The sequence below is a fragment of the Bacillus cereus group sp. BfR-BA-01309 genome (assembly GCF_022664315.1).
Classification (GTDB): domain Bacteria; phylum Bacillota; class Bacilli; order Bacillales; family Bacillaceae_G; genus Bacillus_A; species Bacillus_A mobilis.
Map to the genome: position 1 here is coordinate 460,208 of NZ_JAKUHE010000002.1, position 57,671 is coordinate 517,878.

Consider the following 57,671-nt stretch of genomic DNA (forward strand, 5'->3'; position numbering starts at 1 on the left):
CAGGGCTATTTAAATATTTCGGAGTATCATCTCCTAGCGCCCTTCCACTAAACGCTATCACTTTACCTTGTAACGTATAGATTGGAAACATAACCCTTCCACGGAAGCGATCATAATGACTACCATCCTTCTCGCTTCTTATGAGAAGACCAGCTTGTTCCATACTAGACAGCGATAAGCCCCTTTTTTGTAAAATTTTCGTTGCTGCATCCCAAGCAGGTGACGCATAACCAATTTCAAACTTCTCAATCATCTCTTTCGTAATACCACGTTTTAACAAATACGAAAGTGCTTCATTTCCTTCTTCTGTATTTACTAATAAATGATGATAATACTTTTTCAAAAGCTCATGAGCCTGTTGCATGATGACAGTGTCATCAGATATGTCTTCTTGTTGTCCTTGCCCTGATGTATACTCTGCAACCGCAATTCCATTTCTTTCACCTAGCTTTTGAACAGCCTCGGTAAAAGCCAATCCTTCCATTTTCATTAGAAAGGAAAATACATTTCCACCTTCTCCACATCCGAAGCAATGAAAAATTTGCTTATCCGATGAAACAGAGAATGAAGGAGAATTCTCACCATGAAATGGACAAAGGCCGAAATAGTTACGTCCCTGTTTTCTAAGTTGAACGTATTCACCAATCACTTCTACAATATCCGATGACGTCCGAATCTGTTCAACAACTTCTTCGGGAATTCTGTTCCCCATAAATCCATCTCCGTGTCGTATTTTGTATTCGATATAAATTAAAAAATTCCTTTATAATTCGACAATATTTTTTCTAAACTTATTAGAAAGTGTTGTCGATCACGTTATCAAACGATTTTGCAGGCCCTTTTCTGCGTAATTTCGCAGATACATACCTACTATATAAAATTGTATCCATTTGCTCACCTGTTACAAATGCACCTCCTGGAGACAATACATATACACTTTTTTTTACAAGAAGACTAGCAAGCACCATATCCTATGTGATCACGAGATCTGTTTCTTTTGCATGTTGATACATATAAAAAATCAACTTTAGCTTATTCAGCATCTACATAGATCCAATTTCCCTTGCTACTTCCTTAAACGATGAGCATACGATGTGACAAACAAAATTTCGACATGAACTTTCGTTCCAACTTGCACAATTTTCAGCATTCACAGGATATGCATCTGCATCAACTAATACGATATTGATGTTTTGCATATTTCTGTATTCTACATCCCTTCTGCGAATCCTTCCATAATGTGCGTTTTCTTGTATAGATTTTGTCGATTTAACGTAATTACATGTCTTTTCGTAAATCCTATCCCTAGTTTATTCTGAAAAATTAAAGTCTAAACGTAAAATATAGGTTTTTATCACAATTTTTTATTATAATATATTTTCTTCAACTGCGCTACATATCCCTTTATTTTTTCATCTTCTATTTCAGGATAACGAAACCCTACCTTTAGCCTAATAAAAAGACAGAAGAATATAAGTATAACCACTCCGCTATAATCTATTACGAAATCAACAGGCATTGCTTTTTTCATGAGCGAAAAAAGCACATTCACCTTTGGTAAATGTGCTAAAACAATTTTTGGTTTTGCACTGCATTCACAATAATGTTAGCTGTTTCTTCAATCGCTTTATTCGATACATCAATTACTTGACAATCTATTTTACCGACTACATTCTCAAAGTGATCAATTTCTTCTTTAATACGATTAATATTGGCATATGTTGCACCGTCACTTAATCCAAGTGATTTCAATCGCTCTTTTCGAATATGGTTCAACTTATCTGGCGTGATTTTCAAACCGAAGCATTTTTCTTTAGCCACTTGATATAACTCTTCAGGTGGATCTACTTCTGGTACGAGCGGTACATTGGCAACTTTCAAACGTTTGTTATGAGCTAAATATTGAGAAAGTGGTGTTTTTGATGTTCGCGAAATCCCAATCAACACGATATCTGCTTTTAAAATACCACGTGCGTCTCTACCATCATCATACTTTACAGCAAACTCAATCGCTTCAATCTTTTTAAAGTATTCTTCATCTAATCTACGAACAACACCCGGCTCATATCTTGGTACTTGCCCTGTAATTTCTTCAATTTGATCGATAAGAGGCCCGATAATATCATATGCCTCTACACCTTCTTTCGCGGCCTCTGTCACTAAATACTGGCGCATGTCAGGCTTTACTAACGTGAAACAAATAAGCGCTTGATTGCTCTTAGCAATCGAAATCACTTCTTTTAATGTCCCTGTATCTTCTACATACGGTACACGTCTAATATCAGGAGCGAATGGGAATTGCCCCATCGCTGCTCGAACAACCAAATCAGCCGTTTCTCCAACAGAGTCAGATACGACATATACGATTTTATTATCCATTACATTACCTCACTTTAAACAAATTACACTTATTCGTTATTTACTAAGTTTACAAACGCACGTGTAATATTTGTTTTTGTAATTCGTCCAATCACTTCTAAACCTTGTTTCGTATCTTTTACAACTGGCATCGCATCAATCTGTCTTTCTATTAATTCCATCGCAATATCATATAAAGAATCTTCTCTACGACACATCGCAATGTTTGGCATCCTTGTCATGATAATATTAACCGGAAGAGAGGTTAAATCCTGCTTTCCTAGGCTAGCTCGTAATAAATCTTTACGAGATACAACGCCAACTAATAGAGTCGATTGATCTACAACGAATAATGTACCTACGTCCTCTAAAAACATCGTACAAATCGCATCGTATACTGATACATTTTTATCAATTACAGCCGGTCTAGATTGATAATCTTGTACTTTAATTTTCTTAACAGCTTCAGATAATAGCTGCCCCCCAGTTTTACCCGTATAAAAATAACCTACGCGTGGACGCGCTTCTAAATAACCAGCCATCGTTAAAATTGCTAAGTCTGGTCTTAGCGTTGCACGTGTTAATCCCAATTGCGCAGCAATTGACTCCCCTGTAATAGGACCGTGATCTTTTACAATCTGAATGATATGTTCTTGCCGTTTATTCAGCTCTATGATAATCACCACCTTCAGTGCACAACGAAAAAAGTTATACTATCTCTTAAATATTATATACTAAATATGCTATTTGAAAAAGATAGGATGTAAAAAGGACCGTATACGGCCCCAAATTATATTTGAAACTTATCAAGTTGTTCTAAGAAACGTCTTGATTTCAAATAAATCCCGCAATATTCATCATAATATGTATTCAATACTAAACGCATTTGTTTTTTTGTGCTATCCTTCACTGATACATTCCCAAGTCTATGTAAATCGAAGTGGTAGAAAAGACGTAATAATTTATGTACAGCTTCCCCCACTGGTATACGATACTGGTCTTGTTCAGCATGACGCGAGCACAGAAAACCGCCTTCCCGGACAGAGAAGGCGACAAAATCTGTTTCTTGATGACAAATCGCACATGTATCAAAATACGGGCGCATCCCTAATACCGGAAGCATTTTCGTTTGATAAATTAATGATAATACTTCTGAATCAACACCCTCACACATATAATGCAACGTTTGATATAACATTTCAAATAAATATGGATTATGTTTTTTATCTTCTGTTGCTTTATCAGTTAACTCAACAATAAATGATGCATAAGCAGTTAAAAATATATCCTCGCGAATTTCTTTCATAGTTGAAATAATCTCGCCTTGTTGTAAAGTTCCAAGTCCAGATCCCATTTGAATAAGAAAATTACCATGTGTCATAAGTTGCGAAACAGATGCTAACCGGCTTTTCGGTTTTTTCGCTCCTCTTGCCATTGCACTTACCTTACCCAATTCTCTTGAGAATATTGTAACAATCTTGTTCGTTTCTCCGTAATCTGTCGTACGGATAACGATGCCCTCAACTTTTTGAAACATGTTCGTCACCATCCAAGGTTTGAACAAAACGGGTCAAGAAATTGGAGAGTCTAGATGTGCTAGCTCCTCTTCATGTTGATCCATCTCATCGTTTACGTCTTTTTCCATTTCTTTCAAAAGCAAGTACGTTTCAATGCTTCCTGTTTTGGAGAAAAACTTCCAGGTAAAATCTAGCATAAGAATCCACCTTTCTCAATAAGCGTAGCCTATAAACCAATTTCCTTTGTTGTTATTAAATTGACCCATTTTGTCCATTTTCATGTGAGAAAAATTTTTCCTAATTTATCAAAACTCATAAAAACCAATAATCAGCGGATGAACAAAACATCCGCTGATTACAGCTTTACTCTATTTTAGTACTCGTCTTCGCGGAAACCAAGGTCACGAAGCTGAGACATTTTATTACGCCAATCTTTTTGCACTTTTACCCATACTTCTAAAAATACTTTAGAACCAAGTAATGCTTCAATATCAAAACGTGCTCGCTTACCAACTTCTTTTAACATCTTCCCTTGTTTCCCGATAATAATCCCTTTTTGCGATGGACGTTCCACAACAATCGTTGCATTGATATAAACTGCCCCGCCTTCGCGTTTTTGAATTGCATCGATAACAACAGCCACAGAATGCGGCACTTCTTCACGTGTTAAATGTAGTACTTTCTCACGAATAAGCTCTGAAATAATAAATCTCTCTGGATGATCCGTTACTTGATTATCTGGATAGTACTGTGGTCCTTCTGGTAAATACTTTTTAATTGTTCCAATTAAAGCGTCCACATTATTACCGTCTAATGCAGAAATTGGTACAATCTCTGCAAACTCATATAGTTTGCGGTATTGATCGATTAACTCTAATAATTGCTCTGGATGAAGTTGGTCGATTTTATTAATTACTAAAAATACTGGTTGTTTCGTTTCTTTTAATTTCTCAATGATAAATTCTTCACCACGGCCAAATCCTTCAACTGCATTGACCATAAACAGAACAATATCAACTTCTTTTAATGTCGTTTGAGCCATCTTCACCATGAAGTCGCCTAATTTATGTTTAGGTTTATGTATTCCTGGTGTATCAATGAAAATTACTTGTGAATCATTTTCTGTATATACGCCTTGAATTTTATTACGAGTTGTTTGTGGCTTGTCACTCATAATGGCAATTTTCTGGCCGATAATACGATTTAAAAATGTAGATTTCCCAACATTCGGTCTGCCAATAATAGAGACAAAACCTGATTTATAACCTTTTCTATTCATGTAAATCCTCCGCTAAAAATGCTCCTGGCAACAATTCTCCGACTGTCGTCTCTTGAACGTCACCATGTAAATTTGATAGGTATACTTTCGTATCCTGTTTACATAATTCTACCATAACTTGGCGACATGCTCCACAAGGAGGTACCGGACGCTTTGTATCCGCCACAATCGCGATAGCTACAAACTCTTTATCTCCTTCAGAAACCGCCTTAAATAAAGCTGTTCTTTCTGCACAGTTACATAAGCCATATGATGCATTCTCAACATTACATCCACGATATACTTTTCCATCCTGTGTTAATAATGCGGCACCTACTTGAAATTTAGAATATGGTACGTACGCTTGTTTACGCGCTTCGATTGCTTCTTGAATTAATTGTTTACTATTCATATTCCCGCATCCTTCCTGTCCACAGCTGTGAATAGATACACTCTCTGATTAAAGGCCTTTACGGCACTTCCAAAGCTTAATAAAAGCTTTGGAATGCAACTATACCACATACGGCAAAAAGATAATAGCACCAATTATAACGGCTATTATCGCAAACAATAAAACCGCTCCGGCTGCGACATCCTTTGCAATTTTCGCAAACGGATGTATATCAGTAGTCGCTAAATCTACTGTTTTTTCCACAGCCGTATTTACCATCTCTAAACTCATTACAATTCCTATTACAATAAGTAATACCATCCACTCTACTTTCGTAATATGGAAATAAAAGCCGCAGCATATAACAATGACTGCGGCTAAATAATGAATTTTCATATTTCGTTCATGACGAAGACAAAAGAATATACCTGCTATAGCATATCCAAAACTATTTATAAGTTTTCCTTTTTTCATCGACCTAATCCAAATGCCTCTAAAATTTCTTTTTGTCTTCCAAACATTTCTTTTTCATCCTCTTCTGTCATGTGGTCATAACCAAGTAAATGTAAAAAGCCATGTAACGCTAAAAAGCCAAGTTCACGATCAAAAGAATGTCCATACTCTTCAGCTTGTTCTTTCGCTCTCGGAATAGAAATAATAAGGTCACCTAACATACGAGGCATCTCTGCACCTACAATTTCCATCTCTCCTTCTCCCATTTCTTCCATAGCAAAGGAAATGACATCCGTAGGCTGATCCTTATCTCGGTAATCACGATTAATCTCGCGAATGCGTTCATTATCTACAAATGTCACTGATAACTCCGCACCATCCTCTATTTTTTCCATTTGAGCTGCTTTTTCTAATATCTCACGAATTAAATTCACATATTCTTCTTTCACTTCTTCTGTTTCATCAATGAAATCAATTAATAAACTCATTCTTTCTCCTTCTCTTCCGGTAGTTCCGGATATGTAATACGCGAATGGAAAATACCATTTAACGTTTCACATAACGTTTTTCCAACGATTTGTAGTTCCTTAAACGTCAAATCACATTCACTAAATTGCCCATCTTGCAGGCGATCTTTAATAATACTTTGTACTAAATTATTTATTTGATCTGGCGTTGGGTGATTCATAGAACGTACCGCCGCCTCAACACTATCAGCAATACCAACAATTGCCGACTCTTTAGAAGTTGCTTTTGATCCCGGATAGCGGAACATCTCTTCTGTATATTTTTCTTTATCTTCTTTAATCGCCTTATAATAAAAATATTTAAGTAATGTTGTACCATGGTGTTGTCCAGCAATATCGATAATTTCTTGCGGAATATGGTATTCTTCGAGCATTCTGACTCCATCTGTTACGTGAGCAATGATAATATCTTTACTCGTCACAGGATCTAATTTATCATGTGGATTTTCAATTCCCATCTGGTTTTCAATAAAGAATTGCGGTTGTACTGTTTTTCCTACATCATGATAATACGCCCCTACACGTGCTAATACACCATTTGCTCCGACCGCTTCACATGCTGCCTCAGAAAGATTCGCTACCATTACACTGTGGTGGTATGTTCCTGGCGCTTCTAACAAAATTCTACGCAAGAGCGGATGATTCGGACTTGATAGTTCCATAAGCTTCATGCTTGATACAATTCCAAGTCCACTCTCTAAATATGGTAATATTCCCATCGCTAAAACGGATGAGATAATACCTGAAACGGAAGCCATCAATAATTGCGTTCCAATTTCAAGAGGTGAAAAATTCCCATTACGTAATAATAATAACGCCGCTAAGACGACTACATTTAAGATAGAAACGAGTATACCAGCTTGCAAAATCATCGTACGACGATTTTTTTCTCTTAAGAAAATGCTTACTGATAATGAACTTAATAGCACATAAATACCTACACTATAATTCAGTGTACTTGTTACTCCTTCATTAAACATAATACTTCCGCACACAGAAAAAATCATACTTGTTAAGAATACAAATCGATCGCCAATCATTAGTTTTACAAGTATTGTTCCCATCGCAACTGGGACAACATACGCAATTCCTGCATATTCAAGCTTTTGAAACAAACTAATAATTTTCATTAAAACAATCGTGATAGACAAAATTGTAATATACGCTAAAATGTACGGCCTGTCTTCTCTTTTTCGCTGTAAAAATACTTCAAACTGCTTATGCATAAAGTACAGTAACACACCAATGAGCACTGCTAATCCAACATAAGGCTGAAAACTATTACCTTTCTCTAATAAACCGACTAATTTCAACTGATTATACATATCACTTGAAATTGTTTCACCTTCTCTAACAATAACTTGTCCTTGAAGGATATAAACAGGTGGAACTAAGTCCTCTTCTGCTTTCTTCTTCTCTTTCGTGACAGCTGGATCATAAAAATAATTCGCTGTAATCGCATATGATCCTAGCGCATTCACAGCTTCCTTCAAGCCGCTATTCACATTGAGGCTTTTCATTTCATTAACAAATCGCTCTTTTGCTGCTATTTCTTCGGACATTTTAATATTTCCACCCATAATAACACTAACAGACGTTAAAGCCGCGTTTTTTGCTAATTCTAATTGATCTGGTTCTGCATTAATAAAGTATAATAAATTCTCATCCGATAATTCTTTTGTTAAATTAGATGGTAACTTCTTCTTCAACTTTTCTAATTTATTTGCATCGGTCATCTTTTTTTGCTCTTCAGGTCCAGCAGCTTTCATCTCCTGAATTACTTCATTTACCTTAGCAAAAACATCATTTACAATATCTACTCTATTTTGTTTATATTCACTTCTATATGTATATTGATCCCCGACTTTTTGAGCGGCCTCTTGTTTTTTTCTGTCCGTTATAACCTTATCTTCAATTTTAATAGGAGAATGAATTGTTTTTTTCGCAATAGAATACATATCAACATCTAATTGCTCTGGTTTTACATTATTCATAAGTGCAAAAAACAGCACTGCTCCTAACAAAACGTAAGAAATCCAACTTAGTTTTTTCGAATGTTGTAAATTACGAAACCACTTAGAAATTTCTTGAGCTCTTAACATGATTTCAATACCTTCTCCTCTCCAGAAATAAAGTGAAACTATTTATAGCTTTCATTTCTTCTAGCCAACGATACTTTTAGAGAACACTTTGATACACCAGTACCTATAGTTTATTTCTCTTATCTTTTATGATAGTAAAAAATATGCCGTTCGCCAACCTTAATACAAAAAGAAATGATCCTGACAAATAGGATCATTCCATTTTATCATATGCCTCAATAATACGTTGCACCAGCGGATGCCTCACAACGTCCGTTTGTTCTAATGTAATGAACGAAAGACCTGATACACCAGATAAAATGTTAGAAGCTAGCGAAAGCCCTGATTTTACCCCTTTTGGTAAGTCTACTTGTGAAGGGTCTCCCGTAATAACCATTTTAGAACTAAAACCTAATCTAGTTAAAAACATTTTTATTTGTGCACCCGTTGTATTTTGCGCTTCATCTAAAATAACAAATGAATCATCGAGTGTACGCCCTCTCATATAAGCTAGAGGTGCGATTTCAATTACACCTCGCTCCATCATACGCTGTGTATATTCTTGTCCAAGAATATCGTGCAACGCATCATACAATGGACGTAAATATGGATCTACTTTCTCTTTCAAATCACCTGGTAAAAACCCTAAACTTTCTCCAGCTTCTACAGCCGGTCTCGTTAAAATGATTTTCTTTACATACCCTTGCTTTAAAGCTCTTACAGCCATTACTACAGCTAAGTATGTTTTCCCAGTCCCAGCAGGTCCTATCCCAAATACAACATCATTCTTCTTCATTGCATGAATATATCTTCTTTGCCCCATTGTTTTTACACGAATGGATTTACCTTTTGCCGTTTTAAAGATTTCTTCTTCATATAACTCTTCAAATTGAGCAATTTTCCCTTGTTGTGCGAGCTGAATTGCATACGCAACATCTCTTTCTGTAATTGATACACCTTTTCGAATAACAACAAGTAATTGCTGTAAGATTTTTTCTACGAGTGTCACAGTTTCAACTGCTCCAGATGCATGAACAGTTTCACCTCTAGTTACGATCGATACATTCAGTTCCCGTTCAATTACTTTCAAATGAGCATCATTGACTCCAAAAAGAGCGATTGCTTCGTTAGTATTTTCCAATTGTTGGTTCATTTCTACTAATTGTTCTGCCATTACTCAGTCTCCTTGAATATCGGATTCGGATATTGGTTGTGGCTCTGCAATATTTTCGATCACAGTATAATGCAATGTGACTTTTAGTTGATCCGCCTCAACCTGTTTACTCAAAATCTTATCACTTACAATCATAGCATGTTCATCCAATTTTTTCTTTAGTTCTTTTTCAGCCATCTCTTTCGCTACTTTCATTGCCTGTTTTTCTGTATATTCCCGATTCGCTTCTTCCTCTTCTCGCACGATATCTTTTTCGTACGCGATTGGCAGTGTAAAACCAAATAGTTTCACATCGTGTTTTACACTTTCCGTACGAGAGCGTTTATACTTATCATGTTGAAATCCCCATATTTTTATTTTCGTACTCCCAAATGTAAGGTAATGCTCATTATATGCATTGCCAGTATATACTTGAAATTGCGTCTTTAGTGGCACATTCACCTCAGATGTGTACCACGTTTCTCCATATACAATACCTTGTGCTGAAACAATCGTCGGACTCTCCTCATTACCGTATATCCCTGATACGAGAAGCTGTCCTTTTTCGACATGGTCATTTTTCAAGACAACTGGTTTTCCTACTTCAACAAATGTTTTTGTCACAATCGCTTCTTTTTTTGCTACTAAATTTTGCGGCCTTTGTTCCTTTTCTTTTTTCGGCTCGTTTTTTTCAACAATTTTAAAATGGTACGTCGTTCCTCTTATTTCTAGTCCCGCCCAAGTAATCGCATTAATATTGTCTGTCAAGTGACGCTGCACATCTTCTACATTAGGCATCTGGAATTGTAATTTTCCTTTTTTAATACCCATTTTGTCCAATTCTTTCATCAATATATATTCTGTTTCAGGTTTCGCTCCTGTAATTTCAATTTTCCAAACCATATTAGATAATGCAATCATGCCAAAAAAGAAAATTAAAAAACCAATTAAGAATCCACTATTTTTAATTAAACGCTTATTCAAAAAAGGAAAACCGTAACGTCCAATAAAATATAGTTTACATTCATTTTTTCTATAAATTGGTTTTATTTTCTTCACATCTCGTAATAACATACAAAAAACTAACGTTTCATCAGCAATCTTCTTAACATCCCAAACTAATAATTTTCTACGCACACATTCGTTAACGAACCGTTCCGCTCCTCTACCTTCAATTCGTACTTTTACATATCCAAGCCACTTTATAAACCATTTATTTTTCATCTACTATCTCCACTACCTTTCCAAAAGTATACACACTACTTTTTTCGCTTTAATTAGCAAAATAGCTCGTACGAAAATGAAATAAAGAGTTCTACCACCCATAAATAGCGAGATAAAATGAATAGTAAGGTCGAATCACGAAAATAACGAAGAAAAACTTCACATATGGAAGTTTCCCTCACTCCTCTTTTTTTTCGTTTTCTAAAAACGTCACTTGCTCAATTATTCCTTCAAGTAAAAGTTCTTCTGGAAGGATTGTTTTAATAATAAAGGATTGCCCTTTAATTAATAATTGACCGTGCTTTAATAACAATCTTACTTCTTTATCTGAAAACACTAATAAACCTCGATGATTTTCTATATAGATATGCACTTGCCCAACAAGCGTGATCCGAGGTAGATCCATTAGCACATCCACTGGCAGGTCTATTTGCTTTGTTAACCAATTCTTCATTTGTTCTAATTTTTTCATCTCAAAAGACCCCCTCTCATCCCATATGTATGAAAAAAGAGCTTGTAATATCACGTCCAAACTGAAAAAAAGCATAAAAAAACGTCTCATACGAAATGAGACGTTTTTTTATGCTAATAGTTGGATAACCAACTTATTCACAAGTGATCCGTCTGTTTTACCTTTTACTTTCGGCATAACAGCAGTCATCACCTTACCCATATCTGCTTTAGAAGTCGCACCAACTTCAGAAATAACTTGCTTAATTACATTCGCTAGTTCTTCTTCTGTTAATTGCTCCGGCAAATATGCGCTTAAAATCTGAATTTCACTTTGCAGTTTATTAACAAGGTCTTCACGACCAGCTTTTTTAAATTCAAGGAGGGAGTCCTTATACTGTTTTACTTCACGAGCTAAAACTGTTAATTCCTCTTCTTCAGTAAGAGTATGTTGCAGTTTAATACCTTCATTTTGTAAAGCAGCCTTAACCATACGAATAACGGTTAATTTTTCTTTTTGTTTATTCTTCATCGCTTGTTTCATATCATCGTTTAAACGACCGAGAAGACTCATAACTTACACCCTCTCTTAGAATTTACGCTTTCTTGCCGCTTCAGATTTCTTCTTACGTTTTACACTTGGCTTTTCATAAAACTCGCGCTTTCTTGCTTCAGCAAGTGTACCAGTTTTAGAAACCGATCTTTTAAAACGGCGAAGTGCATCCTCCAAAGACTCGTTTTTACGAACGACTGTTTTTGACATTCTCTTTCCCTCCCTCCGAAACATCACACTTACATACTAATTTCAGCATGCAAAAAGAAACCCTTCTTCAGCATGTCTTTTACGATTATAATACATTTTATCACTTCAGGTCAACTATTTGGCAGAATAAAAGAAGAATAGATGCCCTTCCCTGTTCAAAAGCTATGTAGATAGCTATTATTCTTTTCCCCTGAAGACAACTATATTTTTATCTTTACACCTTTTTTAATACAATAAAACATTAAATAACTACTCATTCGACGTACCTGCCTTTTCAGTACTTAACTTCTCCACAAAAAAGAAAGCATGCAAATCGTTTCCGTTTGCACGCTTTTTTATGCCGCTATTTACCAAGACAGTAAGGCAGTAAGACCCCCACCTCAAAATTCAGCGAAAACAAAGAACTTAGGTGGGGGTCGGGCTGATAATCAGTGGGGATGCCCCACTGATTAATGTTTCAATTTATGCACTTGCTGATTCTTTTTTTACATCATCTTCAAGAACACGAACAAATTGCGCTTCGTTATATGGATAACCAGCTTTCGTAATTTTCACTTTCACTAGTTTACCAATTAATTCTTCTGATCCTTCAAATACAATTTTCAAGTAGTTATCTGTATAACCTACATATAACCCTTCGCGGTCGCCCTCTTTAAATTGCTCTTCTGGAATGATTTCAAGTACTTCGCCTTCAAACTGTGACGCATACTCTTTTGCTAATTGATTAGATAGTTCAATTAAACGGTGCACACGATCGTTCTTCACATCTTCAGGAACTTGATCTTCCATACGCGCTGCAGGTGTTCCCGTACGTTTTGAGTAAGGGAATACGTGTAACTCAGAGAAGCGATTCTCTTTAATGAAATTGTATGTTTCCATGAATTCTTCTTCTGTTTCACCTGGGAAACCAACGATTACGTCCGATGTAATCGCAAGACCTGGTAACGCTTCTTTCAAACGATCTAAACGCTCTTGGAAAAATTCCATCGTATACTTACGACGCATACGTTTTAATACTGTATTAGATCCAGATTGCAACGGAATGTGTAAGTGACGTACAACTACTTCAGACTTATCTAACACTTCAATAACTTCATCTGAAATCTGACTCGCTTCAATAGAAGAAATACGAAGACGTTTTAATCCGCCTACTTCCGCTTCCATATCACGAAGTAATCCAGCTAAGTTATAATCTTTAATATCTTCACCGTACCCACCTGTATGAATACCTGTTAATACGATTTCTTTATAACCTGCATCTACTAATTGCTGCGCTTGCTTAATAACTTCTTTCCCATCACGAGAGCGCATTAAACCACGCGCCCAAGGAATAATACAGAATGTACAGAAGTTATTACAACCTTCTTGTATTTTTAAAGATGCACGTGTACGATCCGTGAAATAAGGTACATCCAGTTCTTCGTATACACGTGTTTTCATAATGTTGCGGACAGCATTAATTGGCTGACGCTCTTTGCGGAATTCTTCGATGTATCCTAACATCTTTTCGCGATCCTGTGTACCAACTACAATATCTACACCTGGAATTGCCATAATTTCCGCTGGAGATGTTTGTGCATAACATCCAGTTACACAAATAACCGCATCCGGGTTTTGGCGAACAGCACGTCTAATAACTTGACGGCTTTTCTTATCTCCCGTATTCGTTACTGTACACGTATTAATAACGTATACATCAGATTTCTTTTCATATTCAGTTCTTTCATATCCACCTTGTTTAAACAATTGCCAAATGGCTTCTGTTTCATAGTGGTTTACTTTACAACCTAACGTATGGAACGCAACAGTTGACATTGATCATCACCCCATCAATTCAAAATGATACGAAGCAGCACTTAACGCGTATAACGGCGCCGTTTCTGTTCTTAAAATTCTTGGTCCTAAACTACATGGTACAAATTTATGTTCACGAAGCGTTGTAATCTCTTCCTCAGCTAAACCGCCTTCTGGGCCAAATACAATCAATAGCTTTTGACCTGGTTTCATCGTCGTTAAAGCTTTCGCAAAGTTAGATTTCTCGCCTTGTTTTGCTTCCTCTTCGTAAGCCACAAGACAAACATCATACTCACCACTCATCGAAAGCAATTCTTTAAACGATGCCGGAGCATGTACTTCTGGAACTTCACTTCTATGTGATTGTTCCGCAGCTTCTTTCACAATTTTTCTTAAACGCTCAACTTTTTTATCAGCTTTTTTCGCATCCCATTTTACAATAGAGCGAGATGCTTGAAATGGTAAGAATGCAGCTGCCCCAAGCTCAGTTCCTTTTTGAAAAATTAACTCTAGCTTGTCTCCTTTCGGCAGTCCACTTGCAATCGTCACGAAAACAGGAAGTTCACTTGACGCCTCTACCCATTCTACAATAGCCGTATTAATAAATTCACTGGTAATTTCATCAATTGAACATACGGCTGTTTTTCCGTTTACACAGCAATAAATGTGATCACCAGCTGACATACGCATCACTCTTGCGATATGATGTACGTCATCACCTACAATGCGAATACTTGTCTCATTTACATATTTCTCTTCTACAAAATAACGTTGCATATAATCACCTTAGTAGAGTTTCGTTCCTTTCGTAAGTCAATACTTACGAAAAGAACGAAACGTTATCATTTTTCATATAACAAACGGCAAGTCCCTCACTTTATAGTGAGAGACTCCCCTTTTCATTATAGACTAAAATCTATATTACGCATTTCGTGCAATAATTGCTACCCAATCTTCCATTCGTAACACTTCTTCAATTGTAAATCCGGCTTTTTCTAACGCTTCAGAAATTACTTTTTCCTTCGCAGCAATGATGCCCGATGTAATAAATAATCCGCCCGACTTCACAACTCTCGCTGCATCTTCAGGGAATAATAGAATAATTTCTGCTAATAAGTTAGCTACGATTAAATCAACAGGACCTTCAATGCCTTCTAAAAGACTATTTTGCCCAACAGACACGATATCATCTGTTTTATTTAAACGTACATTCATTTCTGCACTTTCCACTGCAACCGGATCTAAATCATACGCTTGAACAGAAGACGCACCTAATTTTGCTGCTGCAATACTAAGTACACCAGAACCTGTTCCAACATCAATAATAGTGTCACCTGGCTGAACTGTTTTTTCTAAAGCACGAATACACATCGTTGTTGTCGGATGAGTTCCCGTTCCAAACGCCATACCTGGATCTAATTCAATAATTTTTTCTTCCGGAGAAGATGGTGTATAGTCTTCCCACGTCGGCACAATTGTGAATGTATCAGAAATTTGTACTGGATGGTAATATTTTTTCCAAGCAGTAGCCCAATCTTCTTCATTGACTTCGTTAACTGTAATATTTCCAGTACCAATTTCGATGTCGTAAGATGGAAGCATATCAATAGATGATTTTACACCTGCAATCGTTTCATGTAAAGAATCCGTTTGCGGGAAATATGCTTTTATTAATACACCTTCCGCCGGATATTCATCTGGGTTCAATGCATAAATTTCACCATATTGTTGCTCGCGCTCTTTCGTCAACTCCGCTGGATCCTCAATCGCAACTCCACTAGCACCAGCTTCATGTAAAATATGAGAGACAGCTTCTACTGCTTCTTCTGTTGTATGAATACTAATTTCTGACCATTTCACAATTTACCAACTCCATTTTTTATTTCCATTATTCCCCTTTGAAAGCACGTTTAAGCTTTCCAAATAGACTATCATCCTGCTCTTCTTGTCCCGCAAATTCACGTAATAAATCTTTTTGATGTGAAGTTAATTTCGTCGGTACAACAACACGAACGACTACATATTGATCTCCTTGACCGTATCCACGTACGTTCGGAGCACCTTTTCCTTTTAAGCGGAATTCTGTTCCTGTTTGTGTTCCTGCTGGAATTTTCAGCTTCACTTTTCCATGAACAGTAGGAACTTCCACTTCAGCACCAAGTGCCATTTGCGCAAATGTTAATGGCATTTCGCAAATAATGTGATCTCCTTCACGCTCAAAGAATTCATGATTTCTCACATGAACAACAACATATAAATCTCCTGCTGGTCCGCCATTTACGCCCGCTTCACCTTTTCCAGATACGCGAATTTGTTGACCATTATCGATACCTGCTGGAATCTTAACGTTGATTTTTTTACGTTTACGCACTTTACCAGAACCGTGACATGTCGTACATTTTTCTTTAATCATTTGACCAGTTCCTGAACAATGACCACAAGCTTGACGGTTTACGATACGACCAAATGGTGTATTTTGTTCTACACTTACTTGCCCTGAACCTGAACAATGTTTACATGTTTCTTTTGAAGTTCCTGGTTTCGCTCCGCTACCTTTACAAGTATCACATGGATCTTCAACTGGAATCTCGACATTTAATTCTTTACCAAAAATAGCTTCTTCAAACTCTAAAGTAACTTGATATTGTAAGTCAGCACCTTGACGCGGAGCATTTGGATCACGACGTCTACCGCCACCACCGCCGCCAAAGAACGAACTAAAGATATCTTCGAAACCGAAGCCACCGCCGAAGTCTCCTCCGCCGCCAAAGCCACCGAAACCTTGATTTGCACCAGCATGACCAAATTGATCATATTGCGCGCGCTTTTGATCGTCGCTTAATACTTCATATGCTTCTTGTACTTCTTTAAACTTTTCAATTGCATTTTCTTCTTTACTTACGTCTGGATGGTATTTTTTAGCCAAACGACGATACGCTTTTTTTATTTCATCTTTTGAAGCACCCTGGCTAAGTCCAAGGACCTCATAATAATCTCGTTTACTCATAAATTTACAACCCCCGAATCTTTCACATAAACGTAATTTTAACACCGAAAGAAAGTGCTTTGCAACAAAGTTTCCTCACTTACAGTATGCAAAGTAAAAAACTTAAGAACCTCACACTTTTCTTCTCATTCATGAAAAAAGCCAAAGCCAAGGCACGCTTGACTTTGACTTTTTGTCATCTTACTTATTTATATTACTTATCTTCTTTTACTTCTTCAAACTCAGCGTCTACTACATTGTCTTTCTTCGCGCCAGCATCTTGTGCTCCTTGTGCACCTTCTGCTTGCCCTGCAGCTGCTTGAGCTTGCTCGTATAATTTAACACTTAATTGTTGTACGATTTCTTGTAAAGCATCTTTTTTCGCACGGATGTCCTCAAGCTCGTTCTTCTCGATCGCAGCTTGTAGTGCTTCTTTCGCTTCTGTTGCTTTTGCAACTTCAGCTGCATCCACTTTACCTTCTAAATCTTTTACAACTTTATCCGTTTGGAATACAAGTTGGTCCGCTTCGTTACGAAGTTCAACTTCTTCCTTACGTTTTTGGTCAGCGTCAGCATTTGCTTCTGCTTCTTGTACCATACGATCTACTTCTTCATCAGAAAGACCTGAAGAAGATTGGATTGTAATAGCTTGCTCTTTACTTGTTCCTAAGTCTTTTGCACGTACGTTAACAATACCGTTCGCATCAATATCGAATGTTACTTCGATTTGTGGAATACCACGTGGTGCTGGCGGAAGGTCTGTTAATTGGAAACGACCTAATGTTTTGTTGTCAGCTGACATTGGACGCTCACCTTGTAATACGTGAATGTCTACTGCCGGTTGGTTATCAGCAGCTGTTGAGAATACTTGTGACTTACTTGTTGGAATTGTAGTGTTACGCTCGATTAATTTCGTGAACACACCACCCATAGTTTCAATACCTAAAGAAAGTGGAGTTACGTCTAATAATAGTACGCCTTCTACATCACCAGTAAGTACGCCACCTTGAACTGCAGCACCTAATGCTACAACTTCATCAGGGTTTACACCTTTATATGGTTCTTTACCAGTTTCACGTTTAATAGCTTCTTGTACAGCTGGGATACGAGTAGATCCACCAACAAGGATAACTTTATCTAATTCACTTGGAGCAAAACCAGCGTCTTTTAATGCACGACGAGTTGGCTCTAACGTTCTTTCAACAAGACCTGCTGAAAGTTCTTCGAATTTCGCTCTTGTTAACGTTAATTCTAAGTGTAATGGACCAGCAGCTCCAGCACTAATGAATGGTAATGAAATTTGTGTTTGTGTTACGCCAGAAAGATCTTTTTTCGCCTTTTCAGCTGCATCTTTCAAACGTTGAAGCGCCATTTTATCTTGGCTTAAATCAATGTTATTTTCTTTTTTGAACTCAGCTACTAAGTGGTCAATAACAACTTGGTCAAAGTCATCTCCACCAAGACGGTTGTCACCAGCAGTTGAAATAACTTCGAATGTTCCGTCTGCTAACTCAAGGATAGATACGTCAAATGTACCGCCACCTAAGTCATATACTAAGATTTTTTGCTCTTCATCTTGTTTTTCTAAACCGTAAGCAAGTGCTGCCGCTGTTGGTTCGTTAATGATACGCTCAACTTCTAAACCAGCGATACGACCAGCATCTTTTGTTGCTTGACGTTCTGCATCGTTGAAGTATGCAGGTACTGTAATTACAGCTTTCGTAACTGTTTCACCTAAGTATGCTTCAGCAGAAGCTTTTAGGTTTTGTAAAATGATTGCAGAAATTTCTTGAGGTGTATAATCTTTACCTTCAACTTCTACTTTGTAGTCTGTACCCATATGACGTTTAACAGACATGATTGTATTTGGGTTTGTAATTGCTTGACGCTTTGCAACTTCCCCAACTTGACGCTCTTCATTTTTGAAAGCTACAACAGATGGTGTTGTACGGTTTCCTTCTGGATTTGGGATAACCTTTGGTTCTCCACCTTCCATAACAGCTACACAAGAGTTTGTTGTACCTAAGTCAATACCGATAATTTTACTCATGGCGAATCCTCCTACTTTTATGTAAATTATTGATTTACTTTTACCATTGATGGGCGAATCACACGGTCTTTTAGTTTATAACCTTTTTGGAATTCTTCAACTACCGCGTTTGATTCAAATTCACTATCTTCCACTTGCATAATAGCTTGGTGTTCATTAGGATCGAACTGTTTACCAACAGATTCAACCACTTCAACGCCTTCTTTAGTCAACGCTTCTAACAATTGACGATGCACCATTTCCATACCTTGTAACAAGGATTTCGTTTGCTCATCAGTTGCTTCCACTTGCATCGCTCTTTCAAAATTATCAAGAGCTGGCAAAATGTCTGAAACTAGACTTTGTGCTCTATATTTTTCAGCAGCCTGTTTATCCATTTGGACACGACGCTTATAATTTTCAAAATCAGCTTGTAGACGTAATGTGCGACCTTCCGTTTCCGTTAGTTTCGCTTGTAACTCATCTACTTTTTCTTGTAAAAGAGCAGCCTCACTTTTTTCTTCTACAGTTTTTTCACTGTTTTCTGTCGTGACAGCTTCTTCAACTTGCACTTCTTTTACTTCTTCTACCACTTGTTCGTTACGCTCTTCCACAATATTCACCTCCTTAAAAGGTATTAGGTATTATGCTGAACACAATTACCTAAGCATTATATATTACACACAGCAATGAAAATTTCATTACTTGAGCGAATGTATTACTCTCATTTACTTTTTAAGTCCATCAGTAAATTGTCTCGTAAATAACTGTAACAAACTAATTACCCGAGAGTATTGCATTCTTGTCGGACCTAAAATAGCAATTGTTCCAAGTTGCTCTTCTCCAATCGAATATGTTGCAGAAATTAAACTACAATCTTCCATAGCTGTCGCAGAGTTTTCCCTACCTATTTTCACTTGAATACCTACTTGTTTATGACGCAAGATGTCATAAAACTCGGCTTCATTATCAATCATAGTCAGTAAGGATCTTACTTTGTGAATGTCATGGAACTCTGGTTGCGAAAGCATATTTGCTTTGCCTCCAAAGTATATCTTTTCCGATAAAGGAACTTGAAATGTACCATCTAACATTTTTATTGCACTATCGTAATTATGAACATACCCACGTAAAACAGTAACAATCTCTTTAAAGATTTTGTTATGCAATTCTGCCATTGGTACGCCCGACAGCTTTTCATTTAAAATATTAACCATTTTTTCTAAATCTGATAAATCAACAGATTCCGGAACGGTAATCGTTTTGCTTTGTACATGCCCTGTATCCGTTACAATAATAGCGACTGCAGTTTGACGATCAAGCGGTACAATTTGTACGTTTTTAAGTTTATTTGTGCTTAACTTCGGTCCAAGAACAATGGCCGTATAATTCGTAAGCTCTGATAAAATTTGAGCCGATTGCTGTGCAATCTTTTCTGCTTCAAAAATTCTTTCAGCAAATAAGTCTTTAATTTGTACAATTTCATCGTTCGGTAAGTTTTGCGGCGCTAAAAGATGGTCTACATAAAAACGATATCCTTTTTCAGAAGGAACACGCCCTGAAGAACTATGCGTTTTTTCAATAAATCCTAGTTCTTCTAAATCAGCCATTTCATTTCGAATAGTAGCTGAACTAAACGTAATTTCATCTTTCTTAGCCAACGTCCTCGACCCAACAGGTTGCGCTGATCCAATAAAGTCATCAATAATTGTTTGTAAAATTAAGAGCTGACGTTCCGTAAGCATCTCATCATCACCTCTGTTAGCACTCTTTGTCTTCGAGTGCTAAATCTATTAATAACTTACCAAAATTGACATTCAATTGTCAACGGAAACGTCACGAAATAATGAAACTTTTTCACGTCAATGGAACATTTAATTAGTCAATCAAAAATGATTGGAATACTTCATTCCCTAATAATTTTCCTTTTCGCGTTAAACGAACATATCCATCGCTCTCTTCAAGCAACCCTTGTTCTTCGTTGCTTTGTAACTGCTTCGCGAAAACTTGATCCATTCCCATATTAAATTTCTTTTGAAATCCTATTTTAGATACACCTTTTGTTTTTCGAAGTCCTAAGAACAACTCTTCTTCCATTCTTTCTTTCTCCGTCACCGCATGAACATCTAAATATGGAAATCCAGTTTCATCGATTTTATTGAAGTATTGCTTGAGCGGTCCTACATTTTGGATACGTTCTCCGTTTACATAACTATGTGCCCCAGCTCCAAATCCATAATACTCTTCATTATTCCAGTATGTGAGATTATGTCTACTTTCATTATCACCTTTTGAGAAATTGCTAATTTCATACTGGATATAGCCGTGTTTCTCCATTTCATCCATTACCATTTCGTACATTTTTGCTTCATGGTCTTCACCTGGAAGTCTTAATTTCCCTTTATTCATTAAGTTATAAAACACAGTTTTCGGTTCCACAATTAATGAATAGGCCGAGAAATGTTGTACACCGAGCGTAAAAGCAATATCTAGCGTTTCTTTCACGTCTTCTATCGTCTGCCCTGGCAGAGCATAAATAATATCCACATTTATATTTTTGAAGCCCACTTCCTGTGCTTCTCTAATCGCTACAAATGCATCTTCCCTCGTATGCTTGCGCCCAATTTTCTCAAGCAATTCATCTCGAAATGTTTGCACACCAAAACTAATGCGGTTCACTCCACCTTCTAGCAATACATGTAACTTCTCTTTCGGTAAATCACCTGGATTCGCTTCAAATGTTAATTCACAATTCGGAGCAAATGGACGTAAGCGACGGTTTATAATATCGAGTAACTTTTTTGTCTGCTCCATATTTAACGCTGTCGGAGTTCCTCCACCAACAAAAATCGTTTTCATACTATCAAATGGTACCTTTTGGACTGTATTTATTATTTCTTTCTCTAAATACTCTAAATATTGATCGACCGGTTGGCGTTCAATAAATACTTTATTAAAATCACAATAGTGACAAATATGCTGACAAAACGGAATATGAATATATGCAGCTTGCACCAAATATAACTCCTACCTTTCTAAAAAGAAAACCTCCGCGCTCGGGAGGCTTCTTTACTTCTCTAACGTATTACGAATTTGCTCCATTCGCATTTTTCCCCAATCATACATCATTTCAACGATTGGTAAAAGCGACATGCCTAATTCCGTCATATAATACTCCACTCGCGGAGGAATTTCTGGGTATACAGTTCTATCAACAATCCCATCTTCCATTAACTCTTTTAATTGGTTCGACAAAACTTTATGAGAAATGCTTGGGAATAATCGTTGTAATTCACTAAAACGATGAGGCCCTTCCACACCAAGATGCCACAGTATCACAACTTTCCACTTCCCGCTAATAATAGAAAGCGTCAATTCCTTTTCACAATTAAAATTGCCATTTTGTATTTTCTCGTGAATATCTTTTCGAATATTTTCGGACATTAACAAACTCCTAACTCTATATGAACTAAAAAGCTCTCTCACCATTGTAAATGAGAGAAGCTACGTTGTCTAAAAAGTAATGATATAAAAAAGAAGCCGTATAGACGACTTCTTTTTTTATATCAATTCGCATGAAATAACAATCAATTATTAGTTGTCATCCATTTTCAGTACAGCCATGAATGCTTCTTGCGGTACTTCTACAGAACCAACAGACTTCATACGTTTTTTACCTTCTTTTTGCTTATCAAGAAGTTTACGCTTACGAGAAATGTCACCACCGTAACATTTTGCAAGTACGTTTTTACGCATCGCCTTAATTGTAGAACGTGCTACAACTTTGTTTCCGATAGTCGCCTGAATTGGCACTTCGAACTGTTGTCTCGGAATTAATTCTTTTAATTTCTCTACGATTACTTTACCACGGTCATACGCTGAATCACGGTGTACGATAAATGATAAAGCATCCACTTGTTCATTATTTAAAAGAATATCCATTTTCACAAGTTTAGATGGTTTATAACCAATTAACTCGTAATCAAATGATGCATACCCTTTTGTATTTGATTTCAATTGATCGAAGAAATCATATACGATTTCTGATAATGGGATTTCATATGTTAATGTAACACGTGTTTCATCTAAATATTGCATATCAATAAACGTTCCACGTTTACCTTGGCAAATTTCCATTACAGCTCCAACATAGTCATTCGGAACCATAATTGAAGCCTTCACAAACGGCTCTTCTACGCGATCGATAGACTGTGGATCTGGCATATTAGATGGATTATCAACAATTACATCTTCACCGTTTGTTAAATACACTTTATAAATAACACTTGGCGCTGTTGTAATTAAGTCAATTTTAAATTCACGTTCAATACGTTCTTGAATGATTTCCATGTGAAGAAGTCCTAAGAACCCACAACGGAAACCAAATCCTAGTGCTTGAGATGTTTCTGGTTCAAACTCAAGTGCAGAATCGTTTAACTCTAATTTTTCTAACGCATCACGTAAGTCGTTGTAACGTGCAGAATCAATTGGATATAAACCACAGAATACCATTGGGTTTAATTTACGATAACCTGCTAACGGCTCTGCAGCTTGACGCTTAGCATGTGTAATCGTATCACCAACACGTGTGTCACCAACATTTTTAATCGACGCCGCTAAGAAACCTACATCACCTACAGTTAACTCATCACGCTGCGTAGTCTTCGGTGTAAATACACCTACTTCTGTTACTTCAAATTCTTTACCAGTTGCCATCATACGTACTTTATCGCCAACTTTTACCGTTCCGTTAACAACACGAATATAAGCAATTACACCACGGTACGGATCATATAAAGAGTCAAAGATCATACATTGTAACGGCTCTTCTGAATCACCTGTTGGTGCTGGTACTTTTTCAACGATTTGTTCTAAAATATCTTCAATACCAATACCAGCTTTCGCTGAAGCAAGTACAGCTTCTGATGCATCTAAACCAATTACATCTTCTACCTCTTGACGTACACGTTCTGGGTCTGCACTTGGTAAGTCGATTTTATTAATAACCGGTAAAATTTCTAAATTGTTATCAAGCGCTAAGTATACGTTCGCTAACGTTTGCGCCTCAATACCTTGCGCTGCATCCACTACAAGAATTGCACCTTCACAAGCCGCTAAACTACGAGATACTTCGTACGTAAAGTCGACGTGTCCTGGTGTATCAATTAAGTGAAGAATATATTCTTCACCGTCTTTTGCTTTATACGTTAACTGTACTGCGTTTAATTTAATTGTAATACCACGCTCACGCTCTAAATCCATAGAGTCAAGCAATTGAGCTTTCATTTCACGTTGTGTTAACGCGTTTGTTTTCTCTAAAATACGGTCTGCTAACGTTGATTTTCCGTGGTCAATATGAGCAATGATAGAGAAATTACGAATTTTGGACTGTCTTTTTGCTCTTTCTTCTTTGTTCATCTATGTTCTCAACTCCTAATAGTCTCGCCAATATACACTAGCACTGATTATATCAATAGAGCAGCAAAGATTCAATGAAAACTCGTGCTGCTTACAATACAAATCATTCTATCTATATCTTATGCGAACAAACCATAAGAGACAAACCTTTTTCAAATTTAAAAACGGCTGTCGTACAAAATGGTAAGACAACCGTTCTTCTTACTACCCTTAACTAAAAATCTCTTTCACTTTCCCAACAACTATATCCGTTCCAAACTTTGTTACTTCATAAGTAGCACTTGCTATTGCCATACCAATTCCTTCTACAACATTAAAACTCTTTAAGCTTTCTAATTGTTTTTGTTTTTCAGTAACGGAAAACGAACTTCCCAAAATTTCTGATTCTGCACCCGCACCCTCTGTTCCTGTCATATGAGCGATTTGTTCATACGACATTTGCTGATAACCTTTCATACTTTTCAAACCATGATTAGCAAGTGCCACCCCTGCTATTATCATGAGTAAACATATGGCCGCACTACATATACATAAAAGCGAAAAGCGGCTTAAATGACTATCGTCTCTTCCCATCAATGTGTATATGCTCCTGTATTATCTTGGTCAATTTGATGGTGCAAGGCTGCATTTAAACCACTCGCTATTACATTTGCCATATCCTCTATGAAAGCATCCACTTCTTTCGGAGTCACCATTAAATTATGGCCAAGAGGAGATAACACTTCATAAATTAATTTTCTCTTCTCTTCATCTTCCAGTGTACCTACAGCACCTAAAAACATATTCCGACTCTTTTCATCCGGCATATCTTCTTCTGTTAATTTTTTCTTTTCGCCAAATGTAAAGCCAGCTGGCAACAAAGATCGGGAAGGTTTGTTTCCTTCCTTCATCTCCCTACCAAAATGTTTCAAAATAAAATCAATTGTATCGCTTGTAATCGAAACGGCATCAACCACAGTCGGAACACCAATCGCGATAACAGGAATACCCAATGTTTCTTTACTTAGTTCCTTACGTTTATTCCCAACACCTGATCCAGGATGAATTCCTGTATCAGAAATTTGTATCGTGCTATTTACTCGTTCAATAGAACGAGCAGCTAATGCATCAATTGCAATGACAAAGTCTGGCTTTGTCTTCTCAATGATTCCATAAATAACATCGCTCGTTTCAATCCCTGTAATTCCCATTACCCCCGGCCGAATTGCACTAACAGGTCTAAACCCTTCTTCTACACTTTCAGGCTGCAATTGAAACAAGTGTCTCGTTACCAATACATTTTCTACAACTATCGGTCCAAGCGCATCTGGCGTTACATTCCAATTCCCCAGACCAACAATTAAACAACTCGCTTCTTTCGTAACACCAACATCTTCTAAGAAATAAGAAAATTCTTTTGCAAAAATGCGCTCTACTTTTTGTTGCAGCTCTGTATCTTGTTGACGTATACCTTGTACTTCAAGTGTTAAATAATTCCCAGGTTTTTTACCCATTGATTCAGAGGCAACTTCATCAATCGTTACTTTCGTAATGGTAATACCTTCTTCTCCCCTCTCTTTTACAATAACTCCTTGTATCCCATTTTGCTCTTCTTGGCGCTCTTGCAACATTTGATGTGCCTCTACAGCAAGGTCAGTTCTAACGCTATATTTACTTAAATCTAATGGTTCTTTCATCGTATCTCCTCCGTAATTCATAGTAAATATCGTTAGATTTCCCAAAGTTATATAAGGTCATTCTTTCCTTTACGTGAAATTTCATTGATATACTATTGCAATTCTCTTCACCGTTTGATAGAATATCACTTGTTCTATGTTAAGAATCGAGTCATTCGATTGCACCAGGGAGGTGAAAAGTATGGCAAACATCAAATCTGCTATCAAACGCGCTAAACTTAGCGAAGAGCGTCGTTCACATAACGCTTCTATCAAGTCTGACATGCGTTCTGCTGTTAAAACTGTAGAAGCTTTAGTTACTAATAACGATCTTGAAAATGCTAAAGAAGCTTTCAAAACTGCTTCTAAAAAACTTGACAAAGCAGCTCGTAAAGGTCTTATCCACCAAAACGCTGCAGCTCGTCAAAAATCTCGCTTAGCGAAACAAGTAAACGCGTAAGGCGTTTAAAAAACGATCCATTTGGATCGTTTTTTTATATACAAAAAAGTTCACGCGCTAAGCACGTGAGCTTTTTTGTTTCATTACATATGATTTAACCGCATTAAGAAAAACTCAAGCACAAGTTTCTTATCCATTTTTCCAGTTTTCATACTATAATCAGCTTCCGCTAATTCTATAATCACTTTTTTTAATTCTTCAAAAGAGAAAAACTTCGTTTGATTCATCGCTAATTTTACACGATATGGATGCACACCAATATGAGACGCAATTTGATTTTGTCCATAACCACGCTGCTGTAACTCTTTCACTTGATGCAGCAAGCGGAATTGACTTACTAATAATGCAAGCAGTTTAATAGGTTCCTCTTGCTGCGTAAATAATCCATCCAATATTTGCATCGCACCCGCGATATCTTTTTTCACCACTTTTTCTGTCAAAGCAAACACATTTTGCTCAACTGATTTTGGCACAAGTTCTGCAACAAGTTTCGGGCTAATCTCTCCGCCCATACCGACGTATAACGTTAACTTGTCCATTTCCTTCGCCAACATCGTTACATTACTTCCCACAAGCTCTAACAACAAACTAACAGCTGCATTGTCAATATGCACGTGCACTTCATCTGCACGAGCCACAATCCACTTCTGAACATCCTGCACTTGCATCGCATTCGCTTCTACTACGTCCGCTGTTTTCTTTAATAATTTTGTGATTTTTTTTCGTTCATCAAGTTTTTCATAAGGCGCAACAAAAACAAGAATAGAAAATGGAGACGGCTCCCCAATATATTCTTCCAAAATTTTTATATTTTGCTCTAACTTTTCTTTTTGTGAAGTTAAAAATAGTGGTGATTTTATTAATAGCACTTTACGTTCTCCGAAAAAAGGAAGTGTACGTGCATCCTCAACCACATCTTCTAAATATGCTTCTTCTAAATCGTATGTCACAACATTAAACTCGCGATCTTCCTCTTCAAGCGCTTCTGTTGTAATAAGCTTTATCGTTTCATTTATAAAAAACGCTTCCGTTCCATACACTAAATACAACGGAGCAAACTGCTTTTTTTTAATTTTTTTATGTACATCACTCATACTTTTTCCTACTCCCTAACTTGGCAATATATATTTATACTAATGCCCTAGCTTTCGTTTTACAAGTACAAAGGAACAGGCTGTATAACCCGTCCCTTTATTTATATTAAACGCCACGCAATAAGTCCCGGGTTTCTTATTGGTGTGCGGTAATCACCTTCCCTTTATTATTCACAATAAAAATTCGAGTATAAGTGCCAACTGTTAACATGCTTGGAAACAAAAAACTCACGTTCCTTCATAATCTAAAAGTAGTAAGAACGCTCGATTTCTCTTCACACTGGAAATTGTAGATTTTTTTCTGACAATATTTTATACTAAAGTGGAATGTTGGGGAGGGATTCTAAATGAATGATTTTGAACAAAACGTTCAAAGTAAACGCAATGACGCTATTGATTCAGGGGTAGGATTTATCGTCTCATTTGGTTTTTTCGCAACACTTTTCATCATTGCAACTGTTATTAAATTTATCGGTTCTTAAAGACTGCTGCTTACTGGCAGTCTTCTTTTTTATCTATTATGTGTTTCATCATATGTGATTTTGCTACGAAAGGTTCCGTGTTCCGCTTTAAAAACATAGGAAATAGCGCCTTGCTTATCTGTACGCCATATTTCAATCCCCATCTTCTCAAAACGCTCTATAACTTCCTTATGAGGATGCCCATACCTATTACGCTCACCGACAGAAATAATCGCTACATCAGGCTTTACAGCGCTCAAAAAAGGCGCTATAGATGACGTGTTACTCCCATGATGAGCAACCTTTAAAACATCGGCCCGTAAATCTGGATACGTAGCTACTAAAAACCGCTCTCCTTCTTCTTCTAAATCACCTGTAAACAGCCACGTTAACCCTCCTAATTTCGCCCACATTACAATTGAAGCGTTATTTTCACTTCTTGCTTTTCCTGTTGGAGCTAACACAAAAAATTCCGATTCATTTACACTCCAACTCTCCCCTTCCCCCATTTCACTTATTTTCACTTCCTTTTCTAACGCCTGTTTCTTTAACACTTTTTCTAATACCGCATCTTGTTCTTTTCGGCCTAATACAACTTCTTTTACAGTTATATTTGATAATAACTCTTGCGCAGCACCTATATGATCCGCATCTCCATGCGTTACGATTAATTTATCGATTGTCTTAATCCCTTCCTTTTGTAAATAAGGGATTAAAATATCATTTCCAACAGAAAATTCATGCTTTTTCCGTTGCCATTCCTCCTTATTCACACGAATTGTTCCACCAGTATCAATAAGATAAATCTCTTTGTCATACGGGAGGCGAATTAATATTGCGTCTCCCTGTCCAACATCAAGAAATGTCACACTCCCACTTTCTCGAAAATACGGATACACATAATGACATGTACAAACAAAAAGAAATATACCCGAAGCTATGAACGTAATTTTCTTCGACACTCGCCTTTCCCAAACCATCAATATACTAACAATACTCGCGCAATATAGAACTACAAGAAGTAAGGGCGTTTGCCCGAAAACAAAGCGAATAAACGGTAAATTTTCACAATAAATTAGAAAATCATTAGAAAGATTCAAACCTATTGATAGTACATTCGCAAGTCCTTTTGCAAGAAATGGGACGATCGGTATGCATACCAAAATAATAATACTACATGGCAATACAATGAGAGATAAAAACGGAACGTATATAATATTAAGAAAAATACTATATGGGGAAAAATAACCGAAGTGATATAACAAAATCGGAGTACTAACGAGTTGTGAAATAAGGGAAATATAAATGGAATTTCGGATCACTCCATTACTACTCTCTAGTAAAAGCGGGGCTGATAAAAGTAAAGCAAAACTACCAACGAAAGAAAACTGAAAGCCAATATTAAAAACAAGATACGGATCAAATACAAGCATACATATAGCTGTGGCACTCAAAGCATCTAAGCTAGATAAACGAATAGAACATATGAAAGCAATCAACATGAAAACCCCTGTTATAGAAGCTCTTATAACAGACGGGGATGCTCCTGCTAAAATCGTATATAGAGGAATGCAAAAGATAAGACATACTGTCGCTACCTCTCTCGTCACACCACTTCTTAGCAAAATAAAATATACAATCACCATTAACAATACGATATGCGATCCTGAAATCGCCAACAAATGTACAAGACCAAATTGCTGATATTGCCCTTCAACTTCAAATGTCATTTGTTGTCTATCACCAAATACTAATGCATTCATAAACGCACCTGATTGCGCTGGAAACATTTCTGTAACTCCCGAGATCGCTTGTTGTCTCAAAAGAAGAATCCATTGTACGAGTGACAACGATGTTTTATGGCATTCAGAAATATACGTAGCCTCCAATATGAAATGAATATTTTGCTTATACAAATAATCACGATAATTAAAACCATGAAAATTCCGAGCTATTGGTGGTTCTTTCCTCTCCCCTTCGAATACACATGATACTCCTGCATGTAATTGTCGCAGTTGTTTCTTTTCCGAGGATGATTTAATTTTGTAACTTAACTGCACTATATTTTTATTCTGATCTTCAACTTGAAATGATAGGCGATCCCCGTTAATAAGAGGTGTATTGTGTATCAACCCTCTGGTAGCTTCGTAGGGCTCTCCTAAAGGCTTGTTTTGCCCTTGAACATACGTAGTGTACATAGCGCCGCTAAAACACGCTATCATACAATAAAGGAAGGTTTTACGCGAAGTACGATATAAACAAAAGAAAACATACAGAACGAGACAACAAGTCAGCACTAAAACTGAAGTGGAAAAGGCAATTGCAATCCCTATTATAAATGAGATTGCAACATAGCCCCATTGTCCATGCAACTTATACTCACTCCTTATAGCATCATTTTTGCTTTCGTGAATACATGTTGTAATTCTTCCATCGATAAATTCTCTTTTTCTAAAGATGCAAATAGTTCTTTTAACTCCATATGACGCTTTTGATCCTCTAATGCTGCAATATCATATTCTAGCGGAACGTGTTTTACCTTTACATTCGCTTTTTCAAATAACTCTACTGCATATGGATGATTTTTATAATCCTGCGCATAATAAACTGCCGTAATACCACTTTGAATAATCGCCTTACAACATTGCAAACAAGGGAAATGCGTAACATAAATTTCCGCTTCCTCCGTTTTCACACCAAACTTTGCACATTGTAATAAGGCATTCATTTCTGCGTGAATTGTACGAACGCAATGATTATCAATAACGTAGCACCCGTCATCTATGCAATGCACGCCACCTTTAATTGAACCGTTATATCCACCAGCAATAATTCGTTTATCACGAACGATTGTCGCTCCTACTGCAAGCCTTGTACATGTACTACGTAAAGATAGCAAATGGCTTTGCGTCATAAAATATTGATCCCATGAAATTCGTTCCATATTTTTCACCTACTTTTTTGTCTACTTGTAGTGTAGCGAATGAAGAAAAACTTCGTCAATCTTTTACGGAATAATAATTTGATCTTTTATTTTTTCCAATGACTTCACACCGATCCCGTCAATCTCTAACAAATCTTCTATTTTCTGAAACGGACCATGTTCCTCTCGATATTTCAAAATACTTTCTGCTTTCCGAGAACCAATGCCTGTAATTTTTTCAAGTTGCTCTTTAGAAGCTGCATTTATTTGAACTTTCCCCTCTCCCTTTGAGGCAGCAGCTGCTTCTTGCACTTGTTCGTTTTTATTCGGTACATAAAGGATCATTTGATCTTGTACCATTTGTGCTAAATTTACCTTCATCCTATCTGCCTCGGGCAAAAAACCGCCTGCCTTTTCAATGGCATCCTTGACCCGATCCCCTTCTTTCATTTCATAGACCCCCTCTTTAACAACAGCCCCTTTCATATCAATTACAATTATTTTTTTCTGCTCTTTTGCAGCCGATATTTTTGGTTTACTTTTTTTCTCTATCTCTTTCGCTTGCACATCCGTTGCAATGACCGCTCGCTCTGTGTACTGGTTCGTTTTCCAAAAAAGAAGAAAAAGTACAGTTCCAATAATAGCTACTAATCCCAACCATTTCTTTGGAAAATCCCACATCATTTTTCACCTCTAATCATAAATTTATAACATCATTCATATTGTTTAGGAGAAAGCTGTTACGAAGGAGGGATGAAACATTGAACATAGGAATTATAGGGACAGGAAACATGGGGAGTATACTAATCGATGCATTTTTAGAAACCCGTGTTGTCAAACCTTCGTGCCTTACAATCATTAATCGAACGCCCGCCAAAGCATATCATATAAAGGAAAAATACCCTTCTGTTCATATAGCCAAAACTATTGATGAGGTAATCGAACGATCATATCTTATTTTTATTTGTGTAAAACCGATAGATATATATCCGATCTTACAAAAGTACGCTGAACATTTTTCTGATGAAAAGTGCTTAGTTTCTATCACAAGTCCAATATCTCCATCACAATTAGAGACACTTGTACCTTGCCACGTTGCCCGTATCATTCCGAGTATTACAAACCGTGCCCTGTCTGGCGCATCACTATTTACATTCGGAAGTAAATGCTCTGAAGAGTGGCAACAGAAACTATTTCGCCTATTCAAAAACATTTCTACTCCCCTTGTAATAAAAGAAGATATAACGCGCGTTTCATCTGATATAGCGAGCTGCGGCCCTGCATTCTTTAGTTATTTATTACAATCTTTCATTAACGCTGCTGTAGATAAAACAAATATTACACATGAAGAAGCCACTACTTTAGTAAGTGAAATGGTCGTTGGAATGGGGAAACTACTTGAAAAAGGGATTTTCACACTGCCTACTTTACAAGAAAAAGTATGTGTTAAAGGCGGCGTTACAGGAGAAGGCATTCGTGTTTTAGAAGAACATGTTGGAGATATGTTTCATAAATTAATTGAGCGGACACATGAGAAATTTGATGAAGATTTAAAATGCGTTGATCAGCAATTCAATAAACACACATAATAAATACGTCATCGTCATTCCAAATCCTTTTTATAAATACTTACTTTTTCACATTACATTTTTACTTAAACTAGCATTTTCACACTTCACGTATATCATCTTCTTATTATGCTAGAACGAAAAGTACATCTTCTTTACAAAACAAAAGCAACCTCCTCGGTTGCTTTTGTTTTACCCGTTTTTCTTCGCCATGAAGAAAATACGCTCTGTTTGTTCTGTAACTTCAAGTCGCTCGAAGTCACCGGTCACGCGAAGCACTGTAAAACCAGCTTCTTCAAGCCATTTCGTTAACTCTTCAACCGGATATGCACGTTGCACGTGACATTCGTCAAAACGATGGTACACATCTTCTTCTGGGTCTTGAACAAAGAATGTTAAGTCATGTTCTACACTATTTGATTCTTCACCAGGGAAGCAATTCCAAATAAGAGATATTTCTTCTCCATTCACTGTGTATGTTTCATTTTGAAATACATGATGTATTTTATATAAAGAATGCACATCAAATAAAAACAAACCATCTTGACGTAAATGGTGAAACACTCTTCGAAATGTTTCTTGTACTCCATCTTCTTGCAATACATAATTTAATGAATCACAAAAGATCGTTACACAGTCGAACTCACCCGGAACATCCAGCTCTCGCATGTCTTGTTGGTAAAAAGGAATAAAATGTCCTTCTCCGCCTAGTTTTTGCTGAGCGACCGTTAACATTTCTTCTGAAAGATCGACACCGATTAAATCGTAACCCTTTTGTACAAGCGGAAGTGTTACATTACCAGTACCGCATGCTACATCAAGAATCTTCGCCTCTTTCATATCCGCTTGCTGTAAACTTTCCTCTGTGAATTCCACCCATTTATCATAAGGAACATCATTCATTAGTTCGTCGTACAACAATGCAAATTGTTCGTATTTCATTGGTCTAGCTCGTCTGTAATATCTTCACGCGGCACATCGCCCCAAAGACGCTCTAAATTATAGTGATTACGCTCATCTTTATGGAATACATGAGCAACTACATCTCCAAGATCAACTAATACCCAACGTGCTTCGTCAAAACCTTCCATACGTTGTACGTCGATTTGGAACTCATGTGCTTTTGATTTAATTTCACGCGCAATTGCTTGCACTTGCTTATCTGAGTTACCGTGACAAATAATAAAATAATCTGCAATTGGTGAAATACCTTGCATATTTAGGACAACCATATCTTCTGCTCTCTTATCATCAGCTGCTTTTGCTGCTAATACTAATAAATCTTTATCGTTCATTTACTAATTTCCTCCTTGATAACTGCGTTGTATGTTTGGAATGTTAATGGATAAATCGTTTGATTTTTTTCCATTAAAAATTGAATTGTTCGCTTTAACGCAAATAATAAAGCTTGATTTATATCCATATATGCGAGTTTACGAGCTTCCTCCACACCTGGAAACTTTCGCCCAGGCTCAATGTAATCAGCTACATAAATTACTTTATCTAACATCGTCATGTTCTCATGACCACTTGTATGATATGTAATAGCTTGCAGGATTTCGGGATCCGTAATGCCTACTTCTTTTTCTACTAAGTATGCCCCAACAGGTGCATGCCATAACTCTTTGTTATAACAAAGTAAATCTTTCGACAAATCTTCACTTTTAATAATCTCTTCCATCTCAGAAATCGCTCTACACTTCGCATAATCATGGAATATAGCTGCAACTTCAGCCTTTTTTTCATCCACACCGTATAACTTAGCAAGTTCAATTGCTGTCTCCATTACACCAATTGTGTGTATATAACGTTTTTCATGCATTTGTTGTTTGACAATATGAAGTGCTTTCTCACGATTCATACAACCCATTCCTCTCGATATACACCTGTACTTTTTCAGGAAGTAAATATTTACATGTTCTCTTCTCTTTATATCTCTCACGCAATAAAGATGAAGAAACTGCAAACTCCGGAATTTCCACAGTGGTGATAGGATAAGGTGTACGCAATGTATAACCAGGTCGCGCAACCCCTACAAACGTTACAAGATCAAATAACGCTTCAATGTTATACCACTTCGGTAAATACTCAACCATATCTCCACCAATAATAAAGTGAAACTGCACATCCGGATACTTCTTCGTCAATTGTAACATAGTGTCATACGTATAAGATGGGCCCTTCCTGCTTAGCTCTTCTAAACAAATAGAAAAATGTTCTTCCGCCTCAGTCGCAAGCTCTAACATTTGCAAACGATTTTCTACACTTGTAATATTCCGCCCTTGTTTATGCGGTGGAATTTGGTTCGGTAAGAACCATACTTCTTCTAAATTCAAAGCATGATATACTTCATTCGCAATTAGCAAATGCCCATAATGTGGCGGATCAAATGTACCGCCAATGATGCCAATTTTTCTCAAAAGAAACGCCCCTTCCTTTTACGTACAGCAACTCTCTTCATTCCTATCCGAAGAGAGTTCACTGTTAATAAAAGTTCAATTGGTTTCGCTCTCTACATCATTACGCACTAACGATAAAAATAGCTTGTGCTAGTCTTTTTATCGTGGAAGTTTAATTTGTTTATTTTCTCTAGATTCTTTGTATAAAACGATTGTACTTCCAATTACTTGAACGATTTCAGCACGTGCGCCTTGTGCAAGTTCTTCTGCAACTTCACGACGATCGAATTCACAGTTTTGTAGCACACTTACTTTAAATAATTCACGAACTTCTAAAGTATCTGCGATTTGTTTAATCATATTTTCATTTACTCCGCCTTTTCCTACTTGAAAAATTGGTGTTAAATGATGTGCTTGTGCACGTAAAAATCTTTTTTGTTTTCCTGTTAACATATATGTTAGCCTCCAAGCTTTCTTATAACTAATTGTTTCATTCTATCGATATTCGGTACACGCCCTGTCCACATTTCAAATGCAAGTGCCCCTTGATAAACAAACATATCAATACCATTTTGAACCACTGCACCTTGCTCTTTTGCCTCACATAAAATTTTCGTTTCAAATGGATTATAAATGATATCTGATACAATCGTCCCTTTTTTTAACGAAGAAATTTGTAATGGCGTATGTTCGACGCGTGGATGCATACCTATCGTTGTCGTCTGAATGATAATATCATAATTTCCTTGTTCTTCTGTTGCTTTTTCTAACGATAAAGCAACAGAATGAACAGTAGCCGTACACGCAGCAATAAGTTCTTTCGCCTTATCTACTGTACGATTAGCTACATCAATCTCTTTCACACCTACATCAGCAAGCGAAAAATAAATAGCTCGACTAGCACCACCTGCACCAAGCAATAAAATACGTTTCTCTTGAAGTGGTTCACTACTAATTGACTGCAATGCTCGGACAAAACCAATTCCATCTGTATTGTAGCCAATCAATTTTCCATCCTTATGAACTACTGTATTTACTGCACCAATTTGTTTTGCTAGCGGGTCAATCTCATCCAAATAATCCATAATAGCAACTTTGTGCGGAGTTGTTACATTAAATCCTGAAATACCTAATGCTTTTAAACCTCTTACTGCTTCCCCTAGCACTTCCTCTTTAACAAGAAATGCATGATAATGGGCATCCATATTCAAGTGTTCAAATGCATCGTTATGCATAACGGGTGATAATGAATGTCCAATTGGATTTCCGATTACACCATATAATTGTTTCATAAATCCCTCTCCATATTAAATTAAAGATTTACGCAATGAAACACTTACTCCTTTTGGTACGTGTGCAACAATTTTTGCTCCCGGTTCGTTCACAGTAACCCATCCTAATCCAGAGAATACAACATCCGTTTTTGGTTCACGAATATTAAATTCGTATTTCACTAACTCTGGCATATTTTCTAATTCTTCTGGTGTTGGCGGGCTTAGTAAATCCCCAGCATGATTTTTATACAATTCATCTGCTTTCTCAAGCTTTGTACGATGGATTGTTAAACGATTCGAGAAGTGACAAGTAAATGCACGACGACCACCACTTACATAATCAAAACGTGCCAATCCACTGAAGAATAATGTTTGTTCTTCATTTAATTGGAACACCATTGGCTTAATTTCTTTTGTTGGTGTAATAAGCTTTAAGCTTTCTTTTCCAACATAATGAGCCATTTGATGGTGGTTAATAATACCCGGCGTATCATATAAAGAAGATTCTTCGTCTAACGGAATATCAATTAAATCAAGTGTTGTTCCTGGGAAATGAGATGTTGTAATTACATTTTCAGTCTCATCACTAAATTCTTTAATCATGCGATTAATAAATGTTGATTTTCCTACATTCGTACATCCAACAACGTAAACATCTTTTCCGCCGCGGTAATACTCAATAGCATCTGCCAGCTCAGCAATCCCTTGTCCCTTTGCTGCACTAATTAAAAAGACATCTTCTGGCTTTAATCCTAGCTGCTTTGCACTATAGCGCATCCAATGCTTTACTTTATCATGTTTTACTGACTTAGGTATTAAATCAGCTTTATTTCCAACAAGTAATACTTTATTATTTCCGACGAAACGATGTAAGCCAGGTAACCAGCTACCATTAAAATCAAAAATATCTACAATCTTAACTACTAATGCATCTGATTTTCCAATTCCGTTTAGAATACGTAGGAAGTCATCATCTGTTAATGATACATCTTGAATTTCATTGTAATGCTTCAAGCGAAAACAGCGTTGACAAATTACTTGTTCTTTCTCTAAAGATGAGGCAGGAGCATATCCTACTTCATTTTTATCTTCTGTTTGAATTTCTACACCGCAACCAATACATTTAATTGTTTCAGTCAAACTTTATTCCTCCCAGTTAATTAAACCTTTTTTCTTCATATTTCTCATAATTCTTCGTTCAATTTTTCGATTAAAGCGCGTTACTAATCCGTCCGTTTGTGCTACCGGTACAACTAAAATCGTATGAAGTCCCACTCGGTTTCCACCTAAAACATCCGTTAGTAACTGATCTCCAATTACTACAACTTCATCTGGTTGCAGTTGCATCTCTTGTATCGCACGCTTAAATGCACGAACAAATGGTTTTCGCGCACTATGAATAAATGGAATACCTAATGGATCAGCAAAGTCTTTCACACGTTGCTCATTATTATTTGAAACGACCGTTACTTGAATGCCTTGCTCTTTCATTTTCAAAAACCATTCTTCAAGTTGCGGCGTTGCATTTGGACGATCCCATTCAATTAACGTGTTATCTAAATCAGTAATAACACCTTTAATTCCACGTTTTTTCAAATCTTCTGGTTGAACATGATATACATTTTTCACGTATTCATTTGGTAAAAATAGCTTCAATTTCTTTCACCTCTTTGAGGAGTTTTCATAAAAATTTTTCGACAACATATTTCGATATATGACCTGTGGATAAAATTGTACACATTTTCCACATTAATTTTTCAGTCGATTTGGAATTTACTAACAATCTATACACATTTTATCCACCTAGGTATGTGGATAACCACTCGTTTGTGACTGTCATATTTTTTTGGTACATTAAATGCAACAACGAATCAACCCTTAAATTATTAGGAGGTGACTCACCTTGAAAACAAAATATATGGAACAGTTATCTACTGAGTTACTCACTGAGTCTTATTATAAAGCAAAAGAACTAAAATTAAATCCCGACTTCATTTTACTTATAAAACAAGAAATGATTAGACGCTCATTAGAGGACAAGCTTGTCAAATCGTCTTGATTACATATAAAGTGAAATTTTAACTAGCTAACTTGTAAAAAGAGCCATCCTGCGATGGCTCTCGAATAAACAAGTACTCCCATCTAGGGAATTTCATCATTAAGCATCTTTGTCCATAACTCTTACTTACAGTTATAAAATGTTTTCTTTACTTATGAGCCAATCGAGTAGCAATTTTTTCACCAAGACGAAGTTCTTGTCCACTCTTCAAATTCTGCACTACTTCTATCATATCTTTTTCAAACAATAACACAACTGTTGAACCAAATGTAAAGTATGCCATTTCTTCACCTTTTTGAACAGTGTCTCTTTCATGCAGCAGCTCAATACTATTAACAAACATAGCTCCTACTTTTACAAGTGCCATATGTTCATCGTCACTATTTACTTCTGTAACAGAGCGATAATTTTTTGACAATGGCTCTTTCCCGTATTCCATACCAGCTTCATTTACCGGATATGATTTTCTACCGAGTACAAATCTTTCAGTCACGGATCCAGAAAGCGGACTATGAATACGATGATAATGACTTGGGCTTAAATAAATAACCATGTATGTACCACCTGCATATCGCTGTGCACGTTCTTCATTACCTAGCATATCCACGATTGAATAACGCTTTCCTTTAATATCAAATGTTTTTGTGTCCTCAATAGGACCGTGATCAGCAAAAACACCATCAACAGGACTAACGATACTCGATGCATCCGTATCAATACTACGCTTTCCTTCTTTTAGCTTACGCGTAAATAGTTCATGCAATGTTCTATATTCCTTCAAACCCTTTTCCATCTCATCTTGATTAATTTGAAAAACTTTCGCATACGATGGAATAATGATAGAGCTCAAACGAGATTGTGCAAATTTACGTAATATATAAGAAGTAAAACGACCATTTGTAAGTTCGATCATAAGTCGATATAATGTACGTCGCAAATTGCGAAACCTCCTAATCAGTCTATAACTTTAGCTTCCCCTTCTTTTCCTTCTATATCATATGTAAAATTGGTTCTTATTCCCACATATCATATAGAACTGCCATATTATACATGCGGAAAACTAAGTATGGTATTATTCTTAAATTGTTTAGCACCCTCTAATATTACAGATAGAATCCGTCATTTTCAACAGTGAACATAGATTTCTTCTGAACACAACTCTTTTTCTTTCCTAATTTCCAAACAGAAAAGCAGCCCATTTTAAAATAAAGCTGCTTTTAATGTACATTATTCTTTCGCTTTTTTCTCTTTCTCAGCTCTTACAAATTCGTGGAACATTTTCATTAAAGCGCGCTTTTCAATTCTTGATACGTAGCTTCTGGAAATACCAAGTGCCTTTGCAATCTCTCGTTGCGTTTTCTCCTTATCAAGCCCCAGTCCAAAACGCTTCACGATTACTTCTTTCTCTCGTTCGTCTAAAATATCGATATACTCTTTAATCTTTTCTAACTCCATACTAAGCTGGATCATATCAATTACATCTTCAGACTCTGATTTTAATATATCAATAAGCGATATTTCATTCCCCTCTTTATCTTGCCCGATTGGATCATGAAGTGAAACGTCTTTTTTCGTTTTTTTCAGTACACGTAAATGCATCAAAATTTCATTTTCAATACAGCGTGCTGCATAGGTCGCAAGTTTTGTGCCTTTTCCTGCCGAATAGCTCTCGATTGCTTTAATGAGCCCAATTGTACCAATTGAAATTAAATCTTCTGCATCTTCCCCTGTGTTTTCAAATTTTTTAACGATATGAGCTACAAGCCGTAAATTATGTTCAATTAACAGATTTCTCGCTTGAGCATCACCTTGCTCCATTAACTCTAAGTACTTTCTCTCATCGTCTGACGATAACGGCTGCGGGAACGCATTATTCTTCACATAAGAAACAAAGACAAACACTTCTCGAACCATATATCCAATTGCGGCGAATAGACTCAAACCTTTCACCTCCGCCAAAATAGTGGTCTTTACTATGTGTATGTGGGCGTGAGGTTGTTTGTGTCTGTACGATATAAATATGGAATCCTTAGCTTTTTGTCGAACGAAATACGTCTTTCATACCTTGAATATTTTTTCCAATGTATTACAATATATAAGATTCCAAAATTTTGAAAGAGGTGTTTTCATGCGATACGCTACATCACAAATTAGAAACCTTGTAATACTCACATCATCATTTTTCTTACTTTCAGCTTGTGGACAACAAACGTCTCCTACAAAAACCGAGGCTACTAAACAAGATACTGCCGTATCAAAAGACAGTACAAAAACGGAAGATAGCAAAAAAACTGAAGACAGCCCAAAAGCTGAGAACAACTCAAAAGCTGAGAACAACTCAAAAGCTGAGAGCAACTCAAAAACTGAGAACAACTCAAAAGCTGAGAACAACTCAAAAGCTGAGAACAACTCAAAAGCTGAGAACAACTCAAAAGCTGAGAACAACTCAACAACTAAAAACAACTCAAAAAACGAGAACAATGCAACAACTAAAGACAATGTAAAAACTGAGAACAGCACAACAACTAAAGACAACTCAAAAACTGAAAATAATACAAAACCTGAAACAGAATCTAAAAACACACAAAAAGAGCAACAACCAGCTAAGCAACCAAATAAACAAACTGATACTATTACATTCACAAGTGAAGATGCTATAAAAGTTCTAGAAAAAAGAATGGGAGCGCGCTCAAATGAAATTCGTTACGGCTCCAGCGAAGACAAACTAATTGGCACAATAAATGGTATTAAGATATACGACGTCTTATACGGACGCGAATCTCCTGAGAACTCTCGTGCTCTAAATTTTGCAGTAGGATCTGATGGAAACCTATATGATTGGTCAAAAGCTCAAGATGGTATTCTTCAACCACTTAACGGCAATTAATAAATGATTCTAAGAACATAATAAAAGCCAATCGATACGTATCGATTGGCTTTTACTAGTATTCACTCCAAATTTTCTCCCCAGTATACGCATCAATATAACGAATCCTTCGACTGCACTCGAAGGATTCGTTATAATTTTCATCCGTCGTTTGTTTATACAGTAATTCGTAGTTCGTTTCCTCTACATCATTCTCTAAAAACCATTCTAAATGAACTTGCATGGCCCCTCTGTATATTTCTAACGCTTTTTCCTTTGTTACTTTTGGTGTTGTTTCGTATGTAGGTAATTCTTTTATAAAGTTGCTAGATTCTCCTGAATAATGCATCACAGCTCCATTTTCTGTATTGATGTTGACCATAAATTGCTTACACTCTGCTGGAATACCATTCACATATACTGAAAAGATAAATCTTTCAATCCCATCTTCTGCTTCTTCACGTTCTTCCCAAAGACGTAGATATTGTGTGACATCTGGAATAACTTGTTCCAAAAATTGAAGTGCTTTTTGTAAACATACCTCTCTAGACAATATTTGCTTTACTTCTTTATCGTCTGTCAGTTTTATAAAACCAGTTAACCCATTGGTAGATTTATCAATCATAATGCAAACAAAATTATTATATTTTAACATCGGTAAATGCTTCTTAAAAACTTCATTCATTAAATATGGATTTTTTTCTTCTTTTTGTTTCTGTAATTCCTCTTTCGGAACAAATTTCATCCTTATTTCATAATCATCTTCCGTCTCAGCTACTTTTGTAAAACTTTCTTTATCCCAGTCAAACAAATCGAATATATCATCTTGCCGGCTATCTTTTTTCGGCTTTTCAACAGCTACACTTGAAGGCAATTTATAATGATCTGGTCCAAATAAATCTTTACCTGTACTTGCTTTAATAAACGCATGACTAGGTTCTGGCTCATATACAAGATGGTACCCTGTTCCTTCTTCTCCACTTTCATATTTACATGAAGAGAATGTCAAATCTACAAATACAAGTCTCATATCTTGTCTAGCTTTCAAATTTTCTAAGACGACGTTCTCTTCAACGATTTCACTTGGCCATAACGGTTTATTCTCGATAGCTTTTTGTCCATTATAACGAAAATGCACAACATTACCTGAAGGATGAACGCGCACAACACACCCTGTATTCGGCAATAGGTAGCCATTCACTTCTTGCATATAATGTACTTCTTTCCAACCACGCCTATCGTCCTTAACCGTTTCATATGTATAAAATTCATATCCTTCTTTTGTATATTTTTTCAAGAATGCATTTGCAATCTCTCTTGCTTTATTCTCCTCTAGCGCTTCCTTATCACTCGAAAAATAGTTTCCATCATCTATACTAAATTCAATTAAATTACCAGTATGTCTATTCAACGTAATTTGTATCGTTCTCTCCTCATCCTCTTTATGCTCCCACCATAATAGATGATATGGGTCATCCACGCCTTCTTGATCATCTACAACAAGTCTATAATCATCTGGAATATCAATTATATGAGCCAATTTCTCTTTTCTTTCTTTATCTTTTTGATTCATCATACCTCTCCCTTTATTACAATTTAAGGTAATTATAACAAACAAAAAAGACTAGAGATATCTCTAGTCCTCTACTTCGTCTCACGATGTAACGTTACTCGCTTTAATCGTGGACAATATTTTTTTAGTTCGATGCGCTCTGGATTGTTTCGCTTATTTTTTTTAGAAATATAATTACGATCACCGCACTCCGTACAAGCTAGTGTAATATTTACACGCATATGTCATTCTCCTTTCTTTCAAAGATCGCAAACTAAAACGTAATGATTACGATTTATATGTTATATAACTTTATTCTATTTGTCAATTGCAAAAAAAAGACAAAAATCTGAAACAATTAGTTCATACGAAATTCACATGAATCTATTACTATAGGAATTGTACATAGTGAACTTATTAACAATCACGTTTATTCATATAGAATCTTACTCGAAAGGAGTTGAAAGTATGAAAACTAAATATCGTTTTATGATCTCATCATTTGCTGCTTGCGCTTATATGCTTTGGTATTTAGTATAATAACAACCTCACTTGTAAATAGGAAAAGGTGTGTATATAAATGGAATATAATCAATCAACAGTTAACTACTGGAAAGCTTTTGTACTACCATATACATTTGCTTTAGAAGAGTTAAAAACTAAATTTGAAATTATGAACCGGGAAGCTCAATTTTTAGAGGATTACAACCCGTTTGAACATATAAAAACAAGATTAAAACAACCTGAAAGTATTATTAAAAAGCTAGAACGTAAAAATTTATTACCGACAGTTGACAATGCCCAAACGCATTTACAAGACATCATCGGCATTCGTATTACATGTTGCTTCGTAGAAGATATTTATCATTTAAAAGAAGTCATTCAAAAGCGTGAAGATATGGAAATCATAGAGGTAAAAGATTATATCGCTAATCCAAAGGGAAACGGCTATAAAAGTTTACACATGATTATTAAATATCCTTTATCACTGAATTCTGGTACAAAAGAAGTCTTTGCAGAAATTCAGTTGCGTACACTCGCAATGGACTTTTGGGCAAGTTTAGAACATAAACTTTATTATAAATATGAAGGGAAAATACCTGAGTATTTAAAAGATGAACTACATGATGCAGCAATGAAGGCTGAAGACCTCGATAATAAAATGGCAACAATCCGCCAAGATATTGATGATATCGAAGCATGCTCAAATCAAATTATGTTACCACTATAAAGTGAAACTTTAATCAGTGGGGGTTTTGTTCATCCCCCACTGATTATTAGTTGAACCAATCGGACGTTAACGCGGGATAAAAAAAGGTTCTCGCCAATGAGAACCTTTTTCATTTCGCTATTTACAGGCAGGAAGACGCCCTGATTAAAGGTGTACTTTATTTCTTCTCTATCGTGCGAACCTCTTCAATTTTCCAGCCATCCTCTTCTTTTCCAAGTGCATACTGTACTTTCTTCTGAAGAATGATCTCGCCCTCTATTTCCTTTTCCTTTGTCTCAACAACAACATACCCTGCTTTACTAGCTTTCATGTCTATATGTTCCAATTCAATTTTCTTATTTCCCTTTTGAAAAGCTGCTTCTTTTTGTGTTTTTAAGTCTTCAGCACTAGGCATCTTCTTTGAAAATAACTCCATATGTTCAGCAAGATTTTTTTCATTTGTTGTCCGTACAAATTTCTCCATCACATCTTGAATCGATTTCTCTTCTTCTTTCGTTATTTGTACCTTTTCCTCAGCTTTTGTAGTAGTAGATTTTTGTTCTATATGATTCTCCTTCGATTGGCATCCCACTAGCAATAATGCCCCTATTAGAAGAGATCCTATCCCTCTGAAAAAAGAACTCATTTTCCCATCTCCTAAAAAGAAAAGTGAGGCATTTTGCCTCACTTTCATTTATAATTAGCGTCTTCCTTTATTCGGATCGCCACCGCCAACAATATCAAAGACACGTTTAGCGATATTTGTATTCTCTTGAACGCCAGAGAACAAGTATTTACCAGGGCCAAATGCATATACGTTTACATCTTCCCCTGTATGTCCGCCTGTTGTCCAGCCTGTAACCGAACGCTTATTGAAAATATCCTCAATCGCATTATCAATCTTTGTTACATCTTTTGAAGGAGCAATATCATTTACCGCTTTAATTTCTTCAGGTGTTAATTGTAAATCAATATATTTTTTCAATGTTTCTTCTACATTTGCACCCTTTGCAATCTCATTTGCCATGAAGTCTGGTGTGCGTTTTGCAGCTTTAATTGGATCGACTTTAAAGTTATACTCGCCATTCGCACCTAAAGATAATCCGCCAGTAGCGTGATCTGCCGTTGCAACGACTAACGTATTTTTATCTTTTTTCGCAAACTCAATCGCTGCTTTAAATGCTTTTTCAAAGTCTTCCATTTCACTCATTGCACCAACGATATCATTATCGTGTCCAGCCCAGTCGATTTGACTTCCTTCAACCATTAAGAAGAAACCATTTTTATTTTTATTCAAACGATCAATTGCTGCATTTGTCATCTCTTCTAATGAAGGTGTTTTATCAGTGCGATCAATCATTTTATCTAAACCGCCTGGCGCAAATAAACCTAGAATTTGATCATTTTTATCATTTAACAATTGATTGCGATCAGTTACATAGCTATAACCAGATTTCTTAAATTCTTCTGTAAGATTACGATCTTTTCTAACAAAGTTATTTACTCCGCCGCCAAGCATAACGTCTACTTTATGCTTCCCTTTAATTTTTTCATCAAAATAATCATTTGCAATTGCGTCCATATTTTTACGACTAATGTCATGCGCACCGAAAGCAGCTGGTGTTGCATGTGTAATTTCAGAAGTAGCAACGAGTCCCGTTGATTTCCCTTTTTCTTTCGCTTGTTCAAGAACAGTTTTCACTTCTGCTTTATCATTATCAACTGCAATTGCCGCATTATATGTTTTAATTCCTGCTGACATAGCAGTTGCTGCAGATGCAGAGTCTGTAATATTTTCATGTTCATCTTCCGGATATGTTTTTTGCGTTCCTACAAGATGCTTATCAAATTCTGTAGATTCCATCTCAAAAGTTTTTGGATTATCTTTCATATAACGGTGAGCCGTCATATATGAAGGTCCCATACCATCCCCAATTAATACGATGACATTTTTAATCTTTGCATTGCTTCCGCTCTCATCTGCATTAACCTCACTAGAACGAGTAAAATTCCATGTTGCTACCGAAGTAACAGCTAACGATGCCACAACTGCAAATGGCCATGCTTTTTTTACAAACTTTTTCACTATATTTTCCCCCTAATTAGGTTATTCATTTCCCACTATCAAATTTAATAGAAGACTATTAAGAGAAAATTAGTTATATGTAAATTTTTTGTTAACTTATGTAAATATCAGTTATAATTTGTATAACTTTGTCTTTTCATACCAACCTTCTTCCCCTTTACAATCAAAATAAAAATAAGTTGGATTTCATTTAACGTAAATCTCTTATTCAACATTTTTAATCTACTTTCATGAAAATTAATAGAAACGTGGTGAGCATTTATGAAAATAATAACGCTAGATGAATCTTTTATTTTTGATTTACTCGACCTTTGCAAAGCTATTGGATGGTTACAAGATAAAGCATTTATGAAAAAACAATTCGAAATGTATCTTTCTCTCGGCACACTTATCGGTTATATGCATGAAAATAAACTGATTGCAGCTGGAGGAGTATTTCCTTTTAAAGATAGTTTTTCTACTATTGGCATGTTAATGGTCCATCCTAATTTTCAAGGCCGGGGCATCGGACGTATGTTGCTTAATCGCTGCTTAGAACGCACCACCCCAAAACAACCAATTGCACTTATTGCAACAAAGGCTGGCGAGCCTCTTTATACATCGTGCGGATTTCAAACTGTCACGACGATTCATCGTTTCGAAAAACAAACTACTAAGACACAGATTGCTCATACACAACAAGTAACAGAACCGGACCTTGTATCACTTATTTCTCTCGATCAAATTACAACTGGTGCTAATCGTTCTTTACTTTATTCATTACTCTTACCAAGAGCAAGCCACTCTTTTAAAATTGAGAGAAATAACTGTATAGAAGCTTTTTCCTTATGTGTACAAAAAGGTAATATATTATGCGTCAATCCACTTATCGCAAAGCAAGAGAAGGATGCTATTCAATTATTCAAGAGAATCTGTGAATGTTGGAATGGCACAGTAAGGATTGATGTCCCACATTCACAATTTTCATTTCGTCAATTTCTTCAAACAGAAAATTTCCAAGAAACGCTCCTTTCACCTCTTATGATAAAAAGTGGTAGCCAACTTCCTGGAAATCGTAATATGCTATTTGCTATGATAGATACAGCGTTATGTTAGAAAGGGGACACCTCATTGAAGCGATTTAGCTATTTTATGGTAGGTTGTCTTACTCTTACACTATTAGTAGGATGTAGTGCAGCAGAAAAGCCAGTAGAACAAATAAAACAAGTCAAAAATACACTTACAGCGAAACTAGCTACCGAGGAAAAAATGGTAGAAATAGATGGGCAAACCATTTACTTTAAAAAGATTGGTAATGAAAAGCCACCTTTACTTATGATCCATGGATTTGGAGGATCGTCAGATGGTTTTCAAAAGATTTACTCAGATTTAGCAAAAGATCATACAATTATTTCTGTAGATGCTTTAGGCTTCGGGCGCTCATCTAAGCCGATGGATTTTTATTATTCTTTCCCAACTCATGCAAATTTGTATTATAAATTAATGAAAAAACTAGGTTATGATTCATTTGCAATACTGGGACACTCAATGGGCGGAGAAATTTCTCTTAATTTAACATATTTATATCCTGAAGCCGTTACCCACCTTATTTTAACTGATGCTACAGGTGGTCCTCATACATTTGTTAATAAACAAGGCTCACCAAAACCGCAGTTGTCGACTGATTTAAATACCGTTTCTGCTGTTGCAGATTATGATGAAAGTAAAGTGAAATTTAAACGTAATGATGAAGAGCATTACAATAAAATGAAATTATGGCCTAGACGCCTTCAAATCAATGCAAATGAACTGAAACAACCAACCTTAATTATATGGGGAAGAAATGATAGTAGCGTTTCTTGGAAAGAAGGAGAAACGTATCATCAATTCTTAAAAAATAGTACTTTCCATATTATCGAAAAAGGTTACCATGCACCATTTCGTCAAGAGCCACAAGAATTTGTAGGTTATGTAAAAGAATTCTTTAAGAACAATCCAATCAAAGTTGAAAAATAACATAAGCGGGTATCTCATTTTGAGATACCCGCTTTCATATATTAAGCAGCTTGCTTTTGGCGTTTTTGAGTTTTTGATCCTAGTACTTTCGGAATAACGAAACCATCTATTCCAAATTTACCAGCATTCATACTAGAGACTAGAACGAACATTGATAGGATAACCATTTCAGGGTTTACACCAATTGACCCACTAAGCATATAGGAAAAGTTCATTACAAGGCCGAAAAAGACCGCTGTTTTTGTTAAACAGCCTACAATTAAACCAATTCCAACTAAAATTTCTCCCCACGTTACAAGTGTATTAAATAGATCAACGTTTGGAATTGCGAAATCTTGTAAAAACGATGCCCACCAAGATTGAACAGCCGGTTGTGCTCCTTTAGATTTTTCAATTGCACCCTGTAAATAGCCAGTTGCATCGAATCCTTTTCCTTGTAATTTACCGATTCCAGCCATTAACCATGTGCAACCAAGATATACTCGAATTATTGCTAACACAAAAGAAACTGCTTTGTTTTCTCTTAAAAATTGAATAACCATATCTTCCTCCTAAAGTTGTAATTAAGTTAGTTACAGATAATATAATAACATTAGTTACTTATTTTTAAAATGTTAATTACGAATAATTTGTGACATGTGTATGAAACATTAAAAACTAACGTTTATATAGTAACTTTTTTTACCTGTAAAAACTTGAACATATCATACCATAGCTGATAATCATTTTCATTGAAGAAACTGTAAAAAAAATGTGAGTTAAATGTGAAACGCATTTATTCGAATATAGAATAAATGCGTTTCTGCTATTTATAGAATTGAAATGTACGTGTCTCCTCATCGATTAATATCGCCTCTTGAAAGGCATCTTCTACCGTTTTTTCATGGTTAATAAGCCCATAAAATAAGCGTATTGTAAACATAAGTGCTGCATTCCCATCTACATAATCTATCGATCCAATATACGATTTCGCTCCACTACGTAAAAAAGATTCTGCTAGTTTTCGATCCCCTAACGTACACCCGCTATTTACAATATGTGTATTATGCAATTTTGCATATTTATAAATTTCTGCAGCACCAAAGTATCCCCTCGGTTCATCTTGTTCATATATATCTTCACCCAACTCTTCCATAACAAACTTTCCTTCCTCACCATGAAAGCAAAAGACAACATAATTGATATCATTATATACACCTTTTCCAGAAAGAATATCGATGAACTCTTTCGGTCTACCAATCCAGTATGTTATAACTTTTGCCCCAAAATATTCAAGCGATGCCCGGATTGATTGCGCCTCTAAATCAGAGTTAAAACCAACTACTAGTGCAACATTCAACATATACCCTCCATCCTATCATTAAATCTCATCAATCAAACTTTTAAGGGATACCTCCATTTCATATATACCCGTTTCTTGCAAAAAGTCTGATCTAGTTAAAACGACCTTCTGTAAATATTGCCTATATGCTGTAATCGTCCCGTCGTGAGATACAATGCAAATTCTTTCAGCACCTAGCTCATAACACCAAAGAAGAAATTCATCTACTATTTGCTGAAACCTATCCTCTGGAATAGTATTTATACCTTCCATCCATAACTGCTTATTTTTACTTTTCTCTATCGAAAAATGTGGAAATAAATTTGTTATTATCCCCTGATCTACTATGTAATCACATGGTAATGTTTTCGCTCCTTCTCGATAAGGAAAAATACGTGGAGATACATATGGATGGACGATTGTTTGACAAGATACTTTCTCACTCCATATTGTCGCCGTTTGTAAAGTTCTAAGTGTAGGACTAGCAATTAATATATCGGTTTCTTGCAATGGCACATTGCATTGAAGTACTTTAGCCTGATTCCTTCCATCATCCGTTAATGGTGGATGCAATACTTGTAAACTTGACGGCAAATCCTTTGTATGTTCTCCTTCACCGTGCCGAGCAAAGACTAATTTCATAATCATCCTCCTCTCTCTATGAAATCCTTCAACATAATTCCTTCCCTATCTCATCCATTATTCCTGCTATATAAAAAACCGATATGTCAAATACTTTTTACAAGAGAGAGGGGAATCACAAATATGAAATGGATAACTATCTTAATCGGAATGATTATATGGGGATATATAAACGGATTTTTTAGTAGTGATACAACTGCCAATCCTTGGATTACAGATGATGAACGGGAAACAAAAATTAAACAGAAAACAATTATTGCAAGCTGGTCTGGTGTTTTTATGTTTTGTACCATTAACCTATTAAACAAATGGTTAGGTATAGGAACGAGCGATACATCCCCTTACTTACCATCTTCTGTCTCAACTATTTTAAAAGAAAATGTAGAGTTACAAATTTTATTTATGCTATTTATTACGTATGGCATATTTTATATATATTATCGAAAAAAATTAAGTGCTTAACTTTTATATCATGATTATCCTCCTAAATGGTTATAGTAATTAGGACGAAATGAAAGGAGCGATATAAAAATGAGTAACTCGAATGATTTTTTAGATACACTGCATGAAAAACAAGCAAAAGATGAGCAAAACAGAAAGCGTCAGGGAAACGGGAACCCCGCGAAGAAAAAGCCGAATAAAACTCATAAATAACAATAAAAAACGTGCCTAAAATCATTTTTTAGGCACGTTTTTTATTCTTCTTTCACCGAGATAACATTTTCCCAGTTCCATTTCTCATAATACCATTCTGGCACGTCTATATTTTCAATCCACTTCTTTTCCTGTTTTCCATCACTATTGGCAAGCCATACATTGGCTTTCTTACGGTCTGAACGTATCCATATTAATTGATTGCTCTTCTTCATAAAAATCGGATGATAATCACCTTGCTTATGAGGTGGCTTTGTGATTTGCTGTTGTTTATCGCTTGTACGATCGATCTCATATAAAGATGGCAGTGGCCTTTTTTCCTGCGGAGTTTCTATCCCTGCCTCTTTTGCCCGTGAAACGATAATTACTTTATCATTCTTCCATACAAAATCCCAATCGACATATCCTTTCGGCGTAAATGTGTTCTGCTGAAGTGCCGGCAGTTCTTTTACTTTTAAATGTTTATTCTCTAACGCAACTCTCCCGCCCCCTTCAATATAAGCTAATATATTGTTGGATGGCGCCCATTTGAACCATTGTGGATTTAATAACATTTGATCTACTTTTTCAAACCGACTGCCATCTGCTCGAACTAAGCAAAGCGTATTACTATCAGCTGACCATGAAGCTGTCGGTACCGCTAAAAATGAAATCCACCTTTGATCTGGTGACCACTCAAACCCACTTGCAACTAGCGCTAGAAAATCATCATGTTCATTTGGTAATGCATACAAATGCTTCATTTTGTGAGGATTCATGTGTGCATCTTTTTGCACTTCATATAGCTGAGCTCCTGTCCATCCTGTTGGAAGTATGTGTGCTTCAGAAGATACAAGAAACTTCTTTCCATCAGGGTACCATGCATAATCACCTACACCCGCTGATACATTTTCAAAATCTGTATTCTTTTTTTTGACATCAAACGTATTTAATGTATTCATAAATACAAATGCAATTATATTCTCTTTCGGTGACCATTGATAATTCGATACTTCAGATTGCGATGGCCTAACTTTCTTTCCATCTTCCAGTTGGTACAACTCCAAGGTGTTTTGCTTCTTTCCTTTAGCATAGGCAAGCCATTCTCCATCATGGGACCATTTCGGCCCTGTTATGTACTCGCCTTTTGTTATTTGTTTTTCTTTCCCATCAATTTTAATCCAAAGGTCATGATGACGAATAAAAGCAACTTTCATCTCATTATGTTCCGCTCTAGTACTAAAAACTGAAGATAGAAAAATAAACAAAACCACACCACTACTCACGATAATTTTTTTCATACGTCCCTCCATTTTTCTTATAGCATTCCTCATATTCCGCTTACTATATGCGAATTTCACTCCAGATTAATTGCACAATTGTTGTCGATTTATGCCCAGTAAGGGTGGGCCTCCCCACACTGAATATTATCCATTCGACATAATACCAAAAAATTTCCCAAGAAATTTTTAATTCAAAGAGGATTGGTATGAATTATGCCGAAAGTATAGTTTAGCCAACATTCAATTTTATATTTCATAACAAAAATGCAAGATAACTTTTCGGAATATTAGCACTTTTTACCAGGGGGAGTTTCAATGAAAAAAACTACATCTGCACTATTAAGGCGCTTGTCTTTTCTAGTTTTGGAGCTTTAAGCGCGCATGCTGAATCGCTGCAAAAAGAGAAGCAATTTAGTCCACAGTTAAAGGCAAATATTGAGCAATGGGGAGAAAACAAAATCGCGCAAAATGTTGAAACAAAAACATCAAAAGAAATTTCAGTCATTGTAGAATTACAACATGCTCCTCTCGCTTCACAAAGTAACATTCAGCATGCTCCAGATTTAAAAAATGGAAATGTGCAATCATACCATGCACAACTAAAAAAGGCACAAGAGGATACTACAAAGAAAATTAAAGAAAAAGCACCCAAAGCAAAGATAAAAGAAACGTATAGTACGTTATTTTCTGGATTCTCTATTTCTGTACCAGGAGATCAAATTGCTGCTCTAGCTTCTTTGCCTGAAGTAAAAGCTGTTTATCCGAACTTAACATATAAATTGCATGAAACAGCAAAAAGCGCTACTAAAGAAGAAGCGCCAAATATCGGCGGACCGACAATCGGTGCTCCTGAAGCATGGAATTTAAAAGATCCATCTGGCAAACCGCTTGATGGAAAAGGTATGAAAGTCGCTATTATTGATTCTGGCGTAGACTATACACATCCTGACTTACAAGCAAATTATATCGGTGGCTATGATGCAGTCGATGAGGATAATGATCCGATGGATGGGAACGTACACGGTACTCATGTAGCTGGCATTATTGCTGGTAACGGAAAAATTAAAGGCGTTGCTCCAAATGCGTCTATTCTAGCCTATCGTGTAATGAATGATAGCGGTACTGGTACGACCGAAGATATTCTTCAAGGTATTGAGCGCGCGATTCAAGATGGCGCTGACGTTTTAAATTTATCTCTCGGTCAAGATTTGAATGTTCCTGATCAACCTGTAACAATGACGTTAGAACGTGCAGCAAAACTTGGTGTTACTGCAATCGTTTCAAATGGAAATGATGGACCAAAACCTTGGTCTGTTGATGCTCCTGGTAACGCGAGTAGCGTCATCTCTGTTGGTGCATCTACTGTTTCTATTCCATTCCCAACATTCCAAGTAGCTGGTTCTAATAAATCTTATCAAGGATTACCATTATCAAAAGCAGACTTCCAAGTAGGAAACGATGCTCAGCTTGTCTATGTTGGCTACGGTAATTCCAGCGATTACGCTAAACAAGATGTGAAAGGTAAGTTCGCCCTTGTTTTACAAGGAACTTCGAGCACGTTAGTAAAGGCGGAACAAGCAAAACAAGCTGGTGCTCTCGGCGTGCTATTAATTTCTAACGAAAAAGAAATTAATATTATGCCCGAATATTTTGGACGTGAAGATATAGCTCTTCCAGTTATGCAACTATCCAATACAAATGGCGAAGAGTTGAAAAATTTAATTACAAAACGAAAGAAAAATATAAAGATTGGACAACCAAATAAAACCGAACTGATTGGTAACTTCAGTTCAAGAGGACCATCACAAGGAAGTTGGCTCATAAAACCTGACGTTGTTGCACCTGGCGTACATATTACTAGTACGGTACCAAGGGGTGGCTATGAATCTCACAACGGAACAAGTATGGCTGCGCCACAAGTAGCAGGAGCCGTTGCCTTACTACATCAAATGCATCCTGATTGGACGACAGAACAATTGAAATCTGCTCTTGCCAGCACTGCAAAAACATTAAAGGATGTCAATAAAAATACATATCCTGTCATGGCACAAGGATCAGGTTTAATTAACATTCCAAAAGCAGCTCAAACGGATGCGTTAGTGAAACCGAACAACGTAAGTTTCGGTTTCACTAAACCAAATAGCGGCAAACTGAAACTCACACAAAATATTACATTAGAAAATCTTTCTAACAAAAAGAAAAACTTTTCAACTCGTATTGAATTATTAGATACAAAAACAAAAATCCAGACTTCTTTCCCTTCTTCTATTAGTATGAAACCGAATAGTAATATCGAAAAACCTTTTACTATTACTGTAGATAGCTCCTTACCACAAGGCGTATATACAGGGAATCTGTATGTAAAAGAGCAAGGAAAAACTGAAGAGATGCGTATTCCATTTACATTTAGCATCGATCCGAAAGAATACAAGCGTATTGATGGTCTTGAAATCGTTAATTCTACTTTCAGTCCAAATAATGACAACATACTAGATGACAACCTAATCAATTACTATTTAGTTACACCAGTTGAAGATATAGCGTTTCATGCCAATTTAATTACGAAAGACCGTGTGACATATCAAGGCACGGTATATCAAGGTAAAAACGAAACACCAGGTTATAAATCTTTCAAATGGAATGGTACAAGAAATGACGGATCTCCGTTGCCTGATGGCTTATACCAAATCGAAGCTGTTGCTTCTAACTCTGGTGGAGAAACAAAACAAACAGGAGCAGTGTTTATTGACCGAACAGCACCTAAGTTAACGCACGAAGTTGATCAAGAAAATCTTGTTATTAGAGGAAAAGTTGACGATATTCTACTAGATTGGATGACAGAATCTGGTTGGGTTGCACCTGGCATTCCAGTTAGAATGCAATATGAAATTAACGGAAATGGTGTGTGGGAAAGTGCGTTCCTGAATCCTTGGGAGAAAAGTTATGACATTTATTTCGATCGTAATCAATTACAACAAGGAAAGAATACAATTCATATTGTTGCAACAGATGCAGCTGGAAATACAACTAATTTAAATGTTGATTTAGAAGTGAAATAAAGTGAAACTTTAATCAGTGGCGATTTCATTCATCCCCACTGATTAGTAGCCTTCACCAATCGGGGTTCACGAGTAGTTAGTCTCCCATCTAACTTCTTTACTCCCACCGAATTTTGAGGTAGGAGTTTTACCGCTCATTAACATGAGATAAAAAATTTTTATTGACAATTTTTTTAATATAGTTTTATAATACAAAACATAGTTTAGTTGAACGAATTATATATCGGCTTTGAAGGAATACTAGTAGCGACTTATATCACTGTCTCAGAGAACTGATGGTTGGTGCGAATCAGTACATATACAAGCGTGAATTACAATTCTGGAGCTTCTTTCCCGTAATGCTTTTTATGCATGAAGAGAAAGACGGATCTTTCCGTTATCGTAAAGTGAGTGGTAAACAATTAGTTGTTTACAAATAGGGTGGTACCGCGATTTTTATCGTCCCTATCGGATTTTCCGATAGGGACTTTTTTGCGTCCAACCTCTTACACAATTTCATATATACGCGTTGAAAGAATCGCAGTAGTATCTTATATCCCTGTTACAGAGAGCTAATGGTCGGTGGAAATTAGCACATATATAAGTATGAATTACAATTCTGGAGCTTCTTTTTCGTAGTGCTTTTATGCATGAAGGAAAAGACGGAATTTTTCCGTTATCATTAATTGAGATGTAAGTATATTTTCACTTACAAATAGGGTGGTACCGCGATTCTTTCGCCCCTATCGGATTTTCCGATAGGGGCTTTTTCTATTTCTCACAGAAACAGATGTTAAATAATTCCGAATCTTATGATAAAATTTTATAAGCGTTTACAAAAAATGAAAGGAGGTGATACAAGCTATACGAAATCGATATTCAATTTTATTTAAAAAAAGGAGGATGTCTAAATGACAAAGAAAACAGAAATTCCATCGCATTTAAAACCATTCGTATCCACACAACATTATGATCAATACACACCGGTGAATCACGCTGTGTGGCGTTATATTATGAGACAAAATCATAGCTTCTTAAAAGACGTTGCTCATCCAGCCTACGTGAACGGACTACAATCATCTGGTATTAATATAGATGCAATTCCAAAAGTAGAAGAAATGAATGAGTGTTTAGCACCAAGTGGCTGGGGCGCTGTAACGATTGACGGACTTATTCCCGGCGTAGCATTCTTCGATTTTCAAGGACACGGATTACTACCGATCGCAACAGATATTCGGAAAGTAGAAAATATCGAGTACACACCAGCTCCAGATATCGTACACGAAGCAGCAGGACACGCACCGATTTTACTTGATCCTACATATGCAAAATATGTGAAACGCTTTGGGCAAATTGGTGCAAAAGCTTTCTCTACAAAAGAAGAACATGATGCATTTGAAGCTGTTCGTACATTAACGATAGTAAAAGAAAGCCCTACTTCTACTCCTGATGAAGTTAAGGCTGCTGAAAATGCTGTAATTGAAAAACAAAACTTAGTTTCTGGTTTATCAGAAGCTGAACAAATTTCACGTCTTTTCTGGTGGACAGTAGAATATGGATTAATTGGAAATATAGATGATCCAAAAATATATGGTGCTGGCCTCCTTTCTTCTGTTGGCGAAAGCAAACATTGCTTAACTGACGCTGTAGAAAAGGTTCCATTTTCTATCGAAGCATGTACAGGGACAACTTATGACGTAACAAAAATGCAACCACAACTATTTGTTTGTAAATCCTTTGAAGAATTAACAGATGCGCTTGAAACATTTTCTAAAACGATGGCCTTTAAAACAGGTGGAAAAGAAGGTTTAGAAAAAGCAATTCGCTCCGAGAACTATGCAACAGCTGAGCTAAATAGCGGATTACAAATTACTGGTACATTTAGCGAGACAATTGAAAACGATGCAGGTGAATTAATTTACATGCGAACAAATTCACCAACGGCATTAGCGCTTCATAATAAACAGTTAGCCAATCATTCTACTTCTGTACACAGTGATGGATTTGGAACACCGATTGGATTACTCACTGAAAATATTGCATTAGAAACTTGTACAGACGAACAACTACAATCATTAGGAATTACAATTGGAACTATCGCTGAGTTTACTTTTGCAAGTGGTATTCATGTAAAAGGAACAGTAACAGATATTGTAAAAAACAATAAGAAAATTGCTCTTATTTCCTTTATTGATTGCACAGTTACTTATAACGCCCGCGTTTTATTTGATGCTTCATGGGGCGCATTTGATATGGCTGTTGGCTCACAAATCACTTCAGTATTCCCAGGTGCCGCAGACGCAGCAGCATTTTTCCCAATGGATGAAGAAGTTCAAGAAATTCCTGCTCCACTTGTACTGAATGAACTTGAACGTATGTATCAAACAGTTCGAGATATTCGAAGTGAGGGGATCTTACACGACGCGCATATCGATCAATTAGTAGCAATTCAAGAGGTATTAAATAAATTTTATGCGAAAGAATGGTTGCTGCGCCTTGAAGTATTAGAGTTACTTTTAGAGCATAACAAAGGGCATGAAACATCGGCAACATTACTACATCAACTTTCTACTTTCACAACTGACGAAGCTGTAACACGCCTTATTAACAATGGTCTTGCGTTACTTCCAATAAAGGATGTGAAAAATGATGCTACGCTTAACTGAGGAAGAAGTTCAAGAGGAATTATTGAAGGTAGATAAATGGATGGTAAAAGATGAGAAATGGATTGAACGAAAATATATGTTTTC

General features: G+C 36.4%; 63 protein-coding genes, 1 pseudogene and 2 other annotated features (2 of these 66 running past the window's edge). Of the genes and pseudogenes, 13 read left to right on the plus strand and 51 right to left on the minus strand.

Features of this window, described 5'->3' with window-relative positions; translation table 11 throughout:
* The 29 genes from dnaG to gpr form a co-directional block, all read right to left on the minus strand.
* On the minus strand, positions 1–712 hold the beginning of the coding sequence (gene dnaG, locus MR115_RS06030) for a DNA primase (protein WP_242240459.1). Its footprint begins 1,085 nt before the window's first position; the window shows 712 of its 1,797 coding nt (coding positions 1–712); the start codon lies at positions 710–712; its stop codon lies beyond the left edge, outside the window.
* Between the two features lie 82 nt (positions 713–794).
* Complete coding sequence (locus MR115_RS06035; RefSeq protein ID WP_242240462.1) at positions 795–926, minus strand: hypothetical protein; 132 nt, start codon at positions 924–926, stop codon at positions 795–797.
* A 117-nt stretch (positions 927–1,043) separates the two neighbouring features.
* A complete protein-coding gene (locus tag MR115_RS06040) occupies positions 1,044–1,199 on the minus strand; it encodes a hypothetical protein (protein ID WP_169833821.1) in 156 nt (51 codons plus the stop codon).
* A gap of 367 nt (positions 1,200–1,566) precedes the next feature.
* Positions 1,567–2,379: a pyruvate, water dikinase regulatory protein gene (locus tag MR115_RS06045; RefSeq protein WP_000368939.1), complete on the minus strand. Its 813-nt coding sequence runs from the start codon at positions 2,377–2,379 to the stop codon at positions 1,567–1,569.
* Positions 2,380–2,408: 29 nt separating this feature from the next.
* Positions 2,409–3,041 (minus strand): transcriptional regulator CcpN, encoded by a 633-nt coding sequence (locus tag MR115_RS06050; protein ID WP_000583755.1) that lies wholly within the window; start codon positions 3,039–3,041, stop codon positions 2,409–2,411.
* Positions 3,042–3,148: 107 nt separating this feature from the next.
* Positions 3,149–3,895: a DNA repair protein RecO gene (recO, locus tag MR115_RS06055; protein WP_000487012.1), complete on the minus strand. Its 747-nt coding sequence runs from the start codon at positions 3,893–3,895 to the stop codon at positions 3,149–3,151.
* 33 nt (positions 3,896–3,928) lie between these two features.
* Positions 3,929–4,072 carry a YqzL family protein gene (locus tag MR115_RS06060; RefSeq protein ID WP_000883924.1) on the minus strand — a complete coding sequence of 48 codons (144 nt, stop codon included), beginning with the start codon at positions 4,070–4,072 and terminating at the stop codon, positions 3,929–3,931.
* Between the two features lie 176 nt (positions 4,073–4,248).
* Positions 4,249–5,154 carry a GTPase Era gene (era, locus tag MR115_RS06065; protein ID WP_061677310.1) on the minus strand — a complete coding sequence of 302 codons (906 nt, stop codon included), beginning with the start codon at positions 5,152–5,154 and terminating at the stop codon, positions 4,249–4,251.
* Positions 5,147–5,545, minus strand: coding sequence for a cytidine deaminase (locus tag MR115_RS06070; RefSeq protein ID WP_001086294.1), 399 nt, complete (start codon positions 5,543–5,545; stop codon positions 5,147–5,149). The genes era and MR115_RS06070 overlap by 8 nt, the downstream gene beginning before the upstream one ends.
* Positions 5,546–5,644: 99 nt before the next feature.
* Entirely contained in the window at positions 5,645–5,998 is a 354-nt protein-coding gene (locus tag MR115_RS06075) for a diacylglycerol kinase family protein (RefSeq protein ID WP_000715483.1), read from the minus strand.
* Positions 5,995–6,465 (minus strand): rRNA maturation RNase YbeY, encoded by a 471-nt coding sequence (ybeY, locus tag MR115_RS06080; RefSeq protein ID WP_000054689.1) that lies wholly within the window; start codon positions 6,463–6,465, stop codon positions 5,995–5,997. The genes MR115_RS06075 and ybeY overlap by 4 nt, the downstream gene beginning before the upstream one ends.
* Positions 6,462–8,606, minus strand: a complete 2,145-nt coding sequence (locus MR115_RS06085; RefSeq protein WP_000942638.1) for an HD family phosphohydrolase — start codon at positions 8,604–8,606, stop codon at positions 6,462–6,464. The genes ybeY and MR115_RS06085 overlap by 4 nt, the downstream gene beginning before the upstream one ends.
* A 193-nt stretch (positions 8,607–8,799) precedes the next feature.
* Positions 8,800–9,759 (minus strand): PhoH family protein, encoded by a 960-nt coding sequence (locus MR115_RS06090; protein WP_061677308.1) that lies wholly within the window; start codon positions 9,757–9,759, stop codon positions 8,800–8,802.
* 3 nt (positions 9,760–9,762) lie between these two features.
* Positions 9,763–10,962 (minus strand): sporulation protein YqfD, encoded by a 1,200-nt coding sequence (yqfD, locus tag MR115_RS06095; protein WP_097819255.1) that lies wholly within the window; start codon positions 10,960–10,962, stop codon positions 9,763–9,765.
* Positions 10,963–11,140: 178 nt separating this feature from the next.
* Positions 11,141–11,434 carry a sporulation protein YqfC gene (gene yqfC, locus MR115_RS06100; RefSeq protein WP_000732264.1) on the minus strand — a complete coding sequence of 98 codons (294 nt, stop codon included), beginning with the start codon at positions 11,432–11,434 and terminating at the stop codon, positions 11,141–11,143.
* A 108-nt stretch (positions 11,435–11,542) separates the two neighbouring features.
* Entirely contained in the window at positions 11,543–11,986 is a 444-nt protein-coding gene (locus tag MR115_RS06105) for a GatB/YqeY domain-containing protein (protein WP_000054579.1), read from the minus strand.
* A gap of 15 nt (positions 11,987–12,001) precedes the next feature.
* Positions 12,002–12,175 carry a 30S ribosomal protein S21 gene (rpsU, locus tag MR115_RS06110; RefSeq protein ID WP_000048061.1) on the minus strand — a complete coding sequence of 58 codons (174 nt, stop codon included), beginning with the start codon at positions 12,173–12,175 and terminating at the stop codon, positions 12,002–12,004.
* Positions 12,176–12,637: 462 nt separating this feature from the next.
* Positions 12,638–13,990: a tRNA (N(6)-L-threonylcarbamoyladenosine(37)-C(2))-methylthiotransferase MtaB gene (mtaB, locus tag MR115_RS06115; RefSeq protein WP_061677306.1), complete on the minus strand. Its 1,353-nt coding sequence runs from the start codon at positions 13,988–13,990 to the stop codon at positions 12,638–12,640.
* A gap of 6 nt (positions 13,991–13,996) precedes the next feature.
* Positions 13,997–14,746, minus strand: coding sequence for a 16S rRNA (uracil(1498)-N(3))-methyltransferase (locus MR115_RS06120; protein WP_242240466.1), 750 nt, complete (start codon positions 14,744–14,746; stop codon positions 13,997–13,999).
* Positions 14,747–14,890: 144 nt separating this feature from the next.
* Positions 14,891–15,829, minus strand: a complete 939-nt coding sequence (prmA, locus tag MR115_RS06125; protein WP_087956980.1) for a 50S ribosomal protein L11 methyltransferase — start codon at positions 15,827–15,829, stop codon at positions 14,891–14,893.
* A 28-nt stretch (positions 15,830–15,857) separates the two neighbouring features.
* On the minus strand, positions 15,858–16,976 hold the full coding sequence (dnaJ, locus tag MR115_RS06130; RefSeq protein ID WP_061677301.1) for a chaperone protein DnaJ: 1,119 nt from the start codon (positions 16,974–16,976) through the stop codon (positions 15,858–15,860).
* A 193-nt stretch (positions 16,977–17,169) separates the two neighbouring features.
* Entirely contained in the window at positions 17,170–19,005 is a 1,836-nt protein-coding gene (gene dnaK / locus MR115_RS06135; RefSeq protein ID WP_063260788.1) for a chaperone protein DnaK, read from the minus strand.
* Between the two features lie 26 nt (positions 19,006–19,031).
* On the minus strand, positions 19,032–19,598 hold the full coding sequence (gene grpE / locus MR115_RS06140) for a nucleotide exchange factor GrpE (RefSeq protein WP_242240469.1): 567 nt from the start codon (positions 19,596–19,598) through the stop codon (positions 19,032–19,034).
* A gap of 114 nt (positions 19,599–19,712) precedes the next feature.
* Entirely contained in the window at positions 19,713–20,729 is a 1,017-nt protein-coding gene (gene hrcA, locus MR115_RS06145) for a heat-inducible transcriptional repressor HrcA (RefSeq protein WP_000954946.1), read from the minus strand.
* 133 nt (positions 20,730–20,862) lie between these two features.
* A complete protein-coding gene (gene hemW, locus MR115_RS06150; protein ID WP_242240471.1) occupies positions 20,863–22,002 on the minus strand; it encodes a radical SAM family heme chaperone HemW in 1,140 nt (379 codons plus the stop codon).
* Between the two features lie 51 nt (positions 22,003–22,053).
* Complete coding sequence (locus tag MR115_RS06155; protein ID WP_001293536.1) at positions 22,054–22,428, minus strand: winged helix-turn-helix transcriptional regulator; 375 nt, start codon at positions 22,426–22,428, stop codon at positions 22,054–22,056.
* Between the two features lie 150 nt (positions 22,429–22,578).
* A complete protein-coding gene (gene lepA / locus MR115_RS06160; RefSeq protein WP_001030962.1) occupies positions 22,579–24,402 on the minus strand; it encodes an elongation factor 4 in 1,824 nt (607 codons plus the stop codon).
* Positions 24,403–24,612: 210 nt separating this feature from the next.
* A complete protein-coding gene (locus MR115_RS06165) occupies positions 24,613–24,978 on the minus strand; it encodes a YqxA family protein (protein ID WP_242240476.1) in 366 nt (121 codons plus the stop codon).
* Positions 24,975–26,078: a GPR endopeptidase gene (gene gpr, locus MR115_RS06170; protein WP_242240478.1), complete on the minus strand. Its 1,104-nt coding sequence runs from the start codon at positions 26,076–26,078 to the stop codon at positions 24,975–24,977. The genes MR115_RS06165 and gpr overlap by 4 nt, the downstream gene beginning before the upstream one ends.
* A 181-nt stretch (positions 26,079–26,259) precedes the next feature.
* Here gpr and rpsT point away from each other — a divergent pair, with 181 nt between their 5' ends.
* Positions 26,260–26,517: a 30S ribosomal protein S20 gene (rpsT, locus tag MR115_RS06175; protein WP_001274014.1), complete on the plus strand. Its 258-nt coding sequence runs from the start codon at positions 26,260–26,262 to the stop codon at positions 26,515–26,517.
* Positions 26,518–26,600: 83 nt separating this feature from the next.
* On the opposite strand, the gene holA is transcribed toward rpsT, so the two are convergent.
* A complete protein-coding gene (gene holA / locus MR115_RS06180; RefSeq protein WP_061677286.1) occupies positions 26,601–27,611 on the minus strand; it encodes a DNA polymerase III subunit delta in 1,011 nt (336 codons plus the stop codon).
* Positions 27,612–27,958: 347 nt separating this feature from the next.
* On the opposite strand from holA, the gene MR115_RS06185 reads away from it, so the two are divergent.
* Positions 27,959–28,093: a YqzM family protein gene (locus tag MR115_RS06185; RefSeq protein WP_000997609.1), complete on the plus strand. Its 135-nt coding sequence runs from the start codon at positions 27,959–27,961 to the stop codon at positions 28,091–28,093.
* 29 nt (positions 28,094–28,122) lie between these two features.
* Here the strand turns inward: MR115_RS06185 and MR115_RS06190 are convergent, their stop codons facing one another.
* The 3 genes from MR115_RS06190 to MR115_RS06200 form a co-directional block, all read right to left on the minus strand.
* Positions 28,123–30,444, minus strand: a complete 2,322-nt coding sequence (locus tag MR115_RS06190; RefSeq protein WP_242240480.1) for a DNA internalization-related competence protein ComEC/Rec2 — start codon at positions 30,442–30,444, stop codon at positions 28,123–28,125.
* Between the two features lie 14 nt (positions 30,445–30,458).
* Positions 30,459–31,016 carry a ComE operon protein 2 gene (locus MR115_RS06195; RefSeq protein WP_000439781.1) on the minus strand — a complete coding sequence of 186 codons (558 nt, stop codon included), beginning with the start codon at positions 31,014–31,016 and terminating at the stop codon, positions 30,459–30,461.
* A gap of 63 nt (positions 31,017–31,079) precedes the next feature.
* Positions 31,080–31,679 carry a helix-hairpin-helix domain-containing protein gene (locus MR115_RS06200; RefSeq protein WP_242240483.1) on the minus strand — a complete coding sequence of 200 codons (600 nt, stop codon included), beginning with the start codon at positions 31,677–31,679 and terminating at the stop codon, positions 31,080–31,082.
* A 77-nt stretch (positions 31,680–31,756) separates the two neighbouring features.
* On the opposite strand from MR115_RS06200, the gene comER reads away from it, so the two are divergent.
* On the plus strand, positions 31,757–32,584 hold the full coding sequence (gene comER / locus MR115_RS06205) for a late competence protein ComER (RefSeq protein WP_242240485.1): 828 nt from the start codon (positions 31,757–31,759) through the stop codon (positions 32,582–32,584).
* A 171-nt stretch (positions 32,585–32,755) separates the two neighbouring features.
* Here comER and MR115_RS06210 read toward each other — a convergent pair whose 3' ends face one another.
* From MR115_RS06210 to MR115_RS06245, 8 genes are all read right to left on the minus strand, one after another.
* A complete protein-coding gene (locus MR115_RS06210) occupies positions 32,756–33,505 on the minus strand; it encodes a class I SAM-dependent DNA methyltransferase (RefSeq protein ID WP_000873065.1) in 750 nt (249 codons plus the stop codon).
* Positions 33,502–33,858: a ribosome silencing factor gene (rsfS, locus tag MR115_RS06215; RefSeq protein ID WP_061677276.1), complete on the minus strand. Its 357-nt coding sequence runs from the start codon at positions 33,856–33,858 to the stop codon at positions 33,502–33,504. Before rsfS ends, MR115_RS06210 begins: the two co-directional genes overlap by 4 nt.
* Positions 33,855–34,424, minus strand: a complete 570-nt coding sequence (gene yqeK, locus MR115_RS06220) for a bis(5'-nucleosyl)-tetraphosphatase (symmetrical) YqeK (RefSeq protein ID WP_242240487.1) — start codon at positions 34,422–34,424, stop codon at positions 33,855–33,857. The genes rsfS and yqeK overlap by 4 nt, the downstream gene beginning before the upstream one ends.
* Positions 34,414–34,983 (minus strand): nicotinate-nucleotide adenylyltransferase, encoded by a 570-nt coding sequence (gene nadD / locus MR115_RS06225; protein WP_061677274.1) that lies wholly within the window; start codon positions 34,981–34,983, stop codon positions 34,414–34,416. The genes yqeK and nadD overlap by 11 nt, the downstream gene beginning before the upstream one ends.
* A gap of 138 nt (positions 34,984–35,121) precedes the next feature.
* Positions 35,122–35,415, minus strand: coding sequence for a ribosome assembly RNA-binding protein YhbY (gene yhbY / locus MR115_RS06230; RefSeq protein WP_000955226.1), 294 nt, complete (start codon positions 35,413–35,415; stop codon positions 35,122–35,124).
* Between the two features lie 5 nt (positions 35,416–35,420).
* The gene (gene aroE / locus MR115_RS06235) at positions 35,421–36,254 is read right to left on the minus strand and encodes a shikimate dehydrogenase (protein WP_061677273.1); all 834 of its coding nucleotides are present in this window, start codon (positions 36,252–36,254) and stop codon (positions 35,421–35,423) included.
* Between the two features lie 15 nt (positions 36,255–36,269).
* A complete protein-coding gene (yqeH, locus tag MR115_RS06240; RefSeq protein WP_000140794.1) occupies positions 36,270–37,376 on the minus strand; it encodes a ribosome biogenesis GTPase YqeH in 1,107 nt (368 codons plus the stop codon).
* A gap of 3 nt (positions 37,377–37,379) precedes the next feature.
* The gene (locus MR115_RS06245; protein ID WP_000765309.1) at positions 37,380–37,892 is read right to left on the minus strand and encodes a YqeG family HAD IIIA-type phosphatase; all 513 of its coding nucleotides are present in this window, start codon (positions 37,890–37,892) and stop codon (positions 37,380–37,382) included.
* A gap of 247 nt (positions 37,893–38,139) precedes the next feature.
* Here MR115_RS06245 and sda point away from each other — a divergent pair, with 247 nt between their 5' ends.
* Positions 38,140–38,295, plus strand: a complete 156-nt coding sequence (gene sda, locus MR115_RS06250) for a sporulation histidine kinase inhibitor Sda (protein ID WP_000853283.1) — start codon at positions 38,140–38,142, stop codon at positions 38,293–38,295.
* Positions 38,296–38,443: 148 nt separating this feature from the next.
* On the opposite strand, the gene MR115_RS06255 is transcribed toward sda, so the two are convergent.
* Both MR115_RS06255 and sigK read right to left on the minus strand, forming a co-directional pair.
* On the minus strand, positions 38,444–39,232 hold the full coding sequence (locus MR115_RS06255; RefSeq protein ID WP_242240488.1) for a phosphatidylserine decarboxylase: 789 nt from the start codon (positions 39,230–39,232) through the stop codon (positions 38,444–38,446).
* A 290-nt stretch (positions 39,233–39,522) separates the two neighbouring features.
* Positions 39,523–40,236, minus strand: coding sequence for an RNA polymerase sporulation sigma factor SigK (gene sigK / locus MR115_RS06260; RefSeq protein ID WP_000051382.1), 714 nt, complete (start codon positions 40,234–40,236; stop codon positions 39,523–39,525).
* Positions 40,237–40,423: 187 nt separating this feature from the next.
* Between sigK and MR115_RS06265 the strand changes: the two genes are divergently transcribed.
* A complete protein-coding gene (locus MR115_RS06265) occupies positions 40,424–41,182 on the plus strand; it encodes a hypothetical protein (protein ID WP_242240489.1) in 759 nt (252 codons plus the stop codon).
* A gap of 55 nt (positions 41,183–41,237) precedes the next feature.
* Here the strand turns inward: MR115_RS06265 and MR115_RS06270 are convergent, their stop codons facing one another.
* A complete protein-coding gene (locus tag MR115_RS06270; RefSeq protein WP_242240490.1) occupies positions 41,238–42,734 on the minus strand; it encodes a YcdB/YcdC domain-containing protein in 1,497 nt (498 codons plus the stop codon).
* A gap of 71 nt (positions 42,735–42,805) precedes the next feature.
* A complete protein-coding gene (rpmG, locus tag MR115_RS06275; protein ID WP_001265617.1) occupies positions 42,806–42,955 on the minus strand; it encodes a 50S ribosomal protein L33 in 150 nt (49 codons plus the stop codon).
* A 338-nt stretch (positions 42,956–43,293) separates the two neighbouring features.
* On the opposite strand from rpmG, the gene MR115_RS06280 reads away from it, so the two are divergent.
* Complete coding sequence (locus MR115_RS06280) at positions 43,294–43,944, plus strand: GTP pyrophosphokinase (protein WP_097818229.1); 651 nt, start codon at positions 43,294–43,296, stop codon at positions 43,942–43,944.
* 157 nt (positions 43,945–44,101) lie between these two features.
* On the opposite strand, the gene MR115_RS06285 is transcribed toward MR115_RS06280, so the two are convergent.
* Positions 44,102–44,569 carry a hypothetical protein gene (locus tag MR115_RS06285; protein WP_242240491.1) on the minus strand — a complete coding sequence of 156 codons (468 nt, stop codon included), beginning with the start codon at positions 44,567–44,569 and terminating at the stop codon, positions 44,102–44,104.
* A gap of 54 nt (positions 44,570–44,623) precedes the next feature.
* The gene (locus MR115_RS06290; RefSeq protein ID WP_098341772.1) at positions 44,624–46,009 is read right to left on the minus strand and encodes an alkaline phosphatase; all 1,386 of its coding nucleotides are present in this window, start codon (positions 46,007–46,009) and stop codon (positions 44,624–44,626) included.
* 261 nt (positions 46,010–46,270) lie between these two features.
* On the opposite strand from MR115_RS06290, the gene MR115_RS06295 reads away from it, so the two are divergent.
* Together MR115_RS06295 and MR115_RS06300 are read left to right on the plus strand one after the other, a co-directional pair.
* On the plus strand, positions 46,271–47,104 hold the full coding sequence (locus MR115_RS06295; RefSeq protein WP_242240492.1) for a GNAT family N-acetyltransferase: 834 nt from the start codon (positions 46,271–46,273) through the stop codon (positions 47,102–47,104).
* Positions 47,105–47,119: 15 nt separating this feature from the next.
* A complete protein-coding gene (locus tag MR115_RS06300; RefSeq protein ID WP_242240493.1) occupies positions 47,120–48,004 on the plus strand; it encodes an alpha/beta fold hydrolase in 885 nt (294 codons plus the stop codon).
* Between the two features lie 41 nt (positions 48,005–48,045).
* On the opposite strand, the gene MR115_RS06305 is transcribed toward MR115_RS06300, so the two are convergent.
* The 3 genes from MR115_RS06305 to MR115_RS06315 all read right to left on the minus strand — a co-directional run bounded on the left by MR115_RS06305 (position 48,046) and on the right by MR115_RS06315 (position 49,967).
* On the minus strand, positions 48,046–48,546 hold the full coding sequence (locus MR115_RS06305) for a DoxX family protein (RefSeq protein ID WP_242240495.1): 501 nt from the start codon (positions 48,544–48,546) through the stop codon (positions 48,046–48,048).
* A 263-nt stretch (positions 48,547–48,809) separates the two neighbouring features.
* On the minus strand, positions 48,810–49,346 hold the full coding sequence (locus tag MR115_RS06310) for a CHAT domain-containing protein (RefSeq protein WP_242240498.1): 537 nt from the start codon (positions 49,344–49,346) through the stop codon (positions 48,810–48,812).
* Between the two features lie 18 nt (positions 49,347–49,364).
* Positions 49,365–49,967 (minus strand): histidine phosphatase family protein, encoded by a 603-nt coding sequence (locus MR115_RS06315; RefSeq protein WP_242240500.1) that lies wholly within the window; start codon positions 49,965–49,967, stop codon positions 49,365–49,367.
* Positions 49,968–50,090: 123 nt separating this feature from the next.
* Here MR115_RS06315 and MR115_RS06320 point away from each other — a divergent pair, with 123 nt between their 5' ends.
* A complete protein-coding gene (locus MR115_RS06320) occupies positions 50,091–50,429 on the plus strand; it encodes a phosphoglycerate mutase (RefSeq protein WP_242240501.1) in 339 nt (112 codons plus the stop codon).
* 69 nt (positions 50,430–50,498) lie between these two features.
* Positions 50,499–50,621: a DUF4023 domain-containing protein gene (locus tag MR115_RS06325; protein ID WP_000071861.1), complete on the plus strand. Its 123-nt coding sequence runs from the start codon at positions 50,499–50,501 to the stop codon at positions 50,619–50,621.
* Positions 50,622–50,662: 41 nt separating this feature from the next.
* Here the strand turns inward: MR115_RS06325 and MR115_RS06330 are convergent, their stop codons facing one another.
* Entirely contained in the window at positions 50,663–51,901 is a 1,239-nt protein-coding gene (locus tag MR115_RS06330) for an eIF2A-related protein (protein ID WP_242240502.1), read from the minus strand.
* A gap of 297 nt (positions 51,902–52,198) precedes the next feature.
* On the opposite strand from MR115_RS06330, the pseudogene MR115_RS06335 reads away from it, so the two are divergent.
* The 3 genes and pseudogenes from MR115_RS06335 to MR115_RS06345 all read left to right on the plus strand — a co-directional run.
* Positions 52,199–54,942: pseudogene (locus tag MR115_RS06335) on the plus strand (S8 family serine peptidase).
* A gap of 220 nt (positions 54,943–55,162) precedes the next feature.
* Positions 55,163–55,391: a binding site (T-box leader), on the plus strand.
* 50 nt (positions 55,392–55,441) lie between these two features.
* Positions 55,442–55,669 (plus strand) — a binding site (T-box leader).
* A 163-nt stretch (positions 55,670–55,832) separates the two neighbouring features.
* Entirely contained in the window at positions 55,833–57,587 is a 1,755-nt protein-coding gene (locus MR115_RS06340; RefSeq protein ID WP_242240503.1) for an aromatic amino acid hydroxylase, read from the plus strand.
* Positions 57,568–57,671, plus strand: the start of a protein-coding gene (locus MR115_RS06345) for a 4a-hydroxytetrahydrobiopterin dehydratase (protein ID WP_016086202.1). Its footprint extends 211 nt past the window's final position; only the first 104 of its 315 coding nucleotides appear in the window; the start codon lies at positions 57,568–57,570; the stop codon falls past the right edge of the window. The genes MR115_RS06340 and MR115_RS06345 overlap by 20 nt, the downstream gene beginning before the upstream one ends.

What these genes read in the sequence shown, in the direction of transcription:
- MR115_RS06270 (WP_242240490.1), bottom strand. Translation starts at nt 42,734, where the DNA reads ATGAATCAAAAAGATAAAGAAAGAAAAGAGAAATTGGCTCATATAATT.
- yhbY (WP_000955226.1), bottom strand. Translation starts at nt 35,415, where the DNA reads ATGTTAACAGGAAAACAAAAAAGATTTTTACGTGCACAAGCACATCAT.
- MR115_RS06200 (WP_242240483.1), bottom strand. Translation starts at nt 31,679, where the DNA reads ATGATGTGGGATTTTCCAAAGAAATGGTTGGGATTAGTAGCTATTATT.
- era (WP_061677310.1), bottom strand. Translation starts at nt 5,154, where the DNA reads ATGAATAGAAAAGGTTATAAATCAGGTTTTGTCTCTATTATTGGCAGA.
- rpmG (WP_001265617.1), bottom strand. Translation starts at nt 42,955, where the DNA reads ATGCGTGTAAATATTACACTAGCTTGTACGGAGTGCGGTGATCGTAAT.
- aroE (WP_061677273.1), bottom strand. Translation starts at nt 36,254, where the DNA reads ATGAAACAATTATATGGTGTAATCGGAAATCCAATTGGACATTCATTA.
- MR115_RS06340 (WP_242240503.1), top strand. Translation starts at nt 55,833, where the DNA reads ATGACAAAGAAAACAGAAATTCCATCGCATTTAAAACCATTCGTATCC.
- yqeK (WP_242240487.1), bottom strand. Translation starts at nt 34,424, where the DNA reads ATGAATCGTGAGAAAGCACTTCATATTGTCAAACAACAAATGCATGAA.
- MR115_RS06185 (WP_000997609.1), top strand. Translation starts at nt 27,959, where the DNA reads ATGAATGATTTTGAACAAAACGTTCAAAGTAAACGCAATGACGCTATT.
- MR115_RS06330 (WP_242240502.1), bottom strand. Translation starts at nt 51,901, where the DNA reads ATGAAAAAAATTATCGTGAGTAGTGGTGTGGTTTTGTTTATTTTTCTA.
- MR115_RS06060 (WP_000883924.1), bottom strand. Translation starts at nt 4,072, where the DNA reads ATGCTAGATTTTACCTGGAAGTTTTTCTCCAAAACAGGAAGCATTGAA.
- MR115_RS06045 (WP_000368939.1), bottom strand. Translation starts at nt 2,379, where the DNA reads ATGGATAATAAAATCGTATATGTCGTATCTGACTCTGTTGGAGAAACG.
- MR115_RS06265 (WP_242240489.1), top strand. Translation starts at nt 40,424, where the DNA reads ATGCGATACGCTACATCACAAATTAGAAACCTTGTAATACTCACATCA.
- yqfC (WP_000732264.1), bottom strand. Translation starts at nt 11,434, where the DNA reads ATGAAAAAATTAGAACAAATGAAGAATTGGTTAACAAAGCAAATAGAC.
- MR115_RS06155 (WP_001293536.1), bottom strand. Translation starts at nt 22,428, where the DNA reads ATGTCCGAAAATATTCGAAAAGATATTCACGAGAAAATACAAAATGGC.
- MR115_RS06120 (WP_242240466.1), bottom strand. Translation starts at nt 14,746, where the DNA reads ATGCAACGTTATTTTGTAGAAGAGAAATATGTAAATGAGACAAGTATT.
- MR115_RS06210 (WP_000873065.1), bottom strand. Translation starts at nt 33,505, where the DNA reads ATGAAATACGAACAATTTGCATTGTTGTACGACGAACTAATGAATGAT.
- mtaB (WP_061677306.1), bottom strand. Translation starts at nt 13,990, where the DNA reads ATGTCAACTGTTGCGTTCCATACGTTAGGTTGTAAAGTAAACCACTAT.
- MR115_RS06315 (WP_242240500.1), bottom strand. Translation starts at nt 49,967, where the DNA reads ATGAAATTAGTCTTTGCTCGGCACGGTGAAGGAGAACATACAAAGGAT.
- yqfD (WP_097819255.1), bottom strand. Translation starts at nt 10,962, where the DNA reads ATGAAAAATAAATGGTTTATAAAGTGGCTTGGATATGTAAAAGTACGA.
- MR115_RS06195 (WP_000439781.1), bottom strand. Translation starts at nt 31,016, where the DNA reads ATGGAACGAATTTCATGGGATCAATATTTTATGACGCAAAGCCATTTG.
- MR115_RS06090 (WP_061677308.1), bottom strand. Translation starts at nt 9,759, where the DNA reads ATGGCAGAACAATTAGTAGAAATGAACCAACAATTGGAAAATACTAAC.
- MR115_RS06040 (WP_169833821.1), bottom strand. Translation starts at nt 1,199, where the DNA reads ATGCAAAACATCAATATCGTATTAGTTGATGCAGATGCATATCCTGTG.
- MR115_RS06305 (WP_242240495.1), bottom strand. Translation starts at nt 48,546, where the DNA reads ATGGTTATTCAATTTTTAAGAGAAAACAAAGCAGTTTCTTTTGTGTTA.
- rsfS (WP_061677276.1), bottom strand. Translation starts at nt 33,858, where the DNA reads ATGAACGATAAAGATTTATTAGTATTAGCAGCAAAAGCAGCTGATGAT.
- lepA (WP_001030962.1), bottom strand. Translation starts at nt 24,402, where the DNA reads ATGAACAAAGAAGAAAGAGCAAAAAGACAGTCCAAAATTCGTAATTTC.
- dnaK (WP_063260788.1), bottom strand. Translation starts at nt 19,005, where the DNA reads ATGAGTAAAATTATCGGTATTGACTTAGGTACAACAAACTCTTGTGTA.
- MR115_RS06295 (WP_242240492.1), top strand. Translation starts at nt 46,271, where the DNA reads ATGAAAATAATAACGCTAGATGAATCTTTTATTTTTGATTTACTCGAC.
- rpsU (WP_000048061.1), bottom strand. Translation starts at nt 12,175, where the DNA reads ATGTCAAAAACAGTCGTTCGTAAAAACGAGTCTTTGGAGGATGCACTT.
- recO (WP_000487012.1), bottom strand. Translation starts at nt 3,895, where the DNA reads ATGTTTCAAAAAGTTGAGGGCATCGTTATCCGTACGACAGATTACGGA.
- MR115_RS06085 (WP_000942638.1), bottom strand. Translation starts at nt 8,606, where the DNA reads ATGTTAAGAGCTCAAGAAATTTCTAAGTGGTTTCGTAATTTACAACAT.
- MR115_RS06285 (WP_242240491.1), bottom strand. Translation starts at nt 44,569, where the DNA reads ATGAGTTCTTTTTTCAGAGGGATAGGATCTCTTCTAATAGGGGCATTA.
- MR115_RS06320 (WP_242240501.1), top strand. Translation starts at nt 50,091, where the DNA reads ATGAAATGGATAACTATCTTAATCGGAATGATTATATGGGGATATATA.
- holA (WP_061677286.1), bottom strand. Translation starts at nt 27,611, where the DNA reads ATGAGTGATGTACATAAAAAAATTAAAAAAAAGCAGTTTGCTCCGTTG.
- rpsT (WP_001274014.1), top strand. Translation starts at nt 26,260, where the DNA reads ATGGCAAACATCAAATCTGCTATCAAACGCGCTAAACTTAGCGAAGAG.
- hrcA (WP_000954946.1), bottom strand. Translation starts at nt 20,729, where the DNA reads ATGCTTACGGAACGTCAGCTCTTAATTTTACAAACAATTATTGATGAC.
- MR115_RS06105 (WP_000054579.1), bottom strand. Translation starts at nt 11,986, where the DNA reads ATGAGTCTTCTCGGTCGTTTAAACGATGATATGAAACAAGCGATGAAG.
- gpr (WP_242240478.1), bottom strand. Translation starts at nt 26,078, where the DNA reads ATGAAAGAACCATTAGATTTAAGTAAATATAGCGTTAGAACTGACCTT.
- ybeY (WP_000054689.1), bottom strand. Translation starts at nt 6,465, where the DNA reads ATGAGTTTATTAATTGATTTCATTGATGAAACAGAAGAAGTGAAAGAA.
- MR115_RS06310 (WP_242240498.1), bottom strand. Translation starts at nt 49,346, where the DNA reads ATGTTGAATGTTGCACTAGTAGTTGGTTTTAACTCTGATTTAGAGGCG.
- MR115_RS06325 (WP_000071861.1), top strand. Translation starts at nt 50,499, where the DNA reads ATGAGTAACTCGAATGATTTTTTAGATACACTGCATGAAAAACAAGCA.
- MR115_RS06070 (WP_001086294.1), bottom strand. Translation starts at nt 5,545, where the DNA reads ATGAATAGTAAACAATTAATTCAAGAAGCAATCGAAGCGCGTAAACAA.
- dnaJ (WP_061677301.1), bottom strand. Translation starts at nt 16,976, where the DNA reads ATGAGTAAACGAGATTATTATGAGGTCCTTGGACTTAGCCAGGGTGCT.
- MR115_RS06280 (WP_097818229.1), top strand. Translation starts at nt 43,294, where the DNA reads ATGGAATATAATCAATCAACAGTTAACTACTGGAAAGCTTTTGTACTA.
- MR115_RS06075 (WP_000715483.1), bottom strand. Translation starts at nt 5,998, where the DNA reads ATGAAAAAAGGAAAACTTATAAATAGTTTTGGATATGCTATAGCAGGT.